This is a genomic window from Virgisporangium aliadipatigenens (genome assembly GCF_016863615.1).
GTDB classification, from domain to species: Bacteria; Actinomycetota; Actinomycetes; order Mycobacteriales; family Micromonosporaceae; genus Virgisporangium; species Virgisporangium aliadipatigenens.
Window position 1 is genome coordinate 394984 of sequence record NZ_BOPF01000002.1, and the last position, 57215, is coordinate 452198.

A 57215-nucleotide genomic window follows, 5' to 3' on the forward strand; every position below is an offset into this window, starting at 1 on the left:
GTCTGTGTCGTCGCCACGTGCACAGGTTGCGCCGCGACGCTTCGCGGGCACCTCTGCCGAAGGTCCCGAGAACGGCGGACCTCGGACCCGTTCGTGCCGCGCCCCGCCGGCCGAGGCCGCGACGCCGCCCGGAGTCGTTAGTCTCGGGTCGTGAGTTGGTCGACGTTCTCCTACGGCGAACACTGGGCGCACGCGCACGACGTGCAGCAGGAGGCGTTCATGGCCCTCGCCTCGCTGTACGTGGCCGCCGATCCCGCCCTTCGACGGCTCCCGTGGTTGCACGCGTGGCGGGCCGTGTGGGACGCCGAGGTCGGCGCGCAGGGCAACGGCTGCACGTCGTTGCGGGCGGAGGAGCACCTCGCGCCGCAGGACGTTCCGCGGTTCCTCGACGTCCTCGCGGGCTACCGGCGATGGCTGTCCGGGGCGGCCGGCGGCGCCTCTTTTCTGACCGGCGTCGACGTCGACAAGCTGACCGGCTACACCCACCTGGTCGCGGCCGTGCTCACCGGCGACGAGACCCATCCGGGTGTCCGGCGCCGTCCGTCCTGAGTGGACAGTGCCCGCGACGCGGAACCGGCGTGCCGGTCAGGGGCGATGGGCCAGCACCGAGCCCGGGGCGTAGGCGGTCGGTGCCGCGAAGCCCGCGGCGGCCACCTCGGCGCAGAGTTCCTCGGCGGTGCGCGTCGGCACGCCCCAGGAGTGCAGCAGCAGTGACCGCAGGGCGTCGTGCGGGTCGTCCGGCCCTTCGACGATCGCGACCGGCAGCACCAGCAGGCCGCCGGGGCGCAGCTGGTGCAGGGCCGTGGCCAGGGCCTTCTCGCGGGTCGCGGCCGGGAAGAAGAACTGGCTCCAGAAGACCAGGTCGAACGGCTCCGGATCGGTGAAGAGCGTGGCGTCGCCGTGCACGTAGCGGACCCGGTCGGCGACCCCGAGCGCGGCGGCGTCGGCGGCGGCCCGTTCGAGCAGCTCGGCCTGCGTGTCGACGGCGACGGCCGTCACCCGCGGATACAGGTGCAGGATCGTGAGCAGGTGGCCGCTGAGGCCGCAGCCCAGTTCGAGAACGCGCACGTCGCCGGCGTCCAACGCGTCGGCGAACACGGGCCGCCGCCGCAGGGACGCGCGCAGCGCGTTCTGCGCCAGCGGCGAGCTCGACACCTGCGACGAGCCGGCCGCTATCGCCAGGCGGTCGGCGGCGGGGAGTTCGTCGTAGCGGTCCGGCCCCTGCGGGCGGAACATCTGCGCGTACAGCCGTCCCCGCACGGTGATGTTGCCGAGCTGGTTGGCGAGCTGCGCGTCGAGGCCGTCGTGCGGCACCGGCGCCCAGGAGGGGCTCAGCCGGTAGCGCTCCGCGCCGTCGCGTTCCAGCACGCCCGCCGCCGCGAGCGCGACGCACAGGGCGCGGACCCGGTCCGGGGCGAGTCCCGTTCGCAGCGCCAGCGTCCGCACCTCGGCCCCGTCGCCGACCTGGGTCAGAAAACCGGAGGTCAGTGCGCCGTGCAGCAGCCCCGCCTGCTGCGCCGCCAGGGCCAACGCGTCCACGGCCTGCTTGATCGTCTGCATGTTCCGATGGTGTGCCACCGGGTCGCCGGGGCGCGAATCGACCGCCGATATCCATAAGTGGACCTAGCTCAAAGTCGGATCGGAGATCGGCCGAAAGTCATAAACTCGCGCGCGCGTAGAACCGGGAGCGGCCGCCGGAACGTCAGGGTGTACGGGACGACAGGCGAAAGGTGCGGGAGAGCGGTCATGCGGACGCGGACGGTGGTAGTTCTGCTCGGCACCGTGTTGGGGCTGGGGATCGGGATAGATCTCCTCAACGGCACCGGCGGCGCGCCGAAACCGCCGTCGCTGGTCACCGTGGCGGCGACGACCTGCGCGCCCGGTGCCTGTGCGCGGGTGTGCCCGCACGCCGGCCCGGACGCCTCGCGGCGCGCCGAGGCGGCCGCCGTGCGGCGCCGGCACGGGCGGCTCGCCTGGCACTGCCGCCGGTCGGGGCACGGCACGGACCGGCCGGGCACGCACCGCCGTTCGCCGTCGACCGACCGGCCGTCGCCGCGCGGTAGCCGGCCGTCGCCGTCGGCACCGCAGCCGTCGCCGACGCCGTCGACGCACCGGCCGCCCGTGCCGCACCGCTCGGGCGCGGGCCTGGGATGAGATCGCCGCTGGAGTGGTCGCTGCTGGGCGGCGCCGTCCCGGCGACCCTCGGCGCGATCGGCGGGCTCGGGGCGGGGCTGCTGCTGTACCGGACGGTGCGGCGGCGGCCGCGCGCGGTGCTGGCGGCGGGTGCGCTGGCGCTGGCGTTCGTGGCCGTGGGTGGCTGGATCGTGGACGACGTGTGGCGGCCGTTCCCGGACCGGCTGCCGGCGGCGGTGCTGCGGCGCACGGCGTTCGGGGTGGCCGGGGTGGCGCTCGTCGTCGTGGCGTGGCGGGGCAGCGCGTGGCGGACCCGTGTGCTGTCCGTCGCGGCGGCCGTCGCGATGGTGCTCAGCAGCGCCGCGCAGGTCAACGACTACTACGGGCAGTACCCGACGTTCCGGGCCGCGATGGGTGTGCCGCCCCGCAACCAGATCTCGCTCGGGGACGTGCCGCTGCGCGCGGAACGCCTCGTCGCGCCGCCGCCCGGCCGGCCGCTGTCGGCCGTGTGGCGCCGTCCGCCGTCGCTGCCCGACGGCGGACGGCTGCTGTCGATCCCGATCCCCGGTGTCCGGTCCGGGTTCGCGGCCCGCCCGGCGTGGATCTACCTGCCGCCCGCTTACCTCTCGGGGGAACGGGCCAGGCTCCCGGTGCTGATCCTCATCCACGGCCAACCCGGTGGAACGCGGGACTGGATCGACGGCGGCAAACTCGACCAGGTGCTCGACCGCTTCGCGCGGGCGCACGACGGCCTCGCCCCGATCGTGGTGATGCCCGACGCGCTGGGAACGACCATGGCGAACCCGCTCTGCCTCGACTCCCGGCTCGGCCGGCTCGAGACGTACCTGAGCGAGGACGTGCCGGAGTGGATCCGCGAGGGCCTCGAGGTGGATCCCGACCACCGGCACTGGGCGATCGGCGGCTACTCCTACGGCGGCACCTGCGCGCTGCAACTCGGTGTGCGCCGGCCGGACCGGTTCGCCACGCTGCTGGACATCTCCGGCCAGAACGAGCCCACCCTCGGCTCCCGCGCCGGGACCGTGGCGGCGGCGTTCGGCGGCGACGAGAGGGCGTTCCGGGAGGCGAACCCGCTGGACATCATGGCCCGGCGGCGCTTCCCGGAGACCACCGCGCTGATCGTCGTCGGCCGGGACGACCACGCCTACCGGCCGCAGCAACGCGAAGTGCGCGCCGCCTGCGAACGGGCCGGCATGAACGTGCAGTACTGGGAACTGCCCGGCGGGCACACCTGGCAGGTGTGGGGGGAGGGCCTCGTCGTGGCCCTGCCGGCGCTGGCCGCACGGATGGGCCTGACCCACGGATGATCCGCAACGTCCTGCGAACGCCGTTCAGCATCGGCCTCGTCGCCGTGCTGTGGCTGGTCGGCGCCGTCAGCGGCACGGTGCCGAACGGGCCGCGCGGCCGGCTGCTCGCCTCGGTGGGCATCGGCCCCGATCCCGGTTCGACGCACTGGTGGGCCCCGCTCACGTCGGCCGTGTACTGCGCGGACCTGCGCGGCTACGTGTTCACCACGCTGCTCGTGGCCGGGTTCGCGGTGCCGGTCGAACGGCGTCTCGGCCCGCTGCGCGCCGCGGCGGTCTGGGCCGGCGTGCACCTGGTCGCCGCCCCGGCCGCCACGCTGCTCTGGTGGCTGCTCGCCGGGCACGGCTGGTGGCAGGCCGCACCCGGACACCCGTTGGTGCCGGGCCCGGGGCCGGCGGTACTCGGCCTCGCCCTGGCCGGCAGCGCCGGGCTGGCCCCGCTGTGGCGCCGCCGCCTGCGCCTGCTGCTCGTTCTGCTGCTGGTGACGGCGCTGTACACCGGCCGGCCGGTGGTGCTGTTCGTGCTGGTCGCGGGGTTCGCGGGGCTGCTGGTCGGGCGCGCCGTGCGGGGTCCCTGCACCCAGGCCGTCCCGCCGACCCGGCCGGAGGCGCGGCTGCTGATGGCCCTGGCCGTCGCGATGTCCGCCCTCGGCCCGCTCGCCGCCACGCTGGCCGCGCGGGACGGCGGCCCGTTCGCGGTGGCGCGGGTGCTCATGGTGGTCTCCGATCCGGCGGCCGGCGACGTGCGGGCCGCGTGCGCCGATCCGACGCTGGCCGACCAGTGTCACGCCATGCTGGCGCAGGTGTACGCCCGCGGCGTCGGGCCGGTGGCGCTGTCGCTGCTGCCGTTCGCCGTGGTGCTGGTGGCCGCCGAGGGGCTGCGGCGCGGCCGGCGTTCGGCGTGGTGGCTGGCGTTCGTCATGAACCTGGTGCTCGCCGGCCTCGGGGCCGTCGCGTTCGACCTCGTCCCGCTGCTGACCGGCGGCCGGGAGGATCCGGCGCAGCTGCTTCCCGTGCTGGCGGCCGTCGTGCAGCCGCTGCTGATCGCGGCTTCGCTCATGGCGTTCCACCGCCGCTTTGACCTCCCGACGGACCGCAAGCGGCGGCGCGACCTGATGCTGCTCGGACTCGGCGGGCCGGCGGCCGCGGCGCTGCTCTATCTCGGCGGCGGATACCTGCTGCGGCACCGCTTCGCGCCGACGCCGGACCTCGGCGACCTGATCGCGGACCTGCCGTTGCGCTTCCTGCCCGTCGGCTACCTCGACGCCTTCCCGCCCGCCTTCCTGCCCTACGGAACGCCCGCGACGGTGCTGTGGGGCTGGACCGGCACGATCGGCTGGCTGGCCGCCCTGACCGGGATCGCCCGCACCTTCGGCGGCGACCGGCCGGCGGACGCGGACGCCGCCGCGACGACCCGCCGGCTGCTGACGGCACACGGCGGCGACTCCCTCTCGTACATGGTCACCTGGCCCGAGAACAGCCACTGGATCAGCGACGACGGCCGCGTGGCGGTGGCCTACCGGCTGATCTCCTCGGTGGCGCTGACCCTCGGCGGCCCGGTCGGGGATCCGCGACGGCGCACCGACGCCCTGCGCGAGTTCGGCCGCTACTGCCTCGACCGCGGCTGGACGCCCTGCTTCTACGGCATCGGCGAGCCGCACGCGAACGCCCTGCGCGACAACGGCTGGGGCACCGTGCAGGTGGCCGAGGAGACCGTGCTCCCGCTGGCGGGGCTGGCGTTCAAGGGCCGTCAGTGGCAGGACGTCCGAACGGCGCTCAACCGCGCGGCCCGCGACGGCGTCGAGGCCCAGTGGCACCGCTTCGCGGAGGCGCCGCCGGCCCTCACCGCGCAGGTGCGGGCCATCTCCGACACGTGGCTCGTCGCGAAGGGCCTGCCGGAACTGGGGTTCACGCTCGGCGGCCTGGAACAGCTCGACGACCCGGCGGTGCGCTGCCTCCTGGCGGTCGACGCGGACGGGCGGGTGCACGCCGTCACGAGCTGGCTGCCGGTGTACCGGGACGGGGACGTCGTCGGCTGGACGCTCGACATGATGCGCCGCCGGCCGGACGCCGCGAACGGCGTGATGGAGTTCCTCGTCGCGTCGGCCGCGCTGCACTGCCAGGCCGAGGGGGCGGAGTTCCTCAGCCTGTCCGGTGCGCCGCTGGCCCGCCGCCACCAGGAGCCGCCGCGCGGGCTGGCGCAGCTGCTCGACCGGCTCGGCACCACCCTGGAACCGGTGTACGGGTTCCGCTCACTGCTGGCGTTCAAGGCGAAGTTCCAGCCGGAGTACCGGCCGCTGCTGCTGGCGTACCCGGATCCGGCGGCGCTGCCGACGATCGGGAACGCCGTCGCCCGCGCGTATCTTCCGCGGGTGACCGCGAGCCAGGGCGTGCGGCTGGCGCGCCAGCTGCTGAGGCGGCGCGCCCGGCCCGCAGCGTCCGGGAAGGGCCGCCTATTCGCGCACGTAGCGCGGGTAGGTGCGCTTCGCCGCCCGGGCCCGGTCCAGGTCGACCTCGACGGTGACGAACGGCTCCGCGGCGGAGGTCGTCGCGAGGATCTCCCCGTCGGGGCCGATCACGTACCCGAGCCCACCGGCCTCGACCGGTGAGCCGTCCGGCACCCACTGGTTCGACGAGACGCAGTACGCCCCCGAACAGATCGCGCCCACCTGCCCGGCGGCGAGCCACTTCGGCAGCGTCTCGTGCGGGGTGGCGCGGGGGACGCAGAGGAGTTCGGCGCCGGCACGCGCGTAGTGGCGCGCCCACTCGAGGAACCACAGCTCGCTGCACAACAGGACCCCGGCGCGGGCGGGACCGACCCGGGCCAGGTCGAACCGGCGTTCGCCCCGGTCGTACCAGGTGGCCTCCCAGTAGCCGGGCTCGTCGGGCAGGTAGTACTTCTCGCGCAGGCCCACCGCGCCGTGCTCCCGGGACCAGGTGAACGCCTCGTTGCGCCGGCCGGTGGTCGGGCGGGACGCGACGACGGCGGGCGCACCCAGTTCGACCAGGGCTTTGATCGCGGCCTCGTGGGCGGCGACGCTGTCGGACCACCGCGCGGGGTCGACCTCGGGATCGGCGGCCAGCCACGCCGAGAACGGCATCTCGGGCAGCACGACCACGTCCGGCCTCGTCGCGGCGACGTGCTCGGCGAGCGCGGCCAGGGCGGCGGCCCGGTGCGCGTCGCGGACGTCGAGCTGGCAGGCGGTGATGCGAACGATCTCGCTCATGCCGCCGCCTCGCTTCGCTCACCGGCGCCCTGAGACGCGAGCGCACCCTGTTTCATGATTCGTTCCCGCAAGCGTCCACTCATGCGGCCAGCATCCCGTGCCCGGGCCGGGCGGGGCCGTGGCCGTTCGGACGTACACTCCTCGGTATCGGACATCGGGTGGGGATCGTCGCCTACGACGGCATGACGCTGCTGGACATGGCCGGCCCCGTCGAGGTCCTCAGCGAGGCCGGGCACTACGACGTCACGCTCTTCTCCCCGTCCGGCGGCCCGGTGCGCACCTCCAGCGGCGTGCGGGTCGCCGTCGACTCGCCCGTGCCGCAGCGCGGCTTCGACACGCTGCTCGTCCCCGGCGGTGACGGCCCGCCGGTGCGGGATCCCGCGCTGGTCCGCGTCGTGCGCGACCTCGCCCCGACCTGCGGCCGGATCGCCTCGATCTGCACCGGCAGCTTCCTGCTGGCCGAGGCGGGCCTGCTCGACGGCCGCGCCGCGACGACCCACTGGAAGTACGCGGAGCTGCTGCGCCGCGGCTATCCGGCCGTCACGGTGGAGCCCGACGCCATCTTCGTCCGCGCGGGAACGGTCTTCACCTCCGCGGGCGTGAGCGCCGGCATCGACCTGGCGCTGGCCCTCGTCGAGGACGACCACGGCGCGGCGGTGGCGCGGGAGGTGGCCCGGTCGCTGGTGGTGTTCATGCGGCGGCCGGGCGGGCAGTCGCAGTTCTCCGCGCGCCTCGAACTGCCCACCGTGCCGGCCGGCCCGCTGCGGCTCGTGCTCGACGCCGTCGCCGGCGACCCGGCCGGCCCGCACACCGTCGCGTCGCTGGCCCGGCTGGCCCGGGTCTCGCCCCGGCACCTGGCGCGGCTGTTCCGCCAGGAGACCGGGCTGACCCCGTCGCAGTTCGTGGAGGTGAGCCGGGTGGAGGCCGCCGCGCGGCTGCTGCTCGCCGGGGCCTCGGTCACTGGTGCGGCGCGGGGGAGCGGGTTCGGCAGCGACGAGACGCTGCGGCGGGCGTTCGTGCGGCGGGTGGGGCTGACGCCCGGGGCGTACCGGGCCCGGTTCGCCACGACCCGATGAGCGTTAATCGCGTTGCCTCAAAAGAACTGAGAGGTCTTCGCGGCCGATCTCGTCCAACACCGCCGGTAGCTCTCGAAGCCGGTTCCTGACCTCAAGCCACTCCCACAGCTCACGCGCCTCGTCTCCTTGCGGGAATCGGGCTTTGGCGTGCCGCGGTACGCCAAGGAAATCGGCCAGCTCATTCCAGCTGTCTCCGAGCCGTTGAGCGAATTCCAGCTTTGCTTTTCCGGAAAGCCTACCGGACGCCGACTTTCGGACGATCCTTGTCCCTGCCGCTATCACTGCGAACGCGACTTCCGCCGATGCCCGCGCCGCAAAAGAGCTATAATGGTCGTCCTTGCTGCCATCGGCGTAGTCGATCACTCCTTTGACCACCAGCCAGGGCAAATCGTGCTGGAGCGCGACCGCAGCGATTGTTGCCGCGTCTAGGTCAATAGCTGCCGCCCTCAGCGATCCGACCCAACGTAGTTGCTCCCACGTCCGCCGATCCGCTCGAACTGCTACGCGGCTGACCATCGGTGCCACTCTGACCGCGAACGGCAGGCGTGTGGGGCCATCGATGTCGTCATACCGCGACCGTTCGACGAACTGAGTGCCGGATTGCGTCAACGCCCACCTCCCTCCCCGCCATTCGATCAGGCCATCCTCCTCGATCTGCGCTAACCGGGGCTGCCAGGTACCGCGCGGGAAATAGCGCTCGCGGGCGGGTAGATCACGTGGTTCCTGGCCCGCGAGCAGCCGTTCGAGGAACCAGATGGTCGCCTCACGTTCGGTTGCCGCGCCATAGCTGGCTAGGTGAGCCGTGTTCAAGTCTAGTGCTGCTGTCGCCAATACAGGGTCCAGCCCATAGACTATGGAGTCGCCCTCGAAGCCTGAGCGGGAGTTCATTCCTTCGTCGTATTCCTGCACCATGTCGGCCACGACAACGTCGCCGAGCGCCACCTGCGACGGGTTTCCCGAACAGACTCCGCATCTTACGAGATGGCCTGGTCGCAATCGTCGGGCAAGTCTGGCGGCGAGAGAGCCGACGCTGATGACGCCCGCGCGTACAGGTCTGGCGAGCGCTATCGACAGGATGCGGCCGATGGGAGTCGAATACTGCCCGTACAGATATGGCTGCGATTCGTGGCGGTCGTATTCCTGCCAGTCGATTTCGGGGGCGGCTCGCCGTACCGCGTCGAATTCTTCTTTCAACGCGGTGATGATCAGTACGTCGACGGCTGGCGTTTCGGGAGGGTCGACGGCTGTGGCTGCGGCGGCGATCTCGGCTTCCGCGTCCGCGACTGCGGTGGTTCGGGCTTCGAGGTCGTGGCGCATGGCGATGCTCCAGCGCTGATCGGCCTGTTCGCTGCTCCCCGCACCCGCTTCGGCCCGATCGAGCCACTCCCACGCCTGGGCCGGGTCGATGAAGCTCAACGCCGTCAAACGCTGTGCCTCGACCAGGCCGGGCCGGTCCGGCCACGGAATCCCACGTTTGCCGAATTCCCACAGCAGCTGCGCCAGATCGCGAATCCGCTCCGACCCGTTCGTGTGCAACAGGCGGACGAGCAGCACGTCCCGTACCTCGGGATCGATGACGTACAGCCCCTGATCAACCTCCCCGCACAGCGGCGACAGCAGGAGCCGCGCCTCATCGGCATACGACAGGGTGTCCGGCGGGTCGAGGAAGTAGTTGACGCGCAACACATGCAGGAGGTCCGGGCTCAGGACGACCGGCAGTGCGGCGTGACATGCCAGGGCCAACAGGGTGCTGCCGTATTGGCGTTCGAATGCGTCGACGCGGCGCTGTGCGTCGGTCATGGCAGAAGTCCGGTCAACGGACGTTCGATTGTCGCGGGTTGACCGCGAAGCACGTCGACGGCTCGGTACATTCCGGTCCGATCCATGGGGAACATCGGTACGTGGCGCGCTGTCTCGGCGGCGGTGCTGCCGGTCCAGGCATCGGGAGAAAGGGGGTTCAGCCACACCGTGCGGTTGGTCCAGCGCCGGGTTCCCTTGAGGAAGGCGACCGTGTCGAGGAGTCGCAGCGGGTCGTATCCGCCGCGGGCGGCGCCGCCATCGCTCAGTACGACCAGCGCGCCGCGTTCCTCGTAGTCGGCGAACACCTCGGCGGCGTCGATCGGGACAGACAGGTCTTCGTCCTGCATGAGGATCCCGTCGACCAGGGGCGGGACATCCGGCAGAACCGCATCGAGGCGCGGAAAGAGTTCACCGGACAGCGGGCTCAGAAGCGACGGGTCCGTGCCTTCCAACGGCGTGTCGTGAAAATAGAACACGCCGACCTTGTGGAGCCGACCGACCTGCCGGATGGCGCCGCACACGTGTCGGACGTACGAATGGAAAGGAGTCATGGAGCCGTGGCGGTCGACCAGGAGTAGAACATTGGCCCGGTTGCGTTGGCGGGGCCGCAGGACCGGTGGTGAGACGACGCCGTCGGTACATCGGCGGCGGACCGTCGCGTCGATGTCGAGTTCGGTCGCCGGCCCGTACCGGATCGGCCATCGAAGCCGCCGCCAGGCCTGTGCGACGCTCCGGAAGTCGACCGGATACTGCGGCAGGAACACATGCTCATAGGGCAGCGGCGGAACCTCGACGTTGTCGAATGTGGGCAACGTACCGACAGGGGTCGTGGAGAGCGATTCGTCGACATCATTTCCGGTCGTTATCTCGGACACCAGGTCTTCGTCAGAATGAGACGGATCGAGATCGGCCGACTCGTGATCCTCCGGTCCCGTCGAGGCGGTCACCGTGGGGTCGCCGGCCTCCCAGTCCCACGAGACGTGCTGGTCGAACAGGGCAGCCACCACGGCTGCCTCCTCACGCGAGGACGCCCACAGTGCGATGACGACCGCGCGCAGATCGTCGCGCGACGCGAGACCGAAGCCGACCCGGAGGGCCGTGCGCACGGTCTCGTAGTCGTTCGGGCCGAGCGGGAATCCCCGACGACGCAACTGTTGGAACAGCGTCCACAGGAAGAACGGTTGATCAGCCGCGGCGGGTGTCATGTCGCGGCGAGGTCGCGTTCGACTCTGTCCAGGTCCGCCCGGTCCTTGAGGAACGCTTCCCGGTCCGGCAGGGCATCGAGATCGTCCGGCGACGTTCCCTTGGCGTCCTGGTAGAGCAGCCAGTCGATGAGTTCGGCCAGTCCCGGTTTCTTGTTGAGGTCCTTCTTGCGGATCTCGGATATCAGGGACGCGGCTTTCGACGAGAGGTCGGCGCGGATGCCGTGCGCGGCGAGGATGCGTTCGACCTCCCGCTGGCTGTCGGGGAACTTCAGGTAGTAGAAGACGCACCGTCGCAGGAACGCCGGTGGTAAGGGCTTCTCCTCGTTGTGCGTGATGATCACGAACGGCCGTACCTGGGCGGCCTTGTGCCCCATGCCGGGTGCCTCGGGCACGTCGAACTCCATGCGGTCCAACTCCCACAGGAGATCATTCGGAAAGTCGAGGTCCGCCTTGTCGATCTCATCGATGAGTACGACCGATCGTCGGCCGGATTCGGCACGTGCTATCGCGCGTCCGAGAGGACCGAGGCTGACGTAGTGCCGCGCGTGGCGGGCCAGCGGCTTGCCGGCATCATCTTTCGGCCCTTCGGCGCCCAGTTGTGAGTCGAAGAGCCGGCGCACCGCGTCGTAGGTGTACAGGAGATCCTGTGCTCTGCTTGTCGATTTGACGTACGCGATCTCGAGAGGCATCGCCAAGGCATGCGAGACCGAATGTGCCAGGCGGGTCTTGCCGCATCCCGGCTCACCCTGCAGGAGCAGCGGCCGTCCCAGGGCCAGTGCGAGGTCGGTCACCCGGGCGAGGTCGTCGCTCGGGAGGTAGACCTCGGGTGGCACCCCGGTCTTGTCCGGGTCGTCTTTCGGCGCCTCCGCTGCGCTGACGCCCGCCGTCGGTTGGCCCGACAGCGTGTTCTTGATCGCTACTGCGTAGCTTTGCGACAGGTCGGTGTCAGGCATGCCTATCCCTCGTAGAGGTCGAAGTCGTCCAAGATGTGCGACAGCGCTTCCGGCGTGCGATGGATGCGAATGACGTCGCTGTGATGCGCAAGGTGTTCGTAGACGGCGTGGATGGGAAGAGCGTCCGTGCCGCCTCCGATGCTGAGCAGTACCCTTCGGGCCCAGCGGTCGATGAGGTCCGCCGGAAATGTGAGGGCCGTTCCGATCGCTTCGAGCCAGTCGCGGACGTCTTGGACGGTGAAGGTCGGCGCCGGTAATTGCACCATGCCGTCCGGTGTGCGAACTTCGGGAGGTATTCCGAACGCGACAATGAGGTGATGCGCGAGCGGTTGCGCGAAGTTCTTCTGGATGCCTCGCCACAGGTGTGCCGCGTCAGAAGCGTCGTCGACGAACATGGACCAGATGACGTGCTTCTTGGTAAGAAGCTTCTCGATGTTCCTCATCCGGCTCAGTGCAAGCGTGACCGGAGTATGTATCGGATTGATCACCAGGGGAATGCCTTCCGCGGAGATCTCGTCCCGGCGCCACATCCGGCTGTCGGCGCCGCGATGCTTGACGCTCGCGCAGAAGTGCTTCAGGAGGCGAGGCGTGGGGGTCGGTACGGTGAAGCCCGACATCGCCGCCGTTCCGGGCAGCGTCCCGATGCACATGTGAACCGGTTGTCTCAGATCGAAGTGGTCCAACTGCGCGAGTTCGGCCGGACCCGGCTGTTGCCCTTGCAGCCGTTGGCGAATCCACTTCAGTTCGGTACCGGGCTCCGTCCCGTCCGCGTCCAGCATCGCGTTGTCGATCAGCCGGACGACGTGGGGCTTCCCGTATTTGTCGTAGCTGCCCGCAAGATTCATCACGATCTGACGGATCGCGACGTTGATCGACGCGTTCTGGCTGAGCGCAATGTTGACTGGAATCCCGTGAAGGAGAGTCATTCGACCCTCGTGGGACGAGGCGCTCGGGATACGGATCAGCGCGCGAACGAGGGCATCTACGAGGTCGGGCGGTATCACTCGGTCACATCCGGACGAGGGACGGGGGAGTACGACATGCCGAACGGGTGACCAGGATACGTCGATGGGGCAATGATTCCGCACGCCCGCGTGAGACGCGGCGCAAAGCGAGCGGCAGCCGGTAGCGTATCGGAGCGCGCCCCCACGGTTGCGTGCGGAGCGGCGCGGTCGCCTATCCGAAGGACTGACGTGTCTGAGCCCTCCTTCCAAGACCTGCGAGCTGATGACTTCGTGCTCGAGTCGCTGCCGGACGAGGTCCTCGCCTCGATGGAGCGCAGGGATCGCGAGTTGGTCGACCTGCCGTTCATCGACGTGGGACTCGAATCGCTGGTCGCCGATGTGCAGGCATGGCGCCCCGGCCAGCGAATTCGTGTCGCGTTTCTCGGCGGCAATACGGAACTGCATGAATCGATCGAGAGCGCCACGCGGGAGATCACCGAGATCGCGAACATCATTCTCGACTTTCGGGACGACGACGGGTCTTTCCGTACCTGGTCGATCACGGACACCGGGTACGGGGCCGAGATCCGGATTTCCTTCGACCAGGGCGGGTATTTCTCGCTGGTCGGAACCGACAGCATCGATCCCCGCATCGGCCTCCCGCACCATCCGGTAGGCGGAGCGCCCCATCAGCGGACGCTCAACCTCGGCGGATTTCACCTCGCCCGCCCGAACGGGTGGGAAGGAACCGTCCGTCACGAGTTCCTGCACGCATTGTCGTTCCACCACGAACATCAGAACATGCGCGGGCCGTGTGAGGCCGCCTTCCGTTGGGACGACGATCCCGACTATCGGCCGACCCGCGATGCCAGAGGTGCGTACGTCGTCGATCCGGAAGGGCGGCGCCCGGGCATCTACACGTATCTCTCGGGCTACCCGAACGGATGGCCGCGTTCGAAGGTGGACCACAACCTGCGAACCGCTACGGACGGCCGTTCCTTGATGGCCGGACCTTTCGACCCGGCGTCGGTGATGCTCTACCGCTTTCCGGCCCTGTTCTACCGCAGCAACCCCAGCCCGTGTGCGCCCGCCGGCGACGGTCAACATCTGTCCGACGGCGACAAACGCGCGCTCCGCCTGCTCTATCCGGCCGCGCAGCCCCATGTCGAAGCGATCGAACTCCGTCGTGAACGACTCGCCGATCTGCTCGACCCGGTCGAGAGTGACGCCGACGAGGGCCTCGAGTCGGGACTGCAGCGTGGCTCGACATTCGCGCGCGAGCTGGCCTCGCGCCTGCGGCAGGAGCGCGATGCGATCAGCCATCCCGACGCCCGGCCCGGGAACCGAGCGACATGAGCGACACGGTCCTTGCGACGGAGTTGCGGAATCGCCTCCTCGACGCGCTCATCGATGTGCCAGGCACCGGCGACCGGGCAGGCCGTGACGCCTTGCTGAGCGGCATCCCGGCCAACGTTCGCGCCTCCCTGATCCGTGCGGACAGCCAGTTCGTCGACCTGGCGAATCTGATCGAGCAGTTGGAGCGATTGGGCCGGCTGGACAACGGTGAGCGGCCGGTCGTCATCGTGGCCCACAACGCATGGCGCAGCAGTCGAGGCACCGATCTCGGCAGGCGTCTGATGGAGATGAAGCAGGAGGTCGAGGAGGCGTACGGCCGGGAAGAGCCGTTGGCCGAGCTCACCGATCATCCCGAGGTCCTGATCTTCGGTGGCGACGGGGAATGGGTGACCGACGCCTTCCTCCGGCAGGCGGCATTCGCGGGCCGCCACGTCGCGCGCCTGCTCGTGCCGCGCTATTCCGGTCACGGGCGCCTGCATCCTCCCGGGCTCGGTACCGGATGGCTCGTCGCGCCTCAACTGTTGATCACCTCCCGTCACGTCATCGTCGCACGCAAGAAAGAGGAGCCGGTCGCGTCCGACGCCGATGTACAGCGGCAGGCCATCGCGACAGAGGCATGGTTCGACTATCACGTCGAGGGCGACAGTTCCGCTTCTGTCGGCGTCAAGGAGGTCGTATCCGGTGACAGTACGCTGGACTACGCGCTTCTCCGCCTTGACGACAGTCCTGTTCTCGCCGACCGGAGCCAGTTGGCGCTGGCGCGCGATGCTTCCCTGCTGGCCCGGGGAAGCAGGCTCAACATCGTGCAGTGTCCGGACGGCAGCCCGCTGAAGTTCGCCATCCGGAACAACTTCTGTGTCGGGAAGGGCAATAAGCCACATCTCTTGCGCTACCTGACGGACACCAAGGGCGGGTCGTCGGGGGCCCCGGTGCTCGACGACAACTGGCAGGCTGTCGCCGTGCACCGCGGATTCAAAGCGGTCGACCCGAAGTACTACGCCGGCGAAGCGGATCGTCGTGACGTGGCCAAGTACCACAACGAGGGCGTCCTCCTCGCCGACATCCTGGATGACCTCCCGCCCGCGGTGTTTCAGGAGATCGCCGCTGCGCAGGGATGGGACTGACGCCGATCCGCGAGCCGAGCGACGAGGTGATCTATCCGCCTACGGTGGCGCGCTGCTCGTGGTACGGCTTGGCGATGTCCGCCAGCACCTGCGCCGGCGTCTTGGTGCCGTTGATCAGGTCCTGGATCGCCACGCCCAGCACGTCGTAGTAGCCGGGCGCGGGCCAGTCCGGGTAGAACGCCAGCCCGTCGGAGGAGGCGATCGCCTGGAACTCCTCGATGAGGTGGCGGCTCTTCTCGTCGGTGAGCGCCTTCGGGTCGGCGGCGATCGGGATGCCGCCGGAGTTGCCGAGCAGGTTCTGGATCTCCGGCCGCATGGTGATGTCGATGAAGTCGTAGGCGAGGTCCTTGTGCTTGGCCTTCGCCGGCACGACCCACATGTTCCCGCTGGAACCGGGGTGCAGCTTGTTGCCGGGGAAGCGGAACGTGCTCCACTGGAAGTCCTTGATGCCCCGCACGAAGTCGCCGTACATCCAGCTGCCCACGACCACCATGGGGAACTCGCCGCGCTGGAAGGCGTGGTTCATCTCCTCGGCCTTGATGCTCGCCGAGTCGCGGCGCACGTAGCCGCGGGCCACCCAGTCGGCGAACGTGTGCGCCGCGAAGTTCAGTTCGGGGCCGGTGAAGTCGACGCTGCCCTGGTAGCGCTGGAACGCGTCGACCCAGGCGCGGTTCGCCCGGGAGAGCGCCAGCTGGTAGAAGAGCTGCTGCGCCGGATACTCGGCCCCGCCGAGCGAGAGCGGGGTGACGCCGGCCGCGGTGAAGGCGTCCATGACCCGCCGGAAGCCGTCGAAGTCGGTCGGCGCCTGCTGGCCGTGCTTCGCGAACAGGTCCTTGTTGTAGTAGACCGTCACGTACTCGGCGTAGTTCGGCACGCCGTACCAGGCGCCGCTGCCCATGATGCCCTTCTCGTCGTAGCGGGCCGTCGTCTGCAGGCTCGCCGGCAGCAGCTTGTCCCAGCCGCGGGAGTTCGCCTGCGCGGTGAGGTCGGTCAGCAGGCCCTGCTTGGCCAGGACACCCGCCGTCGAGTTGCCCTTGTTGTGTTCGAGGATCGTGGGCGGGTCCTCGGCGTTCAGGGCGATCGAGCCGTTCTGCCTGATCTGTTCGAACGTCTTCGTCTCCACGTGCACGGTCACCTTCGGATGGCTCGCCTTGAACAGCTCCACGGCGCGGTTCCAGGCGATGCCCATGGCGCTCTCGGGGCGTTCGTAATGCCACAGGGTGAACGTGCCCGCCGGCTCCTTGCCGGACTCGAAGGCGGCACAGCCGGAGATCGTGAACAGGACGGCGAGCGCCGCCGTCCACGCGGCGAAACGGCTCATACGTTGACGCTCCCGTTCTTGCGTGCCGACAGGTGCCCGGCGGCGACCTCGGCCGGGGCCGGGCGGCCGAGGTGGTAGCCCTGGCAGAGGGTGCAGCCGAGGCGGTTGAGTTCGGCGACCTGGTCCTGGGTCTCCACGCCCTCGGCGATGACCAGGTGGCCGAAGGTGCGCGCCAGGTCGATGATCATTGCGACGATGGCGGTGTCCTCCGGGTTGCTGCCCAGCCCGGCGACGAACGATCGGTCGATCTTGAGCACCTCGACCGGGAACGTGCGCAGGTGCGCCAGCGACGAGTAGCCGGTGCCGAAGTCGTCGAGCGCCAGGTGCACACCCAGGTCGCGCAGCTCCCGCAGGGCGGCCGTGGCCGCGTCGAGGTCGGCGGGCAGGCTCGTCTCGGTGATCTCCAGCCAGAGGTTGCTCGGGTCGAGCCCGGTCTCGGCGAGCGTGGCGGCCACCGTCGCGATGAACGCCGCGTGCGCGAACTGCACCGACGAGATGTTCACCGATATGCGCAGGCGCTCCCCGGGCGGCAGGTCGGCCTGCCACGCCGCCGCCTGCCGGCACGCGTCGCGCAGCACCCGCGCACCGAGCTGCACGATGAGCCCGCTCTCCTCGGCGATCGGGATGAACTGGTCCGGCGGCACCGTCCCGCGGGTCGGGTGCTGCCAGCGCACCAGCGCCTCGAAGCCGAGCGTGACGGAGTGCGTCGTGTCGACGATGGGCTGGTAGAAGACGACGAGTTCGTCGGAGTCGACCGCGCGGCGCAGGTCGTGCTGGACCTGCGCGCGGTGCGCCAGTTCCGTGTCGAGATTTTCGTCGAAGACCTCGACGCGCCCGCGCCCGCGCTGCTTGGCCCGGTACATGGCGACGTCGGCGTCGCGCAGCAGCTCGTCGGCGGAGACGGCGGTGTCCCCGGTGACGAACGCGACGCCGACGCTGGCGCCGACCGCCACCTCGTGCCGGCCGCTGTCGAGGGTGATCTCGATGGAGCGGTCGACGACATCGACGACCCGTTCGCCGACGGAGATCGCGGTGGCCACGTCGCCGAGGTCCGCGCAGATGATCACGAACTCGTCCCCGGCCAGCCGGGCCACCATGTCCGCGCCCCGGGTCACCGTGCCGAGCCGCCGGCTGACGGTGCGCAGCACGACGTCGCCGGCCTCGTGGCCCAGCGTGTCGTTGACCGCCTTGAACCGGTCGAGGTCGATGAAGAGCACCGCCACGGTCTCGCCGGTGGCGCGCGCGTGGCCGATCGCCGCGTCCAGCCGTTCGATGGCGGCGGTGCGGTTGGGCAGGTCGGTCAGCGGGTCGCGGGTCGCCTGCCGGGTCAGCTGTCTGGTCGCCGCCTCGGTGGTGGCGATGGTGTCGTTGAGCACGGTCGCCACGTAGCTCAACTCGTCCCGCGTGCGCACCTTCACCCGCCGGCTCAGGTCCCCGCCGGCGACGGCGCGCAGCACGCCGACGATCGCCTGCACCGGCGAGGCGACCGAGACGTAGAAGCCGCAGAAGAGGTAGACGACCAGGATCGCCCCGAGTCCGGCCCACAGCTGGATCTCGCGGATGCGCCGCTCGGAACGTTCGATCCGGGCCTGCAGCAGCCGGTCCAGCGCCGACACGGCCACCGAGGCGAAGCTGTTGACGGCCACCCGGACCGCGTCCGCGGAGTGCGACGGGAACTCCTTCAGCGACCGCCGCTGCACCGCCAGCCCGAGCCGGTCGCCCATGGCCAACGTGACGCCCGACAGCGCGCGCGACTGCTGCCGGAAGTCCTCGATGATCTGTTCGTCCTCGGCCGTGGCGGCGATCGCGTCGGCCGCGTGCGCGATCCGTTCGCGGGTGCCGGAGACCATGCCGTAGTACTTGCCGAGTTCCATGAAGACCTGCAGCTCGTCGACCTGCGTGTCCTGCGCGGACAGTTCCATCAGATCGGCGATGCGGCCGGAGACGTCGCACAGCGACGGCAGCCAGTCCTGCAGCGCGGTCGCGATGTAGCTGGAGTCCGGGTCCGGGTCGTAGATCAGGCCCGACCGGTCGCCAAGCGTCACGATCAGGACGAGCAGCGCGTCGCACGCGGCCTTGTACGCGGCGAAGCGTTCGGCCTTGGTCCCGTCGTCGGTCTCGGTCGCGGCGACCACCAGCCGCCGCGCCGCGGCCCAGTCCTCGTGCAGGCCGAGCGTCCGCGCGGTGTCCCGGTCGATCTCGTCGACCCGCGCCATGTCCGAGGCCAGGCTCAGCGGAGGTTCGAAGCCGCGCGAGACCGCGGACCGGCGCGCCTGCACGACGTCCCCGGTGAGCACGATGAGGGAACGCAGGTAGCGCAGCCCGTCCTGTTCGCGCACGGTCGAGGCGATCTGCGTGCCCTGCACGTCGATGTAGGCGTTGGCGGTGAAGGCCAGCGGGATCAGCAGCACCAACCCCACCAGCAGGAACTTCTGTGCGTAGCGCAGCCGGCCGATGGCCGCGGACGCCGGGCGCACCAGGGCGGCAACCGCCGAAGCGGCACGCTTGCGCACGCGGCGTCACCTCCCGGCGCGGCCGGTCGGCCGCTTGCGCAGATACATCGGAGAGCCGTAGCGAAAGTTGAGATCCTTGAGGTCGGCTCCCCGATGCCGCCGCGCTCAGCCGGTGGTCGCGATCGCCTCCCCGCTCGTGGCGAACGGCTTCGCGTGCGGCACCGGCACGATCACGACCGGGCAGGCGGCGAGCCGCACGCACTCCTCGGCGACGGAGCCGAGCACGGCGTGGTGCAGCCGGCCGTGGCCGTGACTGCCGAGCACCAGCAGGCGCGCACCGCGGGCCGCGTCGGCGAGCACCTCGGCCGGGACGCCCCGCACCAGCACCCGCGTGACCGGGACGGCGTCGTCGAGTTCGGCGCGGATCGCGGCGATGTCGCGGGACTGGCCCCGCTCGGCCAGCGTCCGCTGCTCGTCCGGGCCGGTGACCGGCACGGTCATGTCCTGCACCCCGGCCCAGTGCCAGGCGGTGACCGCCTCGACCGACACTCCGGTGTCGGCGGCCTCCCGGATCGCCCACCGCAGCGCGCGGCGGCCGCCGTCGGAACCGTCGACCCCGACGATGATCTTGTTCATTGTCCTACCTCCTCCGGGTGTCGTCGGACCCAGCGTTCATCGACGGGGTGGCCGGTGGCAGGGCCGAGGGGCCCGCCGCGGGGGACCAACGGCACTGCCGAGCGGCCATCGAAGATCCGCACACTCGAACGGTGACAACGCCGGTGGTGGTGCAGGGTGGAATGGGCGTCGGGGTCTCCGGGTGGCGGCTGGCCCGCGCGGTGGCGCGGACCGGGCAGCTCGGGGTGGTGTCGGGTGTGGCGCTGGACGTTCTGCTCGCCCGGCGGCTGCAGAGCGGCGACCCGGGCGGGCACGTGCGGCGCGCCCTGGCGCACTTCCCCTTCGGCGACGTGGCGCGGCGGATCGTCGAGCGGTACCACGTGCCCGGCGGGCCGGCGGCGGAACGGCCGTTCCGGCCCGTGCCGCGGCCGGGTCTGCTGCCCCGCCCGGCCACCCAGGAACTGGCCGTGGCGGCCAACTTCGTCGAGGTGTTCCTCGCCAAGGAGGGGCACGACGGGCCGGTCGGCGTGAACTACCTGGAGAAGATCCAGGTGGCCACCCCGGCGGCCGTGTACGGGGCGATGCTCGCCGGCGTCGACCACGTGCTGATGGGCGCCGGCCTGCCGACCGAGATCCCGGCCCTGCTGAACGCCCTCACCGAGCACCGCCCGGCACGCGTGACGGTCGCGGTGCACGGCGCCCCGGCGGGGGAGACGTACCACGCCACCATCGACCCGGCGGCGCTGTTCGGCACGACGGCCGGTCCGCTGCGCCGGCCGCGGCTGCTGGCCATCGTCTCCTCGGCCACGCTCGCCGGGTACCTGGCGCGCGACGCGGCCACCCGTCCGGACGGCTTCGTCCTGGAGTCCCCGAACGCCGGTGGACACAGCGCCCGCCCGCGCGGCCGCCTGGTCCTGGACGCCGCCGGCGAACCCGTCTACGGCCCCCGCGACGAGGTCGACCTCGGCCGGGTCGCCGCGCTCGGGCTGCCGTTCTGGCTGGCCGGCGGGCAGACCTCCCCCGAACGCCTCGCCGCGGCGCGTGCGGCCGGTGCGGCCGGGGTGCAGGTCGGGACGGCGTTCGCGCTGTGCCGCGAATCGGGTCTCGACGCGCGGCTGCGCCGCCAACTGCTCCGCGCGGCCCACGACGGAACGCTGCGCGTGCGCAACGACGTGCGCGCCTCGCCGACCGGGTTCCCGTTCAAGGTGGTGCCGCTGCCGGGTACCGTCGCCGAGCCGCACGTCTACGCGGCACGCCCGCGCAACTGCGACCTCGGCTACCTGCGCACGCCGTTCCGGCGCGAGGGCGGCGGGGTCGGGTACCGCTGCCCGGCCGAACCCGTGGACGAGTACCTCCGCAAGGGCGGCGCGATCGAGGACACCGTCGGCAGCCGGTGCCTGTGCAACGGGCTGGTCGCCACCGCGGGAGCGGCGCAGCGGCGGCTCGACGGTTCGGTGGAGCCGCCGCTGGTCACGCTCGGGCAGGACGTCGGTTTCCTGCGGCGGCTGGCGCCGGACGGGGCGGAGTACGGCGCGGCCGACGTGGTGGCGTTCCTGCTGGGCGGCTGATGCCGTCTCGTGTGCCACAGCCGGATTCCCCTGTCGGATCCGCGACGTACGCACGACTCACCCGCATGTTCGAGGTTGGACGGTTAGCGTCCCCATTTGTCTGGAGTCTGGCGCCGACCTCGACGAGGAGTGGACATGAGCGACGAACCATGGGTCGGGCTGACCGAGGCCGTCCGCCAACTGCGCACCGAGATCACCGCCGCGATGGCCGCCGCCGAGGACGAGCCGCTGCGCTTCGCGCTCGGTGCCGTCGAGGTCGAACTGGCCCTGACGATGCGCCGCACGGTGCACGGCCAGGGCGGGGTGACGTTCGCTGTCGCGTCGGTGGGGGCGGCCGCCGACCGTGCCCGGGAGTCGACCCACCGGCTCACGCTGACGCTGACGCCGACGGTCGGTGACACGCACGAGACGGCGTACGTCGCCGGGCGCTACACCGCCATTCCCGAGCGGTAGGCCGTCATGATCGACGAGCGTCGGGTCTGCGAGGTATGGGCGGACGACCGTTCGGTCGGCACCGGGCTACTCGTCTCCGAACGGCTCCTGCTGACCGCGTGGCACGTGGCGCGTGCCGGTGCGGCGACGGTGCGGTTCCCGGCGCTGCACGCCACGCAGCGGTGTCGGGCCGAGGTCGTGTGGAGCCGTGACGATCTGGACGTGGCGTTGTTGCGGCTGGCCGAGCCGGTACGGGCGGCCCGGTTGACGCCGGTGCGCTGGGGACGCTTCGTGACCGGCCGTTCGGGCATACCGGCGGAGACGCTGGGCTTCCCGGACGCCCACGTGGCGGGCCCCGACGGCATGCGCGACTGGGCACATGTCGCCGGCGAACTCCAGGCGTTGGACCGCCGCAAGAGCGGTCGGATCGATCTCGCCGTGCGCAGCTGGCCCGAGCGGTGGGAACGGCGGTCCCTGTGGCGTGGGGTTTCCGGCGCGCCGCTCGTCTCGGGTGGCCTGGTCTGCGGTGTGGTGGTCGAGGACCCGCACGCCTACCACAGCCGGCGGCTGACCGCCGTGCGGGTCGAGGCGTTCTTCGACGACCCCGTGTTCGCGGCCGAACTGGCGCACCCGATCCTCGAACCGGCGGAACTCGCCCCGTTGCAGCAGCACACGCCGGCCCGCACGAGCCCGGCTAATCTGTTGCGCGCCGATGCCGAGGTGATGCCGTTCCACGGGCGGGAGGATGTGCTGGAGCGGCTGTGCGGCTGGCGCGACGACGAGGACGTCCAGCGGTCGGTGCGGGTACTGACCGGCTCGGGTGGGCAGGGCAAGACCCGGTTGGCCCGGGAGTTCGCCCGGCGCACGGCCCGCGAGGGGTGGGCGGTGCTCGACCTGCGCGAGGAGGTCGTCGCGTTCGAGTCGGTGCGCGATGTCCGGGAGCGGCTCCTGATCGTCGTCGACTATCCCGAGAAACGCCGCGATCAGCTCGCGGCCCTGGTCGAGGCGTTGCCCGGCATCAGGTCGGTCCGGCTGCTGATGACCGCGCGCACCGGCGGGGATTGGTTGACCCAGCTGACGACCCACTGCCGCGAGTTCCGGGAGTTGCTGCCCGACGATGTCGACGACGCGGTCGAACGGTTGCAGCCCTTGCCGCTCGACCCCGACCTGTACGGGCGGGCTCTCGATGCCTACCGCAGCCGCCTGCAGGCGCTGCGGCCGGAGGTCGACTGGACGGCCGCGGCGCGCAGAGCCGGCACGCCGACGCTTGACGTCTCGCGCTACGGCAACGCGCTGACGCTGCAGATGGAGGCGCTGGGTCGTCTGCTCTCCGCGGCCGACGGCGCGCCGGTGTCCACTGTGGACAATACGTCGATGTCCACAGTGGACCCGGCGGCGGTGGTCCTCAACCACGAGGCACGTTACTGGAGCAGGCACGCGGCGACCGTCGCCGACCTGGGAACCCGCCTGCCCGGCCCCGTCCTGCAGCGCGTCGTCACGGTCGCCACCCTGTGCACCGCACGCGAGGACCGGGCGGAGTCGCCGCTGCCGATCCTGCGCCGCCTGCCCGATCTGCGTGACCAGCCGGCCGCCACCATGACGGCCGTCGCTCAATGGCTCAACGACCTCTACGGGGAACCGGGCTGGGCGTGCGCCCCGATGCGACCGGACCCGCTGCACGAGAGCCTCGTCGCACGGGAACTGGACGCCACGCCCGGTCTGCTCGACGGGGTGCTGCCGGTCCTCACCGAGCGGCAGTCGATCGAACTGCTGGTCGTGCTCGCCAGGTCCGCGGCCGTCAGTACGACCGTCACCGGTGCCCTCACCGGACTGCTCCGCCGCTTCCCGACGCGACTCGCGCGCGCGGCCCTCGTGGCGGCCGGTCATCTCGACGACACGGCCCGGGAACGCCTGCTGGCCGTGCTCGCCGCGGCGGGGATCACCCAGTCGGCCGGCATCCGGCTGTGGCAGCAGCGGCTCTCGGACGCCGTGTCAGGGCTGGGAGATCTGCTGCGTCCGCGCGGACGGCGCCGCGACACTCCGTTGAGTCAGGCGGCCACCGGCCGGCACACGGGACCGTCGCTTTCCATGGTGAGCGGCTCGGGTGCGGCTGCCGGTTCGGGGACGTCTCCGGTGCGCCTGATCAGCGACGCCGTCACGATGGCGGTGGCCCGCGCCGCGCGCACGCCGTTCGGCCAGTTGCTCCAGCAGCACCCGGATCTCGGACGTCGGGTGGCGGCCGGCGTGGCTGCCGTCGCCACGATCCCGGTGCTGCTCGCCCTGCCCGGTTCGGGCTCGCCGCCGGTGGACGCCGCGGCCGGACCGTCAGTGGCCGGGCAGAAGTCGAACGGTGCGCCGATGCCCGGCTCGTCGGTACCCGGCGCGACCCGGCCGGGAGAGTATCCGGCCAACCGACCGGGGCCGGGCGACCCGGTCGGTTCGGATCCGGCGGGTGCGGCACCGGGCGGAAGCGCCGCACCGGCAGGGCCGGGAGCGCCGCCGGACCCGGGAACAGGGGCCGGATCGAGCGGTCCCGCCGCTACGGAGCCGAACGACGGCAAGTTCGACGTGGAGGTCGACGCGACCGCGCTCTCGACGGCGCAGATCACGATCGGCGGCGCGACCGGACTCGTCGACTCGCGCGTCGTGCACAAGGTACGGATGGCACCGGGCAGCTACAAGCTCTCGTCCGGAAGCGCCTGGCACGACAAGAAGTTCACCGTCACCGCCGCCGGTACCGTCGACTACGACGCGGGCGTCTCGTACTTCAGCGGCCGTGGTACCCCGCGGCTGACAGTCACCGGGTTGGCGATCACCGTGGACGCCCGTTCCATGAGCGGCCCGACGTTCGGGGTGTTCAACGTGCGTTCCAACATGGCGACGGGCGCGCCGCAGGTGCTGCGCGTGCTGCCGGCGACGTATGCGCTCGGCTTCCACTCGACCTGGACGAAGGAGTCGTTCACCGTCACGGAGGCCGGTACCGTCGACTATCCCGCCGGGGCCACCTATCTGGGCGGGCGCGGTGGCACGACGCTGACGGTGCACGGCGTGGCGGTCACCGTCGACGCGACCAAGCTGACCGCGCCGACGTTCTCGGTGTGGGGTGTGCTCGGTGCCGCGAACAAGAACACTCCGGTGTCCTTGCGGCTGCTTCCCGCCGACTACCGCATCGCCGCGGGCTCGACGTGGTCCACGGCGTTCTTCACCGTCACGCCCGCCGGTGGTGTCACTCGGGACGCGGCCGCCGCGCCGTACCTGTCGGTGGGCGGCAACACGGTCTCGATCACGACGGCGACCCTGCCGGCCTGAGCCGTTCACCCGGGAACGGTCCCGCCTTCCGCGGTCATCGGCGGTCGGCTCCGGGTGCTGTGCGCAGGCCGTCGAGCATTCCGCCGATGATGCGCAGGCACTCCTCGGTGGCGGCGCGCGGGTCCTCGGCGGCGGACACGTAGCGGGCCGCCTCGTTGAGTGCCCCGAGCAGCAGCCGGGCCAGCGGTGCGGCCGGTTGGGGTGCGAACGTCCCGTCGGCGAGCAGGGTGTGCACCGCCTGCTGGACGAGCCCGAGGCCGTAGCGTTCGCTCAGTTCCTGCCAGCGTGCGGCACCGAGGACGGCCGGTGCGTCGCGGAGCACGATCCGTTCGGTCGCCGGGTCGGCGCATGCGGCGAGGAAGGCGCGCGCGCCGGAGATCAGCCGTTCGACGGGATCCGTGGTCGGTTCGGCGAGGGCCGCCGTGACCTCGGCGACGATCCGGGTCTCGACGGCCTCGACCACGGCGGTGAACAGCTCGGCCTTGTCGCGGAACTGGTGGTACAGCGCGCCGCGGGTGACCCCGGCCGTCTGGACGATCTCCTCGGTGCCCACGTCGGCGTATCCGCGCTGCGCGAACAGCGTCCGGGCTACCGCGATCAACCGCTCCCGGGTGGCCGCCGAGCGCAGGTCGTGCTTGGTCGTCTTACGTTCCACGAGACCGGCTCCTTGTTTACGTACAGCCTGTATGTAAAAGTACGTACAGGCTGTACGTCTTTTGAGGAGCATCGTATGCCACACGCCACCCTGCCCACCGGCACCGTCCACTACCGCGACACCGGCACCGGGGAACCGCTGGTCTTCCTCCACGGGCTGCTGCAGGACGGAAGGGTCTGGGACCCGTTGCTCGACCGGCTCGGCGAGCGGGTCCGCCGCATCGTTGCGGACCTGCCGCTCGGTGCCCACCGCACCGCGATGCGGCCCGACGCCGACCTGAGCGCCTCCGGCGTCGCCGACATCGTCGCCGGTCTGCTCGAGCACCTGGACCTGCGTGGCGTCACCCTCATCGGCAACGACACCGGCGGCGCCATCGCACAGATCGTCGCGGCCCGTCACCCCGAACGCCTGGGACGGCTCGTCCTGACCAGCTGCGAAGCGTTCCACAACATGCCGCCGGCACCCTTCCGGACACTGCCGCCGGCCGCCCGGCTCGGACTGCTGCCGCTGATCCTGTCGACCCTGCGGATCAGGGCCACTCGCGGGCTGCCCAACGGATACGGCCGGCTCACCAACCGGCCGCTCCCGCACCACCTGATCGACGACTGGCTCGCGGCCTACCGCGCCGACCCGGGGGTCCGACGCGACACCCGCCGCTTCGTCGCTTCGCTGGGTGACCGCGGAATGCTGACCCGGCTCGGCGACGACCTGGCCCGGTTCCCGCATCCCGCCCTCGTTCTGTGGGCCGCCGACGACCGGCTCTTCCCGGTGGCGCACGCCGAGCGGCTCGGCAGGCTCCTACCGCACGCACGGGTCGCGACCGTCGCGAACAGCCGTACCTGGCTCATGATCGACCAACCGGAGCGCACCGCCACGCTGATCCAGCGCTTCCTGCGGGAGACCCCGCTCGCGCTCCACCCGTAGGCCATCGCGACGGCGGGATCGTCGTCGGTCACGGGCGAGTCGAGCCGCACGGGCACCGTATCGATGAACGGCGGGCGCTCCTTCGTTCGGGCGGAGCTCAGGACAGCGGCAAAGGAAGGTTGCCCGCCGCGGCGATGACGGCCGCGGCGAAGTCGTGCGGGCGTTCCAGCGGGAGAAAGTGTCCGCAGTCGACGTGCTGGATCCGGACGTCGGTGAAGAACCGGTCGAGCCGGTCGGACCACGCGGGTGGGAACAGCGGGTCGTGCTCGGGCCACAACACGGTGGTCGGGACGGCGATCCGCTGCGCCGGCCGGGGCTCCCGTTCGGCCGCGACCCTGCCGAGCCCTCCGACGCCCGCGCGGTACCAGCCGATCGACGCGGTGAACGCGCCCGGCTCGGCGTACACCGAGACGAGGTGTTCGAGATGGTCGTCGGGGAGGGCGAACCCTGGGCCGGCCCAGTGTGTCCAGAAGTGGCGCAGGTAGAGGCGCACGGCGTCCGGCCGGCCGTCGATGAGTTCGCCGGCGACCGGCAGCTGATGGAAGGGCAGGTACCAGAACTCCTGCTGCGCCGTCGGGCCGAGGATCCGTTCGCCGATGCCGGGCAGCGGTGGGGTGAGTACGAGCGCTCGCAGCAGGTCCGGCCGGTGCAGGGCGACGGACTGAGCGATCCGGCTGCCGATGTCGTGTCCGCCGAGGACCGGCCGGTTCGGCCCGAGTTCCTCGATCAGCGCGATGACGCTGCGGGCCTGGGCATCGGCGCTGTAGTGAAGGGTCGGATCGGCAGGGTGTTTGTCGGAGGCGCCGAAGCCGCGTAGGTCGGGGACGATCACGTCGGCCGTGGACAGGAGGGGAACGACGTCGCGGTACTCGGTGCGGTCGCTCGGCCAGCCGTGCAGCAGTACCACGGGAGGACCGGTCCCGGTCCGTTCGTAGGCGAGCCGGAACCCGTCGACGGCGGCTGTCCGATACACGCCGCCACGATAACGGGGCATCGTGCTCGGCGTCGGCGGCGAGCGTCATGCGGGTCCGGCGCCCCGGACACGGCGGAGGGCCGCACGGCGTCGGCGAACGCCGTGCGGCCCTCGTGGTGATCGATCAGGACCGGATTCAGGGGCTCGTGTCGTCGTAGGTCGCGTCCGTCATCTGGCCGACGCCGACGATGGAGTACACGTCGCTGTTCGGGTCGCCCGGGCCGATCCGTCGGTGGATCTGCCGGGTGACGGCCATCTGCAGCGGGTCGGTGGGCAGCTCGGACAGTTCCAGGTACGCCTGGTCGTCGATGGTGAACGGGTCGGACCAGGGGCCGGGGATCGACGGCCCGTGGTCGTTCGCGAACGCCACCGCGTACCGGACCTTCGTTCCCGACACCCACCCGCCCGGCTGGGGGAGCGGCTTGCTGACGCCGGTGGCGGTGCCGACCTTCGGCGCCTTCGTCGGCGGCTGCGGGGGCAGGTGCTGGTTCCATTGGTCGATGGCGGACTGCCACTGCTTGACCGTTGCCGTGGCGTTGCCGTAGGTGGCGTCGAGTTGTGCGACGACCGCGCTGACGTGGCTGTCGTGCGCCTGCTGGACGGTGTCCTGGTGTTCGACCGTGGTGCCCTGGCTGCAGCAGTTCCCGCCGGTGAACGTGTCGTCCACGTAGTTGGTGGTGTCGGTGTCGCCGAGCGCGGCGTCGCGGTACGTCCAGCCGTTGGTGTAGTAGTAGCCGTCGCCGCCGTTCGGGTCGAACTGCCAGTGCTGCTCGGTGTACCGGTAGGGCTCCGTGATCTGCGCCAGCCGCTGCGACTCCTGGTCGCTGATGTACTGGCTGACCTGCTGCGCCTGGCCGACGACACCGCCGCCGCCGACGGTGGCGGTCAGGAAGTTGGCGTAGTCGTCCAACCACTGCTGGGTGTACGTGGCGAAGTTCGCGTCGTCGCCGGCCTTGTCGGCGGTGGAGGCGAGCAGCGCGTCCAACTGCACGATCATCTTGAGGCCGAGCAGCAGCACGGACCCGCCGAGTACCCACAGGTCGAAGACGCCCGCGGTGGAGAGATGGTCCTGCAGGCCCGCGACCGCGTCGTACACGCTGTCGTGGCCCGGTCCGGTCATCGCCCGCAGCTTCACGAGAACCGTGTTGTTGATGTAGGTGGTGTTGTTCCCCTGCGTGATGCTCAGGGTCTGGTGCTGCTGCACCATCCAGGCGGCGAAGCCCTTGATGTTCCGGGCGAACGTCGCGATCTCCTGCTGTTCCTCATACTGCTCGAGCTGCTGCACCACCGCGGTGAACGGGCTCGGCGCGTCCTGGTCGCCGAAGAAGAGCTGGACCAGGGTGAGCGCCGCCGCGCCCACCGGACCCCACGGCTCGGGCAGCGCCCAGACCAGGACGTCGGCGACCTGCAGCGCCGCGCCGGCGGCGTCACCCAGCTGCGGGCCGGCGCCGAGCCTGCGCTGCGGCGGCCGGTTCGCCGTACGGGGCACCCCGTGCAGCCGTTCGGTGGAGGTGGAGGTGACCGACACCGGCACGGCGCTGCGGATCGTGGGGCAGCTGGTCCCGCCCGGGCCCGCGCGGGTGCGGGTCGAGCAGCCGGAGTCCACTGTGGAGGGTGACGCCGACGCGCTCGGCCGCTTCGCCGTCTCGGGGGTGCGCTCCGGACCGGGTCGGCTGACCATGACCCCGATCGACGGCGGTGTGACGCTGCGCTCGCAGTGGACGGTGTTCTGACGGGTGGTGCCCCGGGCCGCGCGCGATCCGGGGCAGGCCACACCGGTGGAACACGCGGCGTGGGTCCGGCGGTCGCGCTCCGGATCGGATTCCCGAAGGTGGATGGGTCGTCGGCGGCCGCGCCGGGCAACTCCGTAGGCTGTCCGGACGCAACGGGCGGGCAGGACGGGCAGCGGAGGCATTACGTGGACGACGAACGCGACTTCGAGCTGTCGTGGGAAGACGACGACCGGTCCCGTCGCCGTCGTGGGCGTGGCGGCACCGCCACCGTGGAACGCCCGCGCACCGAACGCAAGAGCCGCACCGGCGTCGCCCTGGTGCTTGCACTGGTGATTCTCGTAGTCCTCGGCGGCGGCGCCTGGTACGGGTTCGAGAAGGCGCGCGGCTACTTCGACGTGCCGGACTACAACTCCGGCGGCACGGGGGAGACCCAGTTCGAGGTGAAGTCGGGTGCGACCGCCGCGCAGATCGGTACCGACCTGGTGACGGCCGGCGTGGTGAAGAGTCAGAAGGCGTTCGTCGAGGCGGCGAAGAAGAACGCGCGGAGCAAGGACGTCCAGCCCGGCTTCTACCGGATGCGGCTGCAGATGCGGGCCTCCGACGCGCTGGCCGCCCTGCTGAACCTCACCAACAAGGTGCAGCGCAAGGTGACCGTTCCGGAGGGGGAGGCCACGTTCAAGATCTACGAACTGCTGGCCAAGGCGACGAACATCCCGGAGCAGCAGTTCAAGGACGCCGCGAAGGACACGCAGGCGCTGGGCATCCCGGAGTCCTGGTACACGCGGCTGGACGGGCAGCAGTCGGCGAAGGGCGTCGAGGGGTTCCTGTTCCCGCAGACGTACCAGTTCAACCCGGGGGTGACGGCGCCGCAGGTGCTCAAGGAGATGGTCGAGCACTTCATGGAGGTCGCCGAGCGGATCGGGTTCACCAAGAAGCTGGCGGCGGCCGGGAACCCGTTCAGCCCGTACGAGGCGCTGATCCTGGCCTCGATGTCGCAGGCCGAGGCCGGGGTGACCGAGGATCTCGGCAAGATCTCCCGGGTCGGCTACAACCGGATCAAGAAGCACAAGATGCCGCTGGAGTACGACGTCACGACCAACTACTGGCGGCAGTTGCAGGGCAAGCCGAAGGTGCCGTCGAACGCGCTCACCGACGCCGAGATGAAGGATCCGCGCAACACCTACCGGACGCACGGCAAGCTCGGGCTGCCGCCCGGGCCGATCTGCAGCCCCGGCGAGGCGGCTCTGCGCAGCGCGGCGGAGCCGACCCCGGGGGAGTGGATCTTCTTCGTGGCGGTCGACAAGGAGGGGCACTCGAAGTTCGCCACGACCGACAAGGAGCACGAGAGGAACAAGCGCGAGGCGGAGAAGAACGGCGTCCTGTAGTGCCGTCACCGGAGGGGCTGCCGCCCGAGGTCGCCCGCGCGCTCGTCGCGCACGGCCACGAGGACGAGGCGCGCCGGCGGGCGGAGCGGGGCGACCGGGAGTGCGCGCACGCCCTCGCGCGTTCGCTGGTCGAGCGGGACCGGCCGGACGAGGCGATCGCCGTCCTGCGCCCCCTCGCCGACGGCGGCCAGTGGCGGGCCGTCGAGACGCTCGCCGGGATCCTCGACGCGGGCGGCCGTACGGCGGAGGCGATCGCGCTGGTGCGGCGTCACGCGGACGCGGGCGGACCCTTCACGGGAACGGTGTTGGCACCGCTCCTCGCCCGGCAGGGGCGCGCGGACGAGGTTCTCGCGATGCTGCGTGGGCACGTGTCGGACTCGCGCTACGCGGAGGCCCTGGTCGCGCACACCGCCGGCGCGGGGCTCGACGACGAGGTCGCCGCGCTGCTCGAGGAACGGCTGGCCGCGGAGCGGTCGATCCCCCGCGAGTTCCGGCATGTCGAGCCCCTGTTCACCGAGCACCTCCTGGCCCTGGTCCGGCAACGGCGGGCCGGGGCGGAGCACCCCGTCACGAGCGAGCCGCACGACGCCGAGCAGGTGGCCGACGACCGAGCGGGGCAAGCGGACCGCAGCGACCAGGAGGATCAGGAGGACCCGGAGGACGAAGCGGACCACGAGGTTCTCGAAGACCCACTGGTCCGCGCTGACCGGCTCGTCGAGGCGGGCCGCCCGGAGGAGGCGATCGCGCTCCTGTCGGCGCTCGACCGCCGTCCCTGGACCGACGCGCACCTGGCGACCCTGCTGATCGGGCAGGGGCAGGTGGCTCGCGCCCTCGCGCTGTGCGACTCCGCCGCGCCCGACCCGGCCGAGGCGGCGGAGCGGGCGGCCAGGAACGAGGCGGACGCGGCGTTCTGGCACCGGTTCCGCTCCGGCCCCTAGCGACTGTCCTCAGTGGACTGTGGCCGCGCCGGCGAGGAGGAGTTCGCGGCAGGCGGCGCGGCGCACCTTGCCGCTCGTCGTGACCGGCAGCGCCCCGACCGGCAGCAGCAGCACGTCGGCGACGTCCACGCCGTGTTCGGCCGCCACCGCCGCGCGCACCGTCGCCGCCAGCGCCTCCCGACGGGACTCCTCAAGGGGGAACGCCACGCGCACCTCGACCGCCACGGCGAGCCGTTGCGCCGCGCCGTGCGCCACCGCCACGCACCGCCGCCCCTCGAACGCGGGATCGCTACCCTGCACGGTGTACTCGACGTCCTGCGGGTGCACACTGCGCCCGTCGACGGTGATCACGTCGGCGAGCCGCCCGACGATGAACAGTTCGCCCTCCCGGAGGAAGCCGAGGTCGCCGGTACGCAGGTAGAGGCGTTCGTCGAAGCCGGCCAGCCGGCCGCCGAACGTGGCCGTCGTCTCGGCGGGGCGCCGCCAGTAGCCCATGCCCACGCTCGGCCCCTGCACCCAGATCTCGCCGACCTCGCCCGGTGCGCGTTCGGCGTGGTGGGTCGGGTCGACGATCCGCACGGTCAGCCCCTCGGGCCGGTGGCCGCAGCCGACCAGTGCCCGGCTCGCGCCCGGGTCGGCGTTCGGCACGGCGACGCCGTCCTGCAGCCCGCGCCGGTCGAACGACACCACGCGTGGCGTGCCGCCGTGGCGCAGCCCGCTGACGAACACGGTCCCCTCGGCGAGGCCGAAGCACGGCGCGAACGCCTCCGCCCGGAACCCGCTCGGCCCGAAGTGCGCCGCGAACTGCGCCAGCGTGCGGGGCCGGACGGGTTCGGCGGCGTTCAGGACCACCGACAGCGTGCGCAGGTCCAGCGTGTCGCGCTGCTCGGCGGTCACCTTGCGCACGCACTGGTCGAACGCGAAGTTCGGCGCGGCGGTGAGCGTGCCGCCCACGGCGGAGACGACCCGCAGCCACACGAACGGCCGCAGCAGGAACGCCATCGGTGGGATGAGGGTCATCGTGCCGCCGTGCAGGGCGGTGTACATCATCAGCGCCAGGCCCATGTCGTGGAAGTGCGGCAGCCAGCTGACGGTGCGCAGGTGCGCCGGCTGCGGGGCGAGGGCGTGCGTGAAGTCGGTGAGCATCCGCAGGTTGTGCAGGTAGTTCTTGTGCGTGATGAGCACCCCGCGCGGCACGCCGGTCGAGCCGGAGGTGTACTGCAGCACGGCCACGTCGCAGCGGCGGTACAGCGGCGCCACGTCGTACGTGTCGGCGGCGACGACGACCGGCCCGAACGCCGCCGGCGCCCGCCCGCCGAGCTGCGCCGCGACGGCCGCGGTCGTCACGGTCAGCGCCGGCCGGGCGTCGTCGGCCAGGGCGGCCAGGTGGGCGATCGCGCGTTCGCCCTGCTGCGGCAGCGGCGCCGGCACGGCCGTGACGCCGGCGTAGAAGCAGCCGAAGAGCGCCGCCGTGAAGTCGACCCCCGACGGGTGCAGCAGCAGGACCCGGTCGCCCGGTTCGGTCATGGTGATCAGCTGCGCCGCCACGGCGAGGGCGCGCCGGTGCAGGTCCGCGTACGTGAGCCGTTCGGTGATCCGATCCTCGATCCCGACGTGCTGGCAGGCGACCCGATCGGGCTGCGCCACCGCGCGCCGGCGCAGCAGTTGTCCGAGGTCGGTCACGTCGTGCGGTGCGTCGATCATCAGGTGTCCCTCCGGCTTGTCAGTTGCCCGGACAACCCTGGAGAACCCGCGTCAACAAGATGCCGACAAGGCGTCAACGGGAAGATCGCTCCCGCGCAAGTGCGGAGGGGAGCTGCTGGTGGAACGCGACGGCTGGACGTTCACGGTGCTCGGCGCGGTGCGCGGCCACCACGGGGGTGCGGAGGTGCCGCTCGGTTCGCCGCAGCAGCGCGTGATCCTCGCGATGCTGCTGCTGCGGCCCGGGCCGGTGACGGTCGAGCACCTGATCGCGGGGCTGTGGTCGACGCCGCCGACCCGGGCGGCCGCCGGCACGGTGCGCACCTACCTGTCCCGGCTGCGCGCCCTGCTGCACCGCGACGACGACACCCGGCTGGTCTCCGACGGCGGCATGCACGAGCTGCGCCGGCCGCCGGGTTCCCTCGACCTGGATCTGGTCGAGCGCGATCTCGCCGACGCCGACGCGGCCGAGGCGGCCGGCGACCTCGACACCGCGCGCCGCCTCGTCGCGCGCTGCGCCCGGCGCTGGTCGGGCCCGGTGCTGACCGGGCTGGACGGGCCGTTCGTCACGGCGCGGCGGGGCAGCCTCACCGAGCGGCACATGGCCGTCGTCGAGCGGCGGCTGCGGCTGGATCTCGACGCGGGCGACACCGCGTCCGTGGTCGCCGCGCTCGCGACGCTGACCGACGAGCATCCGTTCCGGGAGAACCTGCGGGAGCTGCTGATGCTGGCGCTCTACCGGCAGGGGCGCACCGCCGAGGCACTGGAGGTCTTCGCGGCCACCCGTTCGCTGCTGCGCGACGAGTTGGGCATCGATCCGGGTGCGCGGCTGGCGACGTTGCACCGGCGGGTGCTCGACCGGGACCCGACCCTCGCCGCTCCCGGGCCGCCGCCGGTCGCCGAGCGGGGCCGTCCGACGGTCCGTCCGGCGCAGCTTCCGCGCGCCGCCGCCGCCTTCTCCGGCCGTCGCGCCGAGTTGGTCGAACTGGCGGAGCTGACCGCCGCCGCGGACACGACCGCGCTGGTGGTGATCGGCGGGATGGGCGGGCTGGGCAAGACGACGCTGGCCGTGCGCTGGGCCCACGCCGCCGCCGAACGCTACCCGGACGGCCAGCTCTTCGTGGACCTGCGCGGGTTCGGCCCGGACGGCGCCGCGCTGGATCCCGCGGAGGTGCTCGCCGAGTTCCTCGACGCGCTGGGCGTTCCGGATCGGCATGTCCCGCGCGGCACACCGGCCCGCGCCGCGCTCTTCCGCAGTGTGCTGAACGGTCGGCGCATGCTCGTTCTCCTGGACAATGCCCGGGACGGTGACCAGGTGCGGCCGCTGCTGCCCGGCGCACCCGGCTGCGCGGTCGTGGTGACCAGCCGCAGCCGCCTGCGGGACCTGGTGGTGGCCGAGGGCGCGACACCGATCCACCTCGGCCCGTTCTCCGCGGAGGAGACGCGTGCCTACCTCCGCGCACGCCTGGGCGGTGAGCGCGTCGACGCGGAACCGGCGGCGGTGGCCGGCATCGAGCGGCTCTGCGGCGGCTCGCCGCTGGCCCTGGCGGTGGTGGCCGGCCGGGCCCTGACCGATCCGGCGTTCCCGCTCGCCGCGGTCGCGGCCGAACTGGCGGCCGAGCCCGGCCTTTCCGGCTTCGCCGTGGCCGGCTCGGGATCCGACGTGCGGGCCGCGTTCTCCTGGTCCTACCGCAGCCTCCCGGCCCCGGCGGCGGACCTGTTCCGGCGGCTGGCCCTGCACCCGGGCCCGCACGTGGCGCTGGCCGGCGCGGTGAGCCTGGCCGGCGCCGACCGCGCGACGACCCGTGCGCTGCTGCGCGTCCTCTGCGACGCGCACCTGCTGAGCGAGTACGCGCCGGAGCGGTTCCGCCTGCACGACCTGCTGCGCGCCTACGCCACGGAACTGGTCCTGCGCGACGACGACGCCGCGGCGCGCGAGCGGGTGACGCGGCGGATCGTCGACCACTACCGCCACTCGGCCGTGAACGCCTCGGACGTGCTGCAGCCCACCCGCCGCCGCCTCGCCCTGGAGCCGCCGGCCGAGGGTGTGCTCCCCGAGGCGCCGCAGCGGTACGAGGCGGCCGTCGCCTGGTACGACGCGGAGATCGACAACCTGACGGCGCTGATCGAGTTCTGCCGGCGTTCCGGGCGGCTGTGGGCGGTGCTGCACCTGACCTGGACGCTCGACCTGTACCGCACCGAGATCCGCCGGCGCGTCGCCGAGTGGGCCGAACGCCTCGGGCAGGCGCTGGAGTGCGCGCGGCGGCTCGACGCCGACTGGTGGATCGGTTACCTGCACAGTTCGCGGGGGCGCTGCACGGTGATGCTCGGCCGGCCCGCCGACGCGCGTCCCGACTTCGAGGCGGCGCTGGCCGTCGGCCGGGCCACGGACGATCCGCTGCGCACGGCCCTCGCCCTGCACGCGTTGAGCCTGACCGTGATCGGTTCGCACCGGCGGCCGCCCACCGCCGAGGAGGCCACGGCGGTCCACCCGTACGCGCGCGAGGCCCTGGAACTGTACGGCCGGGTCGACAACCACCCGAACGTCGCCGCCGTGGCGGCCTCCTCGCGCCGGCTCGTCGGCTGGTACGCGTTCCACCACGGGGGCGGCTACGCGGCGGCGCTGCCGCACTTCCACGCGGCGCTCGACAGCGGCGAACGCAGCGGCAACCGGCACGGCCTCGCCGCGACGCTGCTGGACCTGGGCCGGCTGCACCGCGCGGCGGGGGCGTTCGACGAGGCGGTGCGGGCGCATCGCGGCGCGCTGGAGCTCTACGGCGAGCGCAGCGACGCCCGGATCGAGGCGCTGGTCGAGCTGTACGTGACCCACCGCGACAGCGGCGCCCACGGCCACGCGATCCCGCTCCGGACGGAGGCCCTGCGGCTGCTGGCGGCCACGCGGTCGCCGGACGCGGACGGATACCGCCGGGCGCTGGACGCCGCCCCGTGATCAGGCCCGGGCCGCCGGTGGGATGAACCGCAGGTAGGCCGGAACGGCCGCCGCGGCGACCCCGAAGTGCATGAGCATCAACGCGACCACGCCGGCGGTGGTGATGCCCGGCTGCGCGTCCCGGTTGACCAGGAGCAGAACGTCCGGGATCAGGGAGAGCACCAGCACCGTCGGGACCAGGACGCGCAGCACGCCGGCGGCGTCGCGGGCGCGGCCGACGATCAGGTGCCAGCCGACCGCGCCGACGATCGCCCCGACGACCGTGAACAGCCCGTACACCGGCGGCTTCAGCGGCATGAACTCGTCGGAGGCGTCGAAGAGGCCGCGGGCCGCGAGCGCGATGACGCTGTTGACGACGAAGCCGCCGACGGCGCCGATGCCGGCCGCGGCAGCGGTCTTACCCCAGGAGATGGTCACGTCGGATCCTCCGTTACACGAATGCCAGGTGGCTGTTGACGGCGCGCGCCGATGCGGCCAGTGCGGGAAGTTCGACGACCTCGACCCCGTGGCGGCGCAGCGTCGCGACGCCCTCGCAGTCGGCGAACAGCGCCGGTTCGCGCCACGCGAGCACGACCCGGGTGATGCCGGCGGCCAGGATCAGCCGCGCGCACCCCACCGGCCGCGAACGCCGCGTGGTGCACGGTTCCAGCGAGGTGTAGACCGTGGCGCCGGCGAGGTCGACGGGCCGGCCGGCGAGCTTGGCCAGCGCGGCCTCCTCGGCGTGCTGCTGCGGGTCGTCCTCGCCGGTGTACCCGGTCGAGAGCGCCTGCCCGAGCCGGTCGACGACGACGGCCCCGACGGCGTAGCGGGCCGGCACCGGCGGCGCCGAACGGGACACCTCGATCGCGTGGGCGAGCCAGGCGAGGTCGGTCCGCACGGTCTACGCCGCGAGCGGGAGGTGCAGCGTGTGCGCGGTGCGGTCGCGCTTGGCGGTCAGGTAGCGGGCGTTCGCGGGGGAGAGGTGGACCCCGGTCGGCACGCGCTCGGCGACGTCCACGCCGAGCGCCGCCAGCTGGACGGCCTTGTCGGGGTTGTTGGACAGCAGCCGGATCTCGTCCACGCCGAGCGCGGTGAGCATCTGCGCGGCGGCGGTGTAGTCCCGCTCGTCCTCGCCGCGTCCGAGCGCGAGGTTGGCCTCGTAGGTGTCGAGCCCCGCGTCCTGCAGCGCGTACGCGTCGAGTTTGGCGTACAGGCCGATGCCGCGGCCCTCCTGGCGCAGGTAGAGCAGGTAGCCGCCGGCCTCGGCGATGCGTTCGACGGCCTCGCGCAGCTGCGGTCCGCAGTCGCAGCGCTCGCTGCCGAACACGTCGCCGGTGAGGCACTCGCTGTGCGGCCGCACCAGCGGGACCCCGCGCGGGTGGCGGTGGTCGCCGAGGCCGAGGGCGAGATGTTCGCGCCCGTCGGCGAGGCCGGTGAACGTGAAGACCTCCGCGGCGGTGGCGTAGCCGTCGGGGAAGCGCAACGGCACCGTGACCCGCGTCCGTATCCGTGCCGTCATGCCGACCTCCGATTGTTGATGTTTCAAGGAACAGCATTGCGCCGGAAACTTGAAACATCAACTAAGAAGGCTGTGGCCAACCTCACCGGACCCGCGTGCCCGCCGCCGTCCAGCCGTGCCAGAGGCGGCTGTAGAACCCGCCCGCGTCCAGCAGTTCCTCGTGCGTGCCGACCTCGGCGATCGCCCCGTGGTCGAGCAGCACCACCCGGTCGGCCCCGGCCGCCTGGGTCAGCCGGTGCGCCACGACCAGGGTCGTCCGCCCGGCCGTGGCAGCGGCGGCCGCCCGTTCCAGCTCGCGCGCGCCGGCGCTGCCCGCCTCGGCCGTCGCCTCGTCCAGGATCGCGACGTCGGGGTCCATCAGCACGAGCCGGGCCAGCGCGAGGTGCTGCGCCTGCGCGGCGGTCAGTTCGTGGCCGCCCTCGCCGACGTGGGTGTGCACGCCGTCCGGCAGGGCCCGCACCCAGCCGAGCGCGCCCACCCGGTCGAGCGCGGCGACGGCCTCCTCCTCGGTGGCCGTGGCGCGGGCCAGGCGCACGTCGTCGAGGAGCGTTCCGGCGAAGACGTGCACCTCCTGGCTGACCACGCAGATCCGCCGCCGCACCTCCCGCTCGCCGAACGCGGACAGGTCGACGCCGCCGAGGCGCACCGAACCGTCGGTCGCGGCGAGGATCCCCCCGGCGATGCCGGCGAGCGTGGTCTTGCCGGCGCCGCTGGCCCCGACGAGCGCGACCCGTTCGCCGGGGGCGATGCGCAGCGTCACGTCGCGCAGCACCGGCGGGCCGCCGTCGTAGCGGTAGTGCAGGCCGGCGAGGTCGAGACCGGTGTCCGCGGGAACGGGCGCGTCCGGGGCCGGCTCCGCGGGCGCCGCCAGCCGGGTCACCCCGACCAGCCGCGCGAGGCTCGCCCCGGCCTGCTGGATCGTGTCGAACTCGAAGACGAGCAGCCCGATCGGGTTGAACAGCCGATGGAAGTACAGCGCCGCGGCGGTCGTCGCGCCCACGGTCGTCTGGCCGGCCTGCACCAGCAGGAACCCGGTCACCAGCACCAGGCTCAACCCGAGGAACTCGGCCCGGCTGATCCACGAGGTGAACCGGAAGAACATCCGCAGCACCCGCAGCACCACGTCGACGGCCGCCTGCGAACGTTCGGTCACCAGACGCAGCTGTGTGCCCTCCAGCCGGTACGCGTGCACCGTCTCCACCCCGCGCAGCGCGCCGACGAGGGCCTGCGTGCGTTCGGAGGTGACCTCGCGCTGCCTGGCGTACAGCGGCGCCGACCGGGGCAGGTACGACCGCAGCGCGAACACGTACACCGGCCCGGCGGCCAGTCCCGCCAGGCACAGCCGCCAGTCGAGCGCCAGCAGCCCGAACGCCGTCAGCACGACCGTCAGCACGGCGCCGACCATGTCCGGCCCGGTCGTCGTGATGGCCCGGGTCACCACGGCCACGTCGTCGCCGGCGCGGGCCACGAGATCGCCGGTGCCGGCCTTCTCCACGACGGCGGAGGGGACGTGCAGCGCGCGGTCGACGACCCGTTCGCGCACCCGGGCCAGAACGGTCTCGCCGAGGCGCGCCACGAGCACGCTGCCGAGCGCGGTGAGCAGTCCGCCGACGGCGGCCGCCCCGGCGACGATCAGCGCGGCGTGCACGATCTGCCGATGCGAGGCCCCTCGCGCGATGTCGTCCACCATGCGGCCGAGCACCCACGGGGCGACCAGCCCGGCGGCGCTCGCGGCGACGACGGTGACGAACGCGGCACCGGTGCGCACCGGCAGCCGCCGGAACTCGGCGCCGAGCGCCGTCCAGGTCTGCCGGGCGGTGGCGACGGGCAGCTTCACCGCAGCACCAGCTCCCGGTAGCGGCGGTCGCCGTCGACGAGGTCGGCGTGCGTGCCCTCGGCGACGACCCGCCCCCCGTCGAGCACCACGACACGGTCGACCCGGTCGAGGAGCATCGGACTGCTGGTGATCACGATGGTGCTGCGGTCGCGCCGCAGCCGGGCGATCCCGTCGGCGATCAGGCCCTCGGTCACCGGGTCGACGGCCGTCGTCGGGTCGTGCAGCACCAGTACCGGTGGGTCGGCGGCGAGCGCGCGGGCTAGCGCGATGCGCTGCCGCTGGCCGCCGGAGAGGTTCGTGCCGCCCTCGTCGAGGCGGTGCTCGAGGCCGTCCGGATGGGCGTCCACGACGTCGTCGGCCGCCGCCGCGCGGATCGCCCCGGCGAGCTGCCCGTCGGGGCCGTCGCCGCCGGGCAGCAGGTTCTCCCGCAGGGACCCCTCGAAGAGCCGGGTGCGGTGCGGCTCGGCGAGCACGACCCGGCGGCTCTCGTCGAGGTTCAGCTCCTGCGTGGGAACGTCGTCCAGCGCGACCACCCCCGCGTAGTCAGCCCTGGGCACCCGGCCGGCGAGCAGCAGCCGCAGCGCGTCCGCGTCGCGCGGGTCGTAGGCGACGACTCCGAGGAGTTCACCGGCGCGCGCCCGCAGGGAGACCGCGTCGAGCGTGCGGTAGCTGACCCCGTCCAGGCGCACGCGCACGTCGGCGGCGGCCGGGGCGGAACGGTCGCCCGGCGTCAGGCGCAGCGGCGTGCCGAGCAGGGCGGCGACCCGGCCGGCCGAGGCCTTCGCGATCGCGTACATCTGCACGCAGAAGCCGAACGTCTGCACCGGTTCGGCGATGAACTGCGCCAGCCCGACCACGGCCACCAGTTCGCCGACGCTCAGGGCGCCGTCCACGGCACGCCACCCGGCGAACCCGGCGACGGCCGCCAGGAAGAGGCCGTTGACCGTGCTGGTCAGCCCCCGGTGCACGCCCTTGGCGGTGGCCGTGCGCAGGGTCGCGTCGAGGGCCCGTTCGCTCGCGGCGGCGTAACGCTGCGCGGCGGTGTGCTGGGCTCCGATCCCGCGCAGCACCCGCAGGCCGCTGACCAGGTCGGTGGCGAGCGCGCCGGTGTCGGCGAGCGCGGCCTGCTGTTCCTCGCCGCGGCGGGTCAGCAGGGGCGCGAGCCGTTGCAGCCCCAGCACGATCAGCGGCACCCCGATGAGCACCCCGACCCCGAGCGGAACGTCGATGACGAGCAGCGCCGCGGCGGCCGCCACCAGCGCCGTGGTCGCGGCGAGGGTGACCCCGCAGGCGCGGACGATCACCGTGGTGTTCTCGGCGTCGGAGGAGGCGACGGAGAGCAGTTCGCCGTCGCGCAGCCCGCCGGTGTGCCCGCGCGGGTCGAGCGCCCGCTGCGCGATCTCGACGCGGATGCGGTGCGTCTCCCGTTCGATCGCGGTGGTGGTGAGGCGCGCACCGCCGCGCCACGCGAGCGACAGGCAGGTGAAGAGGCCGGCGAGGGCGAGCACGGACAGCGCGATCGCGGTCGCGTCGCCGGTGGCCACGGCCCGGTCGATGATCACACCGATCGCCACCGGAACGGCCACCTCGGCCCCCTGGTGGGCGCAGAGCAGCAGCACCCCGGCGACCAGCCGACCCCGGTGCCGGCGCAGCGTGCGGCGCAGCAGCCCGTTCGCGGTCAGTGGTTCCTCCACCCGGCCTCCTCTCAAGTGAGGTAAGCCTAACTAGGTGGCGGGCGGGGTTTGGGACCGGCCACTAGGCTGCCCGCCGTGGCCATCGATCATTCCGGGGAGACCCTCGTCGACGCGGACCTCAGCGGCCGGGTGCTCGACGGCGCCGACTTCGCCGACACCCGGTTCCACGGCACGACCCGCTTCGCCGGCGCCACCTTCGCCGGCGGCGCCCGTTTCACCCGCGCGGTCTTCCACGGCGACGTGGACTTCACCGGCGCGCGGTTCGAGGGCGAGGCGGAGTTCGGGCGGGTGCGCTTCCGCGGCCGGGCCGACTTCACCGGCGCGCACTTCGTCGACGTCGCCTGGTTCGGCCGGGGCACCGACACGTGGTGGGAGGACGACGAGGCCTGGGAGGGCATCGAGGAGATCGTGCCGGCCCCGTGGGACGAGCCCAACGAGGACGACCCGCAGTGGCCGTTGGCGGTGCTCATCGAGGACTACCAGGACTGGGAGGAGGGCGGCGACGGCGCGCGCTTCCGCGCCGACGCGTCGTTCCGGCAGGTGCGCTTCGACGGGCCGGCCTGGTTCTACAACGCCCGCTTCGCGGCCGGGGCGGCGTTCACCGGCGCCCGCTTCGCCGAACGGGTCCAGCTCGACCAGCCGGCCGTCGACCTGACCGGCGCCGCGTGGGCCGGCGGCGGCGAGTACGGCCCGTCGCGGTGGCCGCTCGGCTGGAGCGTGCCGGCCGGCGGTGGCGACCTGACGCCCGACGCGTCCGTGGCCCCCTACGCCGGCCGGATCGCCGACGGCACCGACCTGGAAAACCTCGCGCGCCTCGCCGACGAACGCCCCGAGCTGCGCCAACGCGTCGTGCAGACGCTGTGCGCGTTCCTGCGGGTGCCGGTGCCGTTCGAGCTGCGGGCGGGATCGCGCACCGCCGCGCAGGAGGCGCTGGTGGCGCTGCGCAAGGCCGCGCAGGAGGCACTGGCGGAGCAGCTGCGACACACGCCCGACCTGAACGTCTGGCTCTGCGGTGCCACGCTCGTCGACCTGGACCTGCGCGGCTGCGCGGCCGACTTCGTCGACTTCAGCGCGGCGCAGTTCCACGGGACGACGCGGCTGGACGGGAGCCGGTTGAAGCGGGCCAGGTACAGCGAGGACTGGTCGTGCGGGCGGGCGACGTTCCACGGGGACGTGGTCGTCGACGGCGAGCCGCCCGCCCACGCGGTCTTCCACCGCGCCGTTCTCAGCTGACGTCCGCCAACGCGTCGAGGAACTCCTTCGCCCACCGGTCGACGGTGTGCTCGTGCACCACGGCGCGCATCGTGCGCATCCGCCCCGCCAGGTCCTGCGGCGAGGCCGCGAGGGCGGCGCACATGCCCCGCTTCAGATCCTCGACGTCGTGCGGGTTGACCAGGAACGACTCGTCCAGTTCGGCCGCCGCGCCGGTGAACTCGCTGAGCACCAGCGCGCCGCCGTCGTCGACCCGTGCGGCGACGTACTCCTTCGCGACCAGGTTCATCCCGTCGCGCAGCGGGCTGACGACCATGACGTCGGCGGCGAGGTACATGGCGACCAGTTCGGCCCGGTCGCGGGACTGGAACAGGTAGTGCACCGGCGCCCGGCCGACGTCGCCGAACTCGCCGTTGATCCGGCCGACCTCCAGCTCCACCCGGTCGCGCAGCTGCTGGTACTGCGCCACCCGCAGCCGGCTCGGCGTCGCGACCTGCACCAGCACCGCCTCCTCGTTGGTGACGGTGCCGTCGCGCAACAGCTCGTGGAACGCCTTGAGGCGCTGCTCGATCCCCTTCGTGTAGTCCAGGCGGTCCACGCCGAGCAGCAGCCGCCGGTCGCCGAGTTCCTGGCGCAGGTGCCTCGCCTGCTCGCGCACCTCCGGGTCGTTCGCCAGTTCCTCGATCTCGTCGACGTCGATCGAGATGGGGAACGCCCGTGCGGTAACCGTGCGCCCGTCGACCTCGACGCGGTCCTCCTTCGGCGACAGGCCCAGCAGCCGTTCGGTCAGCTGGAGGAAGTTCTGCGCGGCCAGCGGGCGCTGGAACCCGACCAGGTCGGCCCCGAGCAGCCCGCGCAGCAGGTCGGCCCGGCGCGGCAGCTGCATGAACAGCTCCACCGGCGGGAACGGGATGTGCAGGAAGAAGCCGATGCGCAGGTCGGGACGGTGCTCCCGGAGCATCGCCGGCACCAGCATCAGCTGATAGTCGTGCACCCACACCGTGGCGCCCTCGGCGGCGAGCGCGGCCGTCGCGTCGGCGAACCGGCGGTTGACCGCCTCGTACGCCTCGCGCCATTCGCGGTGGTGCACCGGCTGCTCGACGGCGTCGTGGAAGAGCGGCCAGATGGTGGCGTTCGACTGCCCCTCGTAGAACCGGTCGATGTCCCGCGCGCTCAGCCCGACGGGGTGCAGGTGCATGCCGTCGAAGTCGAACGGCTCCGCTTCCTCGTCCGCCCCGCCGGTCCAGCCGACCCACGCGCCGCCGAGCCGCCGCACGATCGGGTGCACCGCCGTCACCAGCCCGCCGGGGCTGCGCGTCCACCCGCCGTCCTCGGCCGCGTCGACCGGCAGCCGGTTGGCCACCACGACGAACTGGTACGTGCCGCTCACCGATGATCACCTCCGGGAGGCCCTCTACCCGGGTTCGGGCACCGGCAACCACGAGTGAGCCTCGCCTCGGCGGGGAATGCGGACGGCGTCGATGTTGTCTTCCCTGCGGCGAAGGGAGACCAGGATGGCCGCTGACATCATCGCCTGCCCGAAGTGCGGGCAGCGCAACCGGATCCCGCCGGCCGCTTCGGGCGCGCCGGCGTGCGGGAAGTGCCGCGCGCGGCTGCCGTGGGTCGTCGACGCCGGCGACGCCACGTTCGCGAACGTGGTGGAGGAGTCACCGTTGCCGGTGATCGTGGACTTCTGGGCGACCTGGTGCGGGCCGTGCCGCATGGTGAGCCCGGCACTCGAACAGGTCGCCCGGGACCTCGCCGGCCGGGTGAAGCTCGTGAAGGTCGACATCGACCGGGCGCCGGGCCTGTCGCGCCGCTTCGTCGTGCAGGCGGTGCCGACGCTCATGGTGGTGGAAGGCGGGAAGGTGCGCGCACGGCGTTCGGGCACGGCGTCGGCGGCCGCCCTGAAGAACTGGGTCGAACAGTCGATGACCGCGAAGACCTGACGGCTGCCACGATGGCGGCATGGGGGAACCACAGGCGCCGCCGCGCACCGCTCGCCGTCCCGAACTGGACGCCATCCGCCTGGTGGTGGTGCTCGGCCTGGTCTTCTTCCACGCCTCGCTGGTCTTCGACTCCCGCGACGACTACTACGTGAAGAACGCGCAGACCACCGGCGTGACGACGTTCATCGCCGGGCTGTGCGTGGTGTGGGCGATGCCGGCGCTCTTCCTCATCTCGGGCGTCGGCACCTGGCACTCGCTGCGGCGGCGCGGACCCGGCGGGCTCGCCGTCGAACGCCTGCTCCGCCTCGGTGTGCCGCTGCTGTTCGCGATCCTCACGATCCTGCCCGTGCCGCCGTGGCTGCACCTGCGGGCCGCCGACCCGGGATACCACGACTCCTACTGGCGGTTCCTGCCGGAGTTCTACGACGTGCGGGTGAGCCTGGCCGACTTTCCGTTCCTGCTGCGGGGGGAGTACTTCGAGACCGGGCATCTGTGGTTCGTGGTGCTGCTGTTGGCGTTCACCCTGATGGTGGTGGCGGTGGCGGCATGGGTGCCGCTCGGACGGGCGGTGACCGCCCGCGACGCCGTGGCCGAAGCGACGGCCCGGCGCGGGGTCGTGCTGCTGCCGGCGATCCCGCTGGCGGCGATCGCCGCGCTCCTCGGCATGGAGGAGTCCTTCGCAGGCTGGAGCCGGTGGGCCTACCTGCTGCTGTTCCTGTACGGGATGGTGCTGGCGGGCGACGACCGGTTCCGGGAAGCGATGCGGCGCGACGCCGTGCCGGCGGCGGTGCTCGGCCTGGTGCTGTTCGGCGCGGCGGGGGCCGGGTTCGGGGCGACCGAGGGCGAACCGTTCGTGGACATGGAGACGCCGGCGATCCTCGGGCGGATCGCGTTCGGGCTGGCCGGCTGGTGCTGGCTGGTGGCGATCCTCGGGCTGCTCGACCGGCCGCGCGGCGAGCCGTCGACGGGTGCGGGCCGGCCCCGGCCGGTGCTCGCCTACCTGGGGACCGCCGCGCTGCCGCTGTACGTGCTGCACCAGCCGATCGTCGTGGCGGCCGCGTACCTCGTCGTCGGCCGGCCGTGGCCGCCGGCCGCCAAGTACCTGGTAATCGTGGTGGCGTCGTTCGTCGTCATGTTCGCCGTCTACGACCTGCTGGTGCGGCGCACGCCGGTGACCCGGTTCCTGTTCGGGATCCGCGCGGGTTCCTAGCCGGCGAGCAGCGCGGTCTGCAGCTGGCGCAGGGCGCTGCGCAGGAGCCGGGCCACCTGCAGGTGGGACAGGCCGACGTCGACCGCGATCTGCGCCGGGGTGAGGTTGCGGTAGAAGCGCAGCGTCACGATGCGCCGCTGCAGGCGCGGCAGGGTCGGCAGGAGCCGGGGGATGCGCGCCCGGAGGCCGTCATGCGCGGTGAATGCGACCATCGTTCATGTCCCTGTCTGTGGCGGCTTTCGGTGGAACGTCCGATGCCCCGCCTTGATCGGCGCAAACTCCCACGCGGGAATGTCACCCGTTCGACCCGATCGGGTTGAGCCGGGTGGAGCGTGGGTAAGCGACGGTGCAGAATGGCAATCCACGGAAGGGAACATTCTGATGACTACGACCGCGCCCATTGCGCCGACCGCGCCGAACGCGCAGACCGACGTGAAGACGCGGGTGGCCGAGGGCACCAAGCGTCAGGCCGAACGGGTTCAGGAGTCCGTGCGTCAGCAGCCGCGCCGCTGGGCCGGTGCGGGCGCCGGCGTCGTCGCCCTCGCGGCGGCCGCGGCGGGAGCCACCGTCTGGCAGCGCAGCCGGAACAAGCCGCGCAACCGTGCGGCTCGCGTCTGGCAGGCGGTGACCAGCCGGTTCGGCCGGTAGCCTCTTGCGCTCCACGGGACCCGCGTCACGGCGCGGGTCCCGTCGCGTCTACCCCGAGCGCGCGCATCGTCTCCCGGGTCTCGGGGTGCTCCGCGCCGACGACGCGCAGCAGGTACTCAGGTCGACATGACCGCCGCTCGCCCGGGTGCCCGATGTCCGGGCCGGTGACTTCGTCGGGGCCATGACCGCCGCCGGCTGGACGCACGCCCCGGAGCCCGGTGACGAGCCGGCGCGCAAGTGGTCGTTCTGCTATCCGGACGTCGGCCGGCGCACGCATCACCTGCACGTCGTCGAGGACGCCGCGGCGAACTGGCGTTCGTTGCTGGCGTTCCGCGACCACCTGCGCGGCCATCCCGGCGACGCGGCCGAGTACGCGCGGCTCAAGCGGCGGCTCGCGGCCGTCGACCCGGACGACCGGCCGCGCTACCGGGCGGGCAAGGCGCCGTTCATCGAGGAACTGCTGCGGCGGATCGCCACTGCGCGCCACGAGCCGGCGGGCTACGTGTGCCCGATGTGCCGGCAGCTCGCCTTGCCGGACAACGACGACATCGTGCGCCGCGCGGCGCTGGCGACGGCGTTCGTCTCGCCGCGCTGGTGGCCCAACAACCACGGTCACGTCATCGTGGTGCCGAACGACCACCACGAGAACCTGTACGAGTTGCCCACCCGCTACGGGCACGCCGTGCACGACCTGGTGCGCGAGATCGCGATCGCCCTGCGGCACACGTACGGCTGCGCCGGAACGTCGGTGCGCCAGCACAACGAGCCCGCCGGCAACCAGGACGTCTGGCATCACCACGTGCACGTCTTCCCGCGTTACGCCGGCGACGACCTCTACGGCTCGCGGCCCCGTCCCGAACTCGTCAGCGCGGAACGCCGCCGCCCCTATGCGGAAAGGCGCGCGTACTTCACGAGTGACGCGTTTCTATCGGGACACGCGTAGGGTCTACCGTATGGCCGGACGGGGTGGAGCGGCACATGAGGCGGAGCCGTGGTTCCAGGCGTTGGTGGAGGCGGGCGACACCCGCGCGATGGTGTGCGTCGGCGACGCCGCCTACACGGATCACCGGCCCGCCGAGGCCGAACCCTGGTACCTGAAAGCCGCCGAGCGGGGCGACACCGAGGCGATGCTGCGGCTGGCGCAGTTCCACTGGGACGCGAGGGTCAGCGCGAGCCGCACCGGCGACGACGCGGAGATGCGGCGTTGGCTCCTGGCCGCCGCCGACGGCGGCAACGTGGCGGCGATGACGCGGCTCGCGGCACACAGCACCGGCGCCGAACGCGAGCGCTGGTACCGGCGGGCCGCCGAGGCGGGTGACACCTGGGCGGCGGTGTCCCTCGCCGACCTGCTCGCCGAGCGCGACGGGGCCGAGGCGGAGCGGTGGTACCGGCGTGCGATGACGGACGGCGGCCTGTTCGCGGCGACCCGGCTCGCTCGGCTGTTCGATCGCCAGGAACGGTTCGACGAGGCCGTCGAGGCGTACCGCGCGGCCGCCGAGGCGGGTGCCACGGAGGCCATGGCGCCCCTGATCGACCTCCTGGAACGTCTCGGGCGCAGCGACGAGGCCGGCGGGTGGCAGCGGCGCCTCGACGCGGAGCTGGCGAGCAGGTCCGAGGGGACCGTCACCGGCGCCGCGCCGTGGTTCGCGGTCGTGGCGACCGCCGTTCTCACGACCGCCGTCCTGCCGTTCGTCCAAGGGCTGGTCGCCAAGGCGGCCGAGGACACGTACGTCGCCGTGCGGCAGGGCCTGCGCCGGCTCTTCCACCGCAGCGGCGGCGCGCCGGCCGACCACTACGGCGGCGAGCTGCTGATCGTCCAGGATCCCGACCCGTCGCTCAACCTCGCCCTGCACCTGTGGACGGACAGCCCGCCGGAGGCGATCCGGGCGCTCGCCGACCTCGACCTGACCGAGCGGGAGCCGGGTGGGACCGGGCTCCGGCGTGTCTTCTGGAACCAGCAGACCAAACGCTGGGAGTCGGTGCGCGGCTGACCCGCTCAGCCCCGGGCGGCGACGGCGGCGTACGGCCGGTGCGTGCCGTCGCTCGGGCGGTGCAGGCGGTCGACCTCGGCGAAACCGGCGTGCGACAGCCGTTGCGACAGCGCGGCGGGGGACCACCGGTAGGCGGTCACGACCTTGTGCTCGAACGCGGCCACCTCGTCCCCGTCGAACATGCCGACCACCAGCGACCCGCCCGGAGCCAGCACCCGCCGGAACTCCGCGAGCACGTCGTCGATCTCGTCCGGCGGCAGATGGATCAGCGAGAACCACGCCAGGATCCCGGCGACGGAGCCGCCGGCCGCATCGAGCCGGGTCATCGACCCGATCCGGTAGTGCCCGTCCGGATGGGCCGCCCGCGCGTGCGCGACGAACTCCGGCACCAGGTCGATGCCGGACGCGTCGACGCCCAGCGAACGCAGGTACGCGGTGAGGTGGCCGGGTCCGCAGCCGAGGTCGAGCACCGGGCCCGGGCAGTCCTTGAGATGCCGCCCGATGAAGGCGAGATCGTCGGGATGGGTCCGCTCCCTCGTGCCGAACAGGTCGATGTAGAGCCCCGCGACGGATGAGTACGCCCGCTGGACGGTTTCCGGATCCACCGCGCGACTATAAGGGGCCGGCGCTCAAGTGGTGGGGCCTCGCACATGTCAAACGCCGCCCGAAACATGCGTACGCCCCCACTACTCGGGCGCCCCTCCCGGCGGCCGCCGCATTCGCGGCCGGCATCGTTCCGGACGAGAGCGGTATTCGTTCGGTCATGGCCGCAGGGCCCGCTGGGCCGCACTTCTCAGCTTCGGGTCCTCGATATGCCCGGCGATCGCCAGCGCCTTATCACGTTGATCTGTGTAGAGGTACGGCGCGAGACTGATCAATGCCCTCTTCAGCGTGGTGTCGTCATCCAGTTGCCATGTGAGCAGCAGGACTTTGTCCAGTTGCTCGAGAACCAGATGCGGCGCCAGACTCTCGATCAGGCGGGACAGGGTGTCCGGATCGGCGATTCGGGCGGCGTGCTGGACGACGGTGTCCAGGAGGTCGTAGTCCAGGTAGGGCGCCATCGCGGCGAGAACGGTGGCTCGTGTCGCGGGATCGATCACCTCTGTTGCGACTCGCACCGCCCTCGCGCGCAGCTTGCGCTGAACGTCGTTGTCCTTGTCGGCGAAGTACTTCATGACTTCGGCAACGACAATTGGCGCCTCGACCTCCGCAAGGATTTCCGCGACGTCGAACGCCTCCGTCATCGTCTCGTCGTCGAGGTATCGGGCAATCTCCAGCAGCACAAGTCGCCGATTCGCGGTTTCCTGCACCATCCGTACGGCCCGGAGCGACTGGGATGCCGCAAGCCGACGATCGGGGCCCGAGAGGTAACGCGACATCTCGGCCAGGGAACGAGCACGTTCGCCGGGTTCGGTGATGCCCTCCGCCATCTGTAACGCGGAGGTACTGAGACCGGCACGCCGGGCGGCGGAGTCCGGATCGGCGGCGGACCGGGCCAGGGAAAGCGCGCGATCGCGGCGCTTGGCGTCCGTGAGGTCGACCGTTACCGCGTCGGCATCGAAGCGACGCGCGAACGCGTCCAACTGATTGAACGGACCGGTGTTCAGCCAGTCGGTACCTCTGTCGTTGAGGTCGCACCCGGCGATGCGGAGCCGTTCGACGATCTTCTTGATCGAGCCTACGGAGCCGTCGAAGCGGATCACATTGCGCCCGCCCAGGTCGGCGAACGGGCGCAGCTGGCCGATCTCGATGATGACCGTGCGCTCGGGGTGCAGTGCCATCGCCATGCCGAGTTCGAAAAGAACGTTGGGCCGGGCCTGGCCGGTCGGCCGCATCTCGTAGTCGGGCTCGTCCGTGCTGCGCATGGCGGGGTGCATGAAGGCGACGTCATCGGGCGTCAGGATCGCGACGGCCGCCTGGATTTTCCGGAACGCGGTGTCCACCACCGCACCGAGGAACGGTGCCGCGCTGCCGGTCTGCCCGACAGCAGCTTCCCATTCCAGCGGCCGCAGGCCGATCGCGCGCAGCAGGCCGAAGATCGCCCTGCGTGCTTCTTCGTCGCGCCCATGGATGACGAAGACGTCGTGTGGGTCGGGAGCCGTCGTGCGATCGCCGGAGATGGATGACTGATCCGCGTGTACCGAGGATGTTCCTGACGCTGTGCCGAACACGTCGTGGACCGCGCTGCCCCTGAAAGCTGTCGGGTGGTCCGGCTCGGCCGATTCGCCGCCGAGCAGCGCGGTGAGGTCGCGTCGGCCCACCACGGCCAGCGCTGTGGGCAACTCGGAAAGTCCGTCGCGCTCCTGCAGCCACTGCCACAATTCCCGGGCTTCCCGCCCCGCCCACCAGCGTCGTTGATCGGACGCCGGCACCTCGAGGTAGTCAGCCAGATCCCGCCAGCTGTCGCCCAGGCGTGCAAAGAACTTGTGGCGGGTTGCCGGGTCAACTTTCACGGGCTGCCCTTCGCAGATCGACAGCCCAGTATCGGTGCGAATACTGATCGAGAAGGTGTCCCCGGACACAAAGGTCCGAAAGTGCTACCACTGCGGGTGGATCACCGTTGGAGTGCGCGCTCGGTTATCCGGCGCAGTTGCGGATCTTCGATCAGCTCCGCCAGCGCCAGCGCATCCGCTCGATGATCGGCGCACAGGTACGGACCGAAACTGGACAGCGCCTCCTTCAGCGCGAGGTCGTTGTCCAGTCGCCGGGTGAGCCGGAGGGTGATCTCCATTCGTTCATGGGTCAGATACGGCGCGAAACTGGCGATCAGGTGGGCGAGAGAGAACGGATTGTCGATCCGGAATGCGCGCTGCAACACCTGGAGCACGAGGTGGTCGTCCAGATAGTCGGCCATCGCGCTCAGAACCTTGGCCCGGATGACCGGATCGATGATCTCGAAGGCTGCGGAAACTGCCGTGGTGCGAAGATCTTGATGACGGGGGTTGTCCTCCTCGGCGGCGAACCTCATCAACTCCGCGAGGATCATCGGGGTACCACGATCCGCGAGGATCTTCGCGAGTGAGAACGCCTCGGTCAGCCCCTCGTCGTCCAGGTAGCGCGCGATCTCCAGCAGCGTCGTGCGGCGGTCGGCGTCGTCCGGGATCGCCCGGATGCTTCGGAGCGCCTCCGCGGCCGACCCGGCATCCGCGGCAGATCGCGCCAGGGCCAGTGCGCGGTCTCGTCGCGAGGCCTCGGTCGCATCGGCCACGGGCGGGTGGCTCTCCAATGAACGGGAGTACGCGTCGAGGCCCTTGAACGGAACGACGTCGAGCCAGTCGGTGCCCGTGACGTTGATGTCGCAGCCCGCCGTGCGGAGCCGGTCGACGATCTTCTTGATCGAGGCGACCGAACCGTCGAAGCGGATCACATTGCGGCCGCCCAGGTCGGCGAACGGACGGAGCCGGCCCATTTCGATGATGACCGTGCGGTCCTCGTGCAGCGCGATCGCCATGCCGAGTTCGAACAGGACGTTGGGTCGGACCTGCCCGGTGAGGCGGGTCTCGTAGTCGGGCTCGTCCGCGCCGCGCATGGCGGGGTGCAGGAAAGCGGCGTCGTCCGGCGTCAGGATCGCGACGGCCGCCCGGATCTTCCGGAACGCCGTCGCCACGACGTCACCGAGGAACGGCGCCGCACTGTTGGTGTGCCCGACCGCCTGTTCCCATTCGAGCGGCCGCAACCCGACGGCGCGCAGCAGCCCGAAGATCGCCTTTCGGGCCTCCTCGTCGCGCCCGTGAATGACGAACACGTTTCGCGGGTCGGGCTGGTTGTCGCGCTGTGGTACCCGATCCGGCCATCGGGAGTTCCGGCCGGGCGGGTCGAGCACGCCGGCAAGATCGGCTCGGTCCACGGCGGTCAGCGCATCGGGCAGGTCGTGTAGGCGGTCACGAGCTTGCAGCCACTCCCAGATGTGCCCGGATTCGTCGCCCTGGCGCCATCGCGATTGCTCCCACGGTGGAATTTGCAGGAAAATGGCCACCTCCCGCCAGGAGCCGCCGAGTTGCCGCAAGAACGCGAGTCGTGCGTTGGGATCTGTCTCCACCGGGCCGCCTTTCGGAATCGACGGTCCAGTATCAGCTCACTCGGCGGTGACGCAAAGTGTTCCGGATCGTCCGAACGTGTCAGCCTGTCGACACGATGGTGGAATATGCGGCTCGTAGTCACCGAAGGAGATGCGATGGACGAGCGGGCGGATCCGGTCGAGATTCTCGCGCGCGTGGGCCGGTTCGACAGCCGCGAACGGGCGTTCGACGTGTGGGTGCACAAGGCGCGAAAGGCCGGCTGGAGCGTGGAGGTGCGCGCGACGACGTTCGACGTGCCGGGCACCGGTTGCGGGGTGGTCGACATCGAGGGCCTGCCGTACCGGGTGCACCACGGCCCGCGGGTGCGTCACCTGGTCGGCATCGTCGAGCCCGGCAAACACCTGATCGCGTCCGCCGTCGACGCGACGCTGGGGCGCGCCGACGGGACGGTGTTCCGGTGGGAGTTCGGGTACGCGGCGTGGGCCGAGCCGGTCATCGGCTGAGGAACTCCCGCACGCCGCGCGGCCGTGTGCCGAGGCGGGCACGCGTCCACGCGCAGTCCAGCCGCACGTCCCGGGCTCCCGGCAGCCCGCTGTCCACCCGCAGCCCGGCGGGAAGCGCGCGGCCGGTGATGAGCGTGCCGAGTTCGTGCCGGCTGACCGCTTCCGGGCCCGCGACGTGGTACGTGCCCGGGTGCGCCGATCCGGCCAGTTCGAGCAGCGCGTCCGCCAGGTCGTCGACGTGCACCGGGCACCGCACGTCGTCGGTGAAGAGCACGCCCGACGCGGTGCCGGCGACGAGCGCGTGCGCGAACGTCTCGTGCGCCGACTCGCCGCCGCCGATGATGAGCGACGTGCGGGCGACGGCGGCGTCCGGGTCGATCGCGGCGACCGCCGTTTCCGCCGCGGCCTTGGCGGCGCCGTAGGGCGTTCCCGGGCAGGGGCGGTCGCGCTCCGTGTAGCGGCCGGACCGGCCGGAGAAGACCGCGTCGCTCGACACGTGCACGAGCCGGGCGCCGACGTCGACCGCCGCGATCGCCACGTGCGCCGCACCGTCCGCGGTCGTCGCCCAGTCTCCCTGGTCGAATGCGGCGTTGACCACCGCCGCCGGCCGGATCCGCCGGAGCGTGGCGACCACGTCGTCCCGCCGGCGGATGTCGAGCGGCCGGCCGTCGCGCGACGGCGCGTGCCGGTGGTAGGTCGCCGCGACCCGGGCGCCCGAACGCGCCGCCCGCCGCACGAGCGCGCGCCCGAGGAGTCCGCTGCCACCGACGACCAGCACGTCCACCACGCGTACGAAGGTATCCCGGTCAGCGGGACTCACTGTCGTATTTGCCGTCGGGGCGCGCCGACACTTTCACCCTATGACCGAGGCACACACCCCGCAGTTTCCCGAGCCGGACGCCGACGAGACCGGCCCGTACACGCACCTCGGCTTCGCCCGCGCGAAACTCGGCCACGAGGACGCCGTCGAGAAGCTGATCCTCGACCTGGTCGAGCCGCTGCGCGCGGAGGAGGGCGCGATCGAGTTCCACGTGCACCGCGACCGCGCCGACCGTCAATCGTTCGTCATCTATGAAGTGTTCCGCTCGAAGAAGGACCTCGAAAGGCACGTCGCCCAGCCGTACACGCAGGAGTTCATCCGCGCGATGCGGCCGCACGTCGAGGGTCCGTTGCGGCAGCAGTTCCTGCGGATGCTGAGCACACTGCCGGAAGGCGGGTGAGACCATGACCGACGTCCTCGTGGTCGGGGCCGGGCCGAGCGGGCTGATGACCGCCACACTGCTTGCGCGGCAAGGCATCGACGTGCGCATCGTCGACTCCAAGCCGGGCCCGTGCACCGAGTCGCGGGCCTTCGCCACACAGGCGCGCACCGTCGAACTGTTCCGCTCCATCGGACTCGCCGACCAGCTCATCGCGCGCGGCGCGGTCAACACCGGCATCACGTTCCACATCAAGGGGCGCGACCTCGGTGGGCTCGACTTCGACCGCGCGCGGGCGCCGGACACGCCGTACCCGTTCATTCTCATGGCGCCGCAGTGCGAGATCGAGGACGTCCTGTTGCGGGACCTCGCCACTTTCGGTGTTTCGGTCGAACGTCGAACGACGCTCATGACGTTCGACCAGAACGACACCGGCGTGCGGGCGGCCCTGAGTACCGGCGAGACGGTGACGTGCGACTACATCGTCGGGGCCGACGGCGCGCACAGCGTCGTGCGCAAGGGTCTCGGCCTCGACTTCGACGGCGATCCCTACGCGCAGCGCTATCTGCTCGCCGACTGCCGCGTCGAGTGGCCCTTCGACCACGACACCTTCCGCATCTTCATGAACGGCGACCGCATCGGCCTGTTCCTCCCGCTCGCCGGCGCGACCACTTCCCGGGTGATGACCACCGACAAGACCGGCCGCGACGGCGACCTGAACCTCCCCGAGCTGGAAGCCGAGCTGCGCAAGGCGATGTGCGTGCCGGTGACGCTGTCGAGTCCACAGTGGACGACGCGCTACCAGGCACACCTGCGCCACGTCGAACGCTACCGCGTCGGCCGCGGCTTCCTGGTCGGCGACGCCGCGCACATCCACTCGCCGGCCGGCGGGCAGGGCATGAACACCGGCCTGCAGGACGCGGCGAACCTCGCGTGGAAGCTCGCGGCCGTGCTGCGCGCCGGTGCCGACGACGCCCTGCTGGACAGCTACCACGACGAACGCCACCCGGTCGGCGTGGAACTGCTGCGCTTCACCGACCGGCTGTACAAGGTGACGGCCGACCTGTCGGGCCCGCGCGCGCGGCTGCGCGACACGTTCGGGCCGTTCGTCGTGAAGCGGGTGTTCACGCTGCCGGTGCCGCACCGCAAGGCGTTCCGCAAGCTGTCCCAGACCGGGCTGTCCTACGGAGCGGGACCGTTCACAGTGGACGGCCGGCTCGCGTCGAAGAAGGGGCCGCGCGCGGGGGACCGGGCACCGGACGCGGACGGACGGCTCTTCGACCTGCTGGCCGGGTACCGCCTGCACCTGCTGGCGTTGTCCCGCCGGCCGCTGACCGACGTGGAGAAGGTGCGGCTGCGCGGCATCGAGGGCGTGCAGACCCACATCGTCGACAGCGGCGAGGAGGCCTTCGCGCGCTACGGACTCACCCGGGCGGACGCCCAGGCGTTGTACGTCATCCGGCCGGACGGCTACGTCGCCTGGCGCGACGACGGCCTGGATGTCGAGGCGTGCCGGCGGTTCCTCGCCCGGCTGCAGGGCGGGATCGCCACCACACGGGAAGCGGAGGTTGTTCAGTGACCAGGGTTCTGGTGCTCTACCACAGCGTCTACGGGCACGTGGAGACGATGGCGGCGGCCGTCGCCGACGGAGCGTGCACAGTGGACGGTGCGACGGTGTCGCTCAAACGGGTGCCGGAGACGATGCCGCCGGAGGCGTTCGCGGCGATCGGCGGAAAGGCCGACCAGCCGGCGCCGGTCGCCGATCCGGCGGAGCTTCCGGAATACGACGCGATCATCTTCGGCACCGGAACGCGCTTCGGCAACATGTCCGGGCAGATGCGCACGTTCCTCGACCAGACCGGTGGGCTGTGGGCCTCGGGCGCGCTCGTGGGGAAGGTCGGCTCGGTGTTCGTGTCGACGGCCACGCAGCACGGCGGGCAGGAGTCGACGGCGCTGTCGTTCCACACGACGCTGCTGCACCACGGGATGCTCGTCGTCGGGCTGCCCTACAGCGAACAGCGGCAGATCGGCTTCGACGAGGTGAAGGGCGGCAGCCCCTACGGCGCCAGCACCATCACCGGCCTCAAGGGCGAACGCCTTCCGAGCGACGTCGAACTGGACATGGCCCGGTTCCAGGGCCGGCACGTCACGCAGATCGCGGCCCGGCTGACCGCGTAGCATCGGCGGCTTGTTCACGCTGACGACCCCGCCGCTGTTCACCGCGCTGGCACCGGCGCGCAACGTGCTGATCGCCGGTGCCGGCGGCGGGTTCGACGTCTACGCCGGCCTGCCGCTGGCGTTCGCACTGTGGGACAGGGGCGTGCGGGTGCACCTGGCCAGCCTGTCCTTCTCGGAGCTGGAACTGACCGACCGCGACACCTGGCCGGCGGAGCACGTCGCGGCGGTGACGCCGGACACCGAGAGCCCCGACTGGTACTTCCCCGAACGCACCCTCGCCCGCTGGCTCGCCGTACAGGGCCGGCCGTCGACGGTGTACGCGTTCCCGCCGCTGGGCGTGCAGCCGCTCCGCGAGGCCTACGCATACCTGGTCGAACGGCTCGACATCGACGCCATCGTGCTGGTCGACGGCGGCACCGACATCCTGCTGCGCGGCGACGAGAGCGCCCTGGGCACACCCGTGGAGGACATCACCAGCCTGGCCGCCGTGACCCGCCTCGACGTGCCGGTGAAGCTCGTGACCTGCCTCGGGTTCGGCATCGACGCGTACGACGGCGTCAACCACGTGCAGGTGCTGGAGAACCTGGCCGCGCTCGACCGGGAGGGCGGCTACCTCGGCACGTTCTCGATCCCGAGTGCCGGCCGGGAGGCGACGCTGTACCGCGCCGCGGTCGCCGACGCGCAGGCGGCCACCCCGCAGCGGCCGACCGTGGTGCAGGGCCAGATCGCGGCGGCCACCCGCGGCGCTTTCGGGGACGTGCAGTTCACCCGCCGCACCAGCGACAGCGTCCTGTTCGTGAACCCGCTGATGGCCATGTACTTCACCGTCGACCTGGACCGGCTCGCCGCGCGCTGCCTGTACCTGGACCGGATCGAGAACACCTACGGACGCAAGCAGGTGATCACCCGGATCGCGGCGTTCCGCGCGGAGGTGGCGACGCGGATCCCTAGGGCTTTCCCGCACTGACCGCGCATCCGCGTTTGCCCGCCACCGCCCCCGGAAAACCGTCCATCATGGACAATCGATGGACCTTCATCCCGAGATCGCGCGGCATGAGCGCGTTCTACCTCCTCGCCGGCCTGCTGCTGACCGCCTGGACCGGATACCGGCTGGTCGACGAGGGCGTGGCCTTCTTCCCGGTCGTGGCCGTTCTCGCCGGTGCGGCGCTGATCGTGGTTG

The 57215-nt window shown here is 71.8% G+C and carries 51 protein-coding genes and 1 pseudogene (2 of these 52 only partly in view); 27 read left to right on the plus strand and 25 right to left on the minus strand.

Annotated elements, in window-relative coordinates; all coding sequences use genetic code 11:
- Positions 1 to 17 carry the start of a DsbA family protein gene (locus Val02_RS02465; protein ID WP_203897167.1) on the minus strand. The gene continues 760 nt to the left of window position 1, outside the view, so only the first 17 of its 777 coding nucleotides appear in the window; it begins with the start codon at positions 15 to 17; the stop codon falls past the left edge of the window.
- Positions 18 to 150: 133 nt separating this feature from the next.
- Here Val02_RS02465 and Val02_RS02470 point away from each other — a divergent pair, with 133 nt between their 5' ends.
- Entirely contained in the window at positions 151 to 549 is a 399-nt protein-coding gene (locus Val02_RS02470) for a hypothetical protein (RefSeq protein WP_203897168.1), read from the plus strand.
- A 36-nt stretch (positions 550 to 585) separates the two neighbouring features.
- Here Val02_RS02470 and Val02_RS02475 read toward each other — a convergent pair whose 3' ends face one another.
- Positions 586 to 1560 (minus strand): SAM-dependent methyltransferase, encoded by a 975-nt coding sequence (locus Val02_RS02475; RefSeq protein WP_203897169.1) that lies wholly within the window; start codon positions 1558 to 1560, stop codon positions 586 to 588.
- 186 nt (positions 1561 to 1746) lie between these two features.
- Between Val02_RS02475 and Val02_RS02480 the strand changes: the two genes are divergently transcribed.
- From Val02_RS02480 to Val02_RS47085, 3 genes and pseudogenes are all read left to right on the plus strand, one after another.
- The gene (locus Val02_RS02480) at positions 1747 to 2154 is read left to right on the plus strand and encodes a hypothetical protein (RefSeq protein ID WP_203897170.1); all 408 of its coding nucleotides are present in this window, start codon (positions 1747 to 1749) and stop codon (positions 2152 to 2154) included.
- Positions 2151 to 3458 (plus strand): alpha/beta hydrolase, encoded by a 1308-nt coding sequence (locus Val02_RS02485; protein WP_203897171.1) that lies wholly within the window; start codon positions 2151 to 2153, stop codon positions 3456 to 3458. Before Val02_RS02480 ends, Val02_RS02485 begins: the two co-directional genes overlap by 4 nt.
- Positions 3459 to 4570: 1112 nt before the next feature.
- A pseudogene (locus Val02_RS47085) lies at positions 4571 to 5755 on the plus strand (MprF family protein); the annotation flags it as partial.
- Positions 5756 to 5908: 153 nt separating this feature from the next.
- Here Val02_RS47085 and Val02_RS47090 read toward each other — a convergent pair.
- Positions 5909 to 6682: a carbon-nitrogen hydrolase family protein gene (locus Val02_RS47090; protein WP_239151711.1), complete on the minus strand. Its 774-nt coding sequence runs from the start codon at positions 6680 to 6682 to the stop codon at positions 5909 to 5911.
- Positions 6683 to 6840: 158 nt separating this feature from the next.
- Here Val02_RS47090 and Val02_RS02495 point away from each other — a divergent pair, with 158 nt between their 5' ends.
- Positions 6841 to 7758 (plus strand): GlxA family transcriptional regulator, encoded by a 918-nt coding sequence (locus Val02_RS02495; RefSeq protein WP_203897173.1) that lies wholly within the window; start codon positions 6841 to 6843, stop codon positions 7756 to 7758.
- A 3-nt stretch (positions 7759 to 7761) separates the two neighbouring features.
- Here Val02_RS02495 and Val02_RS02500 read toward each other — a convergent pair whose 3' ends face one another.
- The 4 genes from Val02_RS02500 to Val02_RS02515 are packed head-to-tail and all read right to left on the minus strand — an operon-like array spanning position 7762 to position 12642.
- Positions 7762 to 9558, minus strand: coding sequence for a phosphorylase family protein (locus Val02_RS02500; RefSeq protein ID WP_203897174.1), 1797 nt, complete (start codon positions 9556 to 9558; stop codon positions 7762 to 7764).
- Positions 9555 to 10763, minus strand: coding sequence for a VWA domain-containing protein (locus tag Val02_RS02505; protein ID WP_203897175.1), 1209 nt, complete (start codon positions 10761 to 10763; stop codon positions 9555 to 9557). Before Val02_RS02505 ends, Val02_RS02500 begins: the two co-directional genes overlap by 4 nt.
- The gene (locus Val02_RS02510) at positions 10760 to 11716 is read right to left on the minus strand and encodes an AAA family ATPase (RefSeq protein ID WP_203897176.1); all 957 of its coding nucleotides are present in this window, start codon (positions 11714 to 11716) and stop codon (positions 10760 to 10762) included. Before Val02_RS02510 ends, Val02_RS02505 begins: the two co-directional genes overlap by 4 nt.
- Positions 11717 to 11718: 2 nt before the next feature.
- Positions 11719 to 12642: a hypothetical protein gene (locus Val02_RS02515; protein WP_203897177.1), complete on the minus strand. Its 924-nt coding sequence runs from the start codon at positions 12640 to 12642 to the stop codon at positions 11719 to 11721.
- Between the two features lie 267 nt (positions 12643 to 12909).
- Between Val02_RS02515 and Val02_RS02520 the strand changes: the two genes are divergently transcribed.
- Together Val02_RS02520 and Val02_RS02525 are read left to right on the plus strand one after the other, a co-directional pair.
- Positions 12910 to 14016 carry a zinc metalloprotease gene (locus Val02_RS02520; protein WP_203897178.1) on the plus strand — a complete coding sequence of 369 codons (1107 nt, stop codon included), beginning with the start codon at positions 12910 to 12912 and terminating at the stop codon, positions 14014 to 14016.
- Positions 14013 to 15140, plus strand: a complete 1128-nt coding sequence (locus Val02_RS02525; RefSeq protein WP_203897179.1) for a trypsin-like serine peptidase — start codon at positions 14013 to 14015, stop codon at positions 15138 to 15140. Before Val02_RS02520 ends, Val02_RS02525 begins: the two co-directional genes overlap by 4 nt.
- 31 nt (positions 15141 to 15171) lie before the next feature.
- Here Val02_RS02525 and Val02_RS02530 read toward each other — a convergent pair whose 3' ends face one another.
- The 3 genes from Val02_RS02530 to Val02_RS02540 all read right to left on the minus strand — a co-directional run bounded on the left by Val02_RS02530 (position 15172) and on the right by Val02_RS02540 (position 19550).
- Entirely contained in the window at positions 15172 to 16461 is a 1290-nt protein-coding gene (locus Val02_RS02530) for an ABC transporter substrate-binding protein (protein ID WP_203897180.1), read from the minus strand.
- Complete coding sequence (locus Val02_RS02535) at positions 16458 to 18974, minus strand: putative bifunctional diguanylate cyclase/phosphodiesterase (RefSeq protein ID WP_203897181.1); 2517 nt, start codon at positions 18972 to 18974, stop codon at positions 16458 to 16460. Before Val02_RS02535 ends, Val02_RS02530 begins: the two co-directional genes overlap by 4 nt.
- 105 nt (positions 18975 to 19079) lie before the next feature.
- Positions 19080 to 19550: a universal stress protein gene (locus tag Val02_RS02540; RefSeq protein ID WP_203897182.1), complete on the minus strand. Its 471-nt coding sequence runs from the start codon at positions 19548 to 19550 to the stop codon at positions 19080 to 19082.
- Between the two features lie 131 nt (positions 19551 to 19681).
- On the opposite strand from Val02_RS02540, the gene Val02_RS02545 reads away from it, so the two are divergent.
- From Val02_RS02545 to Val02_RS02555, 3 genes are all read left to right on the plus strand, one after another.
- Positions 19682 to 21097 (plus strand): nitronate monooxygenase, encoded by a 1416-nt coding sequence (locus tag Val02_RS02545; protein ID WP_203897183.1) that lies wholly within the window; start codon positions 19682 to 19684, stop codon positions 21095 to 21097.
- Between the two features lie 135 nt (positions 21098 to 21232).
- Positions 21233 to 21550 (plus strand): trypco2 family protein, encoded by a 318-nt coding sequence (locus tag Val02_RS02550; protein ID WP_203897184.1) that lies wholly within the window; start codon positions 21233 to 21235, stop codon positions 21548 to 21550.
- A 6-nt stretch (positions 21551 to 21556) separates the two neighbouring features.
- On the plus strand, positions 21557 to 24838 hold the full coding sequence (locus Val02_RS02555) for a S1 family peptidase (protein ID WP_203897185.1): 3282 nt from the start codon (positions 21557 to 21559) through the stop codon (positions 24836 to 24838).
- A 34-nt stretch (positions 24839 to 24872) separates the two neighbouring features.
- Here Val02_RS02555 and Val02_RS02560 read toward each other — a convergent pair whose 3' ends face one another.
- Entirely contained in the window at positions 24873 to 25493 is a 621-nt protein-coding gene (locus tag Val02_RS02560) for a TetR/AcrR family transcriptional regulator (RefSeq protein ID WP_203897186.1), read from the minus strand.
- 75 nt (positions 25494 to 25568) lie between these two features.
- Here Val02_RS02560 and Val02_RS02565 point away from each other — a divergent pair, with 75 nt between their 5' ends.
- Entirely contained in the window at positions 25569 to 26417 is an 849-nt protein-coding gene (locus tag Val02_RS02565; protein WP_203897187.1) for an alpha/beta fold hydrolase, read from the plus strand.
- Positions 26418 to 26514: 97 nt separating this feature from the next.
- On the opposite strand, the gene Val02_RS02570 is transcribed toward Val02_RS02565, so the two are convergent.
- Both Val02_RS02570 and Val02_RS02575 read right to left on the minus strand, forming a co-directional pair.
- Positions 26515 to 27390: an alpha/beta fold hydrolase gene (locus tag Val02_RS02570; RefSeq protein ID WP_203897188.1), complete on the minus strand. Its 876-nt coding sequence runs from the start codon at positions 27388 to 27390 to the stop codon at positions 26515 to 26517.
- Between the two features lie 136 nt (positions 27391 to 27526).
- Positions 27527 to 28918, minus strand: coding sequence for a hypothetical protein (locus Val02_RS02575; RefSeq protein ID WP_203897189.1), 1392 nt, complete (start codon positions 28916 to 28918; stop codon positions 27527 to 27529).
- Between Val02_RS02575 and Val02_RS02580 the strand changes: the two genes are divergently transcribed.
- The 3 genes from Val02_RS02580 (at position 28908) to Val02_RS02590 (ending at position 31446) form a co-directional block, all read left to right on the plus strand.
- Positions 28908 to 29123 carry a hypothetical protein gene (locus tag Val02_RS02580; protein ID WP_203897190.1) on the plus strand — a complete coding sequence of 72 codons (216 nt, stop codon included), beginning with the start codon at positions 28908 to 28910 and terminating at the stop codon, positions 29121 to 29123. The two genes, Val02_RS02575 and Val02_RS02580, sit on opposite strands and share 11 nt — an antisense overlap.
- A 185-nt stretch (positions 29124 to 29308) precedes the next feature.
- Positions 29309 to 30508 carry an endolytic transglycosylase MltG gene (gene mltG, locus Val02_RS02585; protein WP_203897191.1) on the plus strand — a complete coding sequence of 400 codons (1200 nt, stop codon included), beginning with the start codon at positions 29309 to 29311 and terminating at the stop codon, positions 30506 to 30508.
- Complete coding sequence (locus Val02_RS02590; RefSeq protein ID WP_203897192.1) at positions 30508 to 31446, plus strand: hypothetical protein; 939 nt, start codon at positions 30508 to 30510, stop codon at positions 31444 to 31446. The genes mltG and Val02_RS02590 overlap by 1 nt, the downstream gene beginning before the upstream one ends.
- A 9-nt stretch (positions 31447 to 31455) precedes the next feature.
- On the opposite strand, the gene Val02_RS02595 is transcribed toward Val02_RS02590, so the two are convergent.
- Positions 31456 to 33150, minus strand: coding sequence for a fatty acyl-AMP ligase (locus tag Val02_RS02595; RefSeq protein ID WP_203897193.1), 1695 nt, complete (start codon positions 33148 to 33150; stop codon positions 31456 to 31458).
- Positions 33151 to 33268: 118 nt separating this feature from the next.
- On the opposite strand from Val02_RS02595, the gene Val02_RS02600 reads away from it, so the two are divergent.
- Positions 33269 to 36097, plus strand: a complete 2829-nt coding sequence (locus Val02_RS02600) for an AfsR/SARP family transcriptional regulator (protein WP_203897194.1) — start codon at positions 33269 to 33271, stop codon at positions 36095 to 36097.
- Here Val02_RS02600 and Val02_RS02605 read toward each other — a convergent pair whose 3' ends face one another.
- The 5 genes from Val02_RS02605 to Val02_RS02625 all read right to left on the minus strand — a co-directional run bounded on the left by Val02_RS02605 (position 36098) and on the right by Val02_RS02625 (position 41126).
- The gene (locus tag Val02_RS02605) at positions 36098 to 36514 is read right to left on the minus strand and encodes a DUF6069 family protein (protein ID WP_203897195.1); all 417 of its coding nucleotides are present in this window, start codon (positions 36512 to 36514) and stop codon (positions 36098 to 36100) included.
- A gap of 13 nt (positions 36515 to 36527) precedes the next feature.
- Entirely contained in the window at positions 36528 to 36974 is a 447-nt protein-coding gene (locus Val02_RS02610) for a cytidine/deoxycytidylate deaminase family protein (protein ID WP_203897196.1), read from the minus strand.
- Positions 36975 to 36977: 3 nt separating this feature from the next.
- The gene (locus Val02_RS02615; RefSeq protein ID WP_203897197.1) at positions 36978 to 37595 is read right to left on the minus strand and encodes a GTP cyclohydrolase II; all 618 of its coding nucleotides are present in this window, start codon (positions 37593 to 37595) and stop codon (positions 36978 to 36980) included.
- Between the two features lie 82 nt (positions 37596 to 37677).
- Positions 37678 to 39432 (minus strand): ABC transporter ATP-binding protein, encoded by a 1755-nt coding sequence (locus Val02_RS02620; RefSeq protein WP_203897198.1) that lies wholly within the window; start codon positions 39430 to 39432, stop codon positions 37678 to 37680.
- Positions 39429 to 41126, minus strand: coding sequence for an ABC transporter ATP-binding protein (locus Val02_RS02625; RefSeq protein ID WP_239151722.1), 1698 nt, complete (start codon positions 41124 to 41126; stop codon positions 39429 to 39431). Before Val02_RS02625 ends, Val02_RS02620 begins: the two co-directional genes overlap by 4 nt.
- A 75-nt stretch (positions 41127 to 41201) precedes the next feature.
- Between Val02_RS02625 and Val02_RS02630 the strand changes: the two genes are divergently transcribed.
- The gene (locus tag Val02_RS02630) at positions 41202 to 42359 is read left to right on the plus strand and encodes a pentapeptide repeat-containing protein (RefSeq protein WP_203897200.1); all 1158 of its coding nucleotides are present in this window, start codon (positions 41202 to 41204) and stop codon (positions 42357 to 42359) included.
- Here Val02_RS02630 and Val02_RS02635 read toward each other — a convergent pair.
- Positions 42352 to 43728 carry an alpha,alpha-trehalose-phosphate synthase (UDP-forming) gene (locus tag Val02_RS02635; RefSeq protein WP_203897201.1) on the minus strand — a complete coding sequence of 459 codons (1377 nt, stop codon included), beginning with the start codon at positions 43726 to 43728 and terminating at the stop codon, positions 42352 to 42354. The genes Val02_RS02630 and Val02_RS02635 overlap by 8 nt on opposite strands.
- 124 nt (positions 43729 to 43852) lie before the next feature.
- On the opposite strand from Val02_RS02635, the gene trxA reads away from it, so the two are divergent.
- The gene (gene trxA, locus Val02_RS02640; RefSeq protein ID WP_203897202.1) at positions 43853 to 44287 is read left to right on the plus strand and encodes a thioredoxin; all 435 of its coding nucleotides are present in this window, start codon (positions 43853 to 43855) and stop codon (positions 44285 to 44287) included.
- A gap of 19 nt (positions 44288 to 44306) precedes the next feature.
- Positions 44307 to 45497, plus strand: coding sequence for an acyltransferase family protein (locus Val02_RS02645; RefSeq protein ID WP_203897203.1), 1191 nt, complete (start codon positions 44307 to 44309; stop codon positions 45495 to 45497).
- On the opposite strand, the gene Val02_RS02650 is transcribed toward Val02_RS02645, so the two are convergent.
- Positions 45494 to 45709, minus strand: coding sequence for a sigma factor-like helix-turn-helix DNA-binding protein (locus Val02_RS02650; RefSeq protein WP_203897204.1), 216 nt, complete (start codon positions 45707 to 45709; stop codon positions 45494 to 45496). The genes Val02_RS02645 and Val02_RS02650 overlap by 4 nt on opposite strands.
- A 169-nt stretch (positions 45710 to 45878) precedes the next feature.
- Between Val02_RS02650 and Val02_RS02655 the strand changes: the two genes are divergently transcribed.
- The 3 genes from Val02_RS02655 (at position 45879) to Val02_RS02665 (ending at position 48136) form a co-directional block, all read left to right on the plus strand.
- Positions 45879 to 46145: a hypothetical protein gene (locus Val02_RS02655; protein ID WP_203897205.1), complete on the plus strand. Its 267-nt coding sequence runs from the start codon at positions 45879 to 45881 to the stop codon at positions 46143 to 46145.
- A 145-nt stretch (positions 46146 to 46290) separates the two neighbouring features.
- Entirely contained in the window at positions 46291 to 47088 is a 798-nt protein-coding gene (locus tag Val02_RS02660; protein ID WP_203897206.1) for a GrpB family protein, read from the plus strand.
- Between the two features lie 10 nt (positions 47089 to 47098).
- Positions 47099 to 48136, plus strand: a complete 1038-nt coding sequence (locus Val02_RS02665) for a tetratricopeptide repeat protein (protein WP_203897207.1) — start codon at positions 47099 to 47101, stop codon at positions 48134 to 48136.
- A gap of 5 nt (positions 48137 to 48141) precedes the next feature.
- On the opposite strand, the gene Val02_RS02670 is transcribed toward Val02_RS02665, so the two are convergent.
- The 3 genes from Val02_RS02670 to Val02_RS02680 form a co-directional block, all read right to left on the minus strand.
- Positions 48142 to 48741 (minus strand): class I SAM-dependent methyltransferase, encoded by a 600-nt coding sequence (locus Val02_RS02670; protein ID WP_203897208.1) that lies wholly within the window; start codon positions 48739 to 48741, stop codon positions 48142 to 48144.
- 156 nt (positions 48742 to 48897) lie between these two features.
- Entirely contained in the window at positions 48898 to 50658 is a 1761-nt protein-coding gene (locus Val02_RS02675; protein ID WP_203897209.1) for a TIR domain-containing protein, read from the minus strand.
- 32 nt (positions 50659 to 50690) lie between these two features.
- Complete coding sequence (locus tag Val02_RS02680) at positions 50691 to 52175, minus strand: TIR domain-containing protein (protein ID WP_203897210.1); 1485 nt, start codon at positions 52173 to 52175, stop codon at positions 50691 to 50693.
- A 135-nt stretch (positions 52176 to 52310) separates the two neighbouring features.
- Between Val02_RS02680 and Val02_RS02685 the strand changes: the two genes are divergently transcribed.
- The gene (locus Val02_RS02685; protein ID WP_203897211.1) at positions 52311 to 52658 is read left to right on the plus strand and encodes a hypothetical protein; all 348 of its coding nucleotides are present in this window, start codon (positions 52311 to 52313) and stop codon (positions 52656 to 52658) included.
- Here the strand turns inward: Val02_RS02685 and Val02_RS02690 are convergent.
- Positions 52648 to 53442: an SDR family oxidoreductase gene (locus Val02_RS02690; protein WP_203897532.1), complete on the minus strand. Its 795-nt coding sequence runs from the start codon at positions 53440 to 53442 to the stop codon at positions 52648 to 52650. The genes Val02_RS02685 and Val02_RS02690 overlap by 11 nt on opposite strands.
- Before the next feature lie 76 nt (positions 53443 to 53518).
- On the opposite strand from Val02_RS02690, the gene Val02_RS02695 reads away from it, so the two are divergent.
- From Val02_RS02695 to Val02_RS02715, 5 genes are all read left to right on the plus strand, one after another.
- Positions 53519 to 53878 (plus strand): putative quinol monooxygenase, encoded by a 360-nt coding sequence (locus Val02_RS02695; protein ID WP_203897212.1) that lies wholly within the window; start codon positions 53519 to 53521, stop codon positions 53876 to 53878.
- A 4-nt stretch (positions 53879 to 53882) separates the two neighbouring features.
- Positions 53883 to 55436, plus strand: a complete 1554-nt coding sequence (locus tag Val02_RS02700) for an FAD-dependent monooxygenase (RefSeq protein ID WP_203897213.1) — start codon at positions 53883 to 53885, stop codon at positions 55434 to 55436.
- Positions 55433 to 56035, plus strand: coding sequence for an NAD(P)H:quinone oxidoreductase (wrbA, locus tag Val02_RS02705; protein ID WP_203897214.1), 603 nt, complete (start codon positions 55433 to 55435; stop codon positions 56033 to 56035). The genes Val02_RS02700 and wrbA overlap by 4 nt, the downstream gene beginning before the upstream one ends.
- A 10-nt stretch (positions 56036 to 56045) precedes the next feature.
- Positions 56046 to 57002 carry a DUF1152 domain-containing protein gene (locus Val02_RS02710; protein WP_203897215.1) on the plus strand — a complete coding sequence of 319 codons (957 nt, stop codon included), beginning with the start codon at positions 56046 to 56048 and terminating at the stop codon, positions 57000 to 57002.
- 86 nt (positions 57003 to 57088) lie between these two features.
- Positions 57089 to 57215 carry the 5' portion of a hypothetical protein gene (locus tag Val02_RS02715; protein ID WP_203897216.1) on the plus strand. It continues 41 nt past the right edge of the window, so the window shows 127 of its 168 coding nt (coding positions 1-127); its start codon is at positions 57089 to 57091; its stop codon lies beyond the right edge, outside the window.

Bases quoted from the DNA above. Each gene is read 5' to 3' on its own strand.
- Val02_RS02650 (WP_203897204.1), bottom strand. From the start codon at position 45,709: ATGGTCGCATTCACCGCGCATGACGGCCTCCGGGCGCGCATCCCCCGG.
- Val02_RS02480 (WP_203897170.1), top strand. From the start codon at position 1,747: ATGCGGACGCGGACGGTGGTAGTTCTGCTCGGCACCGTGTTGGGGCTG.
- Val02_RS02515 (WP_203897177.1), bottom strand. From the start codon at position 12,642: ATGACTCTCCTTCACGGGATTCCAGTCAACATTGCGCTCAGCCAGAAC.
- Val02_RS02655 (WP_203897205.1), top strand. From the start codon at position 45,879: ATGACTACGACCGCGCCCATTGCGCCGACCGCGCCGAACGCGCAGACC.
- Val02_RS02555 (WP_203897185.1), top strand. From the start codon at position 21,557: ATGATCGACGAGCGTCGGGTCTGCGAGGTATGGGCGGACGACCGTTCG.
- Val02_RS02550 (WP_203897184.1), top strand. From the start codon at position 21,233: ATGAGCGACGAACCATGGGTCGGGCTGACCGAGGCCGTCCGCCAACTG.
- Val02_RS02645 (WP_203897203.1), top strand. From the start codon at position 44,307: ATGGGGGAACCACAGGCGCCGCCGCGCACCGCTCGCCGTCCCGAACTG.
- Val02_RS02540 (WP_203897182.1), bottom strand. From the start codon at position 19,550: ATGAACAAGATCATCGTCGGGGTCGACGGTTCCGACGGCGGCCGCCGC.
- trxA (WP_203897202.1), top strand. From the start codon at position 43,853: ATGGCCGCTGACATCATCGCCTGCCCGAAGTGCGGGCAGCGCAACCGG.
- Val02_RS02595 (WP_203897193.1), bottom strand. From the start codon at position 33,150: ATGATCGACGCACCGCACGACGTGACCGACCTCGGACAACTGCTGCGC.
- Val02_RS02505 (WP_203897175.1), bottom strand. From the start codon at position 10,763: ATGACACCCGCCGCGGCTGATCAACCGTTCTTCCTGTGGACGCTGTTC.
- Val02_RS47090 (WP_239151711.1), bottom strand. From the start codon at position 6,682: ATGAGCGAGATCGTTCGCATCACCGCCTGCCAGCTCGACGTCCGCGAC.
- Val02_RS02530 (WP_203897180.1), bottom strand. From the start codon at position 16,461: ATGAGCCGTTTCGCCGCGTGGACGGCGGCGCTCGCCGTCCTGTTCACG.
- Val02_RS02685 (WP_203897211.1), top strand. From the start codon at position 52,311: ATGGACGAGCGGGCGGATCCGGTCGAGATTCTCGCGCGCGTGGGCCGG.
- Val02_RS02475 (WP_203897169.1), bottom strand. From the start codon at position 1,560: ATGCAGACGATCAAGCAGGCCGTGGACGCGTTGGCCCTGGCGGCGCAG.
- Val02_RS02485 (WP_203897171.1), top strand. From the start codon at position 2,151: ATGAGATCGCCGCTGGAGTGGTCGCTGCTGGGCGGCGCCGTCCCGGCG.
- Val02_RS02695 (WP_203897212.1), top strand. From the start codon at position 53,519: ATGACCGAGGCACACACCCCGCAGTTTCCCGAGCCGGACGCCGACGAG.
- Val02_RS02510 (WP_203897176.1), bottom strand. From the start codon at position 11,716: ATGCCTGACACCGACCTGTCGCAAAGCTACGCAGTAGCGATCAAGAAC.
- Val02_RS02565 (WP_203897187.1), top strand. From the start codon at position 25,569: ATGCCACACGCCACCCTGCCCACCGGCACCGTCCACTACCGCGACACC.
- Val02_RS02615 (WP_203897197.1), bottom strand. From the start codon at position 37,595: ATGACGGCACGGATACGGACGCGGGTCACGGTGCCGTTGCGCTTCCCC.
- Val02_RS02700 (WP_203897213.1), top strand. From the start codon at position 53,883: ATGACCGACGTCCTCGTGGTCGGGGCCGGGCCGAGCGGGCTGATGACC.
- Val02_RS02525 (WP_203897179.1), top strand. From the start codon at position 14,013: ATGAGCGACACGGTCCTTGCGACGGAGTTGCGGAATCGCCTCCTCGAC.
- Val02_RS02500 (WP_203897174.1), bottom strand. From the start codon at position 9,558: ATGACCGACGCACAGCGCCGCGTCGACGCATTCGAACGCCAATACGGC.
- Val02_RS02665 (WP_203897207.1), top strand. From the start codon at position 47,099: ATGGCCGGACGGGGTGGAGCGGCACATGAGGCGGAGCCGTGGTTCCAG.